Genomic DNA, 55,892 nt, shown 5'->3' with positions numbered 1-55,892 from the left:
CCGGGCATGCCGCACATGATCATCCTGTCCGCCGCCGCGATCGCGGGGGGCATCGCCTGGCAGCTCCGCAAGGCCGGTCAGCGCAAGGCGGCCGAACCTGAAGCGGTTGCCCCGCCGCCGAACCCCGCGCTGATCGAATGGAACGACGTGTCCGACGGCGCGGTGCTGGGGCTGGAGATCGGCTATGGCCTGATCGGCCTGGTCGACGAGCGCAAGGGCGCGCCGCTGATGGCCCGCATCACCGGTATTCGTCGCCAGCTTTCGAAGGAATTGGGCTTCGTCGTGCCGATGGTCCGCGTGAAGGACAATCTGGCGCTGGAGCCGAACCAGTATCGCATCACCATCGCCGGCGTCGTCGTGGGCGAGGACGAGATCTTCCCCGACGATCTGCTGGCGCTTGACAGCGGCGCGCTGGAGAGCACAGTGTCCGGCCGCGAGGCCAAAGACCCGACCTTCGGCCTCGACGCTGTCTGGATTTCGCCTGCCAAGCGCAGCGAAGCCGTGGTCGCGGGCTATACCGTGGTCGATCCGCCGACGGTGGTCGCCACCCATCTCAACCAGCTCATCGCGATGAACGCCAGCGAGATGTTCGGCCTGGACGAAGCGCGCAAGCTGCTCGACAACCTTAAGGAAGCCGCGCCGCAACTGGTCGATGGTCTCACGCCGGGGCTGCTGAACCTGACGCAGATTTCCGCGCTTTGCCGCGCCCTGCTGGCCGAAGGGATCGCGCTCAAGGACTTCCGCCGCATTTGCGAGGCGATGGTCGATGCGGCCCGCCCGGACATGAACCTCGACCAGCTTGTCGAGGCGGTGCGTCAACGCATCGGCTCGCTCATCATCCAGGGGCTGGTGCCGGTGAAGATGCCGCTGCCGGTCATCACGCTGGACGGCGATCTGGAAGCGCTGCTGGCGCAGGCGATGCGCGTCGCGGGCGACGCCCGTCACCCGATCGAGCCCGCGCTCGCCAACCGCATCATCGAGGCGGTGGTGCAGGCCGCCCGCCCGTTGCTGGGCCAGGCGCGCAATTTCGCCATCGTCACCTCGCCGCTCGCGCGCCGCGCGCTGGCCCGCCTGTTCAAGCCGCATCTGCCGGAGACGCCCGTGCTGTCCTTCCTGGAAATTCCCGATGGCAAGGGCGTGGAGGTCGTCGCCGTGGTCGGCGGCGAGCAGCGGCCCGCGCCGCGCCATGATCCTTTGCCCAGAGAGTCCGCCGCCCGAGAGCGCGTCGCCTGAGGAGCCTGACCAATGTATATGAACAGGGTCGTCGCCGGTTCCGATGCCAACACCTATGGCCGCACCGGCAATGCCAATTCTCCCGAACAGCTCGCGCGCCGCTATATGCCGCTGGTGCGCAAGACCGCCTGGCACGTCCATGGCCGTGTATCCAGCGCCATAGAGATTGAGGACTTGCTCCAGATCGGCATGGTCGCGCTGGTCGAGGCGGCCAATGGTTTTGAGGATCGGGGCCTGGGTTTCGCCTCCTACGCGCAGTTGCGCGTGCGCGGGGCGATGATCGACCATCTGCGCCGCCATGCGACGATGACGCGCTCCGCCATGGCCCAGCGGAAGCAGTTGGCGGGCATACGCGGCCGGCTGGAACAGAAGCTGGGCCGTGTGCCGCTCGAAGCGGAAATGTCTGCGGAGATGGGGCTGGATGCCGCCGCCTATCGTGAAGTGGCCGACAGTTGCGAGATGGTGCAGCATAGCAGCATGGATGAGGTCTATTCCGACCAGTCCATGTGGTTCGCGGATGTCGAGGATCGCGCCGACGATGTGATGGAGCGGGAGGCGCTCAAAGGCGCGCTTGCCAAATGCATCGGGGAATTGCCGCAGCGCGAGGCGCTGGTGCTTCAGCTCTATTTCGTCGAGGAATTGAATCTGGAGGAAATCGGCGCGACGCTGGATATCGGCGCGGCGCGGGTGTGCCAGATCAAGAAGGCGGCGCTCGACAAGCTGCGCGAGAAGCTGCGGGATTGGGACTGATCAACTATCATTCGCTGGGTTCGACAATCCATCGAACGGCGGCTTTGCATTATCGAGCTGAAGCTGGCGATAGCGCGACTTCTGGTAATTCTGCGTCCGCCACCAGGGTTCCGCCACCTGGAACAGCCCGCTTTTCGCGACATGCGTGCCCAAATCCTTGCGCGCCGTGAAGGCTGCGAAGAAGGGCGCCAGCGCCAGCCCCGCCACCACCGGGATGACCCAGCCGAGCGAAGTGTCGGACTTGACCGCCAGCAGCGTCAGCCCCGCACCCAGCAATATATGCCATTTGAACAGCCAGATGGCGGGCAGTATCGCCATGCCGTCGCGGTCGCGGGTCTGGCCGTTCCAACTGCTCTTGCGGCCCATCAGGATGCCGAACAGGTTGATGGTCTGGGTCAGCATGCTGACCGGCGCCATCAGGATCGACAGGGCGATGTCCGCGATCACCCCGCGCATCATCCGGACGCCACCGCCAAAACCGATGCGCCGCGCCGGATCGGCCAGCGCCCAGAGCAGCGCCAGCAGCTTCGGCCCGAACAGCAGCACGCCGGTCAGCGCCAGCAACCCGCCCGAGGGCAGGATCGCGCTCGGCGGCCACACGCCCGCTGCCGCACCGCCCAGCACCACCAGCATCAGCGCCAGCCAGAGCGGCGACGTGCAATAGGCCGAAGCGCCGACGAAGAGCTGGAACTTGCTGACCGGATGCATGCCCCTGATCTTCGTGAGCAGGGGAACATGCTGGATATTGCCCTGGCACCAGCGCCGGTCACGCGTGGCGAGATCGGGCAGGGAGGGCGGAAATTCTTCGAAACTGTCGTCGGCCATGACGATATGCACGTCCCAGCCACGGCGGCGCAGCAGCGCAGCCTCGACCATGTCATGGCTCATGATATGCCCGCCAAAGGGCGCGCGGCCCGGCAGTTCGGGCAGGCCGCAGCTTTGGGCGAAGGCCTTGGTCCGCAGGATCGCGTTGTGGCCCCAGAACATGCCTTCCGACCCTGCCCACCAAATCATGCCGGCAGCCGAGATCGGCCCGAAGAGGCGGCTGGCAAATTGTTGCCAGCGGGCGAAGAAGGTCGTGGCGCCGACGATCGAGGGCACGGTCTGGATCAGGCCGACATGCGGATGCCGCTCCATATCGGATGCCAAACGCGCCATGGTCTGGCCGCTCATCACGCTGTCGGCGTCCAGCACGATCATATAGTCGTAAGCGCCGCCAAAGCGTTCCACCCATTCCGCGATATTGCCGGGCTTGCGGCCGATATTAAGAGCGCGGCGGCGGTAGTGGACCGGGCGGGAGAAGCCCTTGCGCATTTTCATATAGGCGGCGCGTTCGATCTCGCCATTTTCGGGGTTGGAATCGCTGAGGATGAAGAATTCGAAGCGCTCGCCGCCCATCACCTGCGCCAGCGAGCGCTCCATGATCGACAGGCGGCCCAGCACGCCCTGAAAATCCTCGTTGCAGACGGGCAGCAGCACGGCTGTCTGCCCGCGCAGAGGCGGGGCGGTGCGCGCGCGATAGGGCCGCACGCCTTGCCCTTTGCCCATGGTCAGCAGCAGAAAGCCGATCAGGCTGGTCGCGAAGCCGAAGGCGATCCAGGCAAAAAGAGGGATGAACAGGGCCAGATAAACCCCCTCCCACGCCGAAATGCCGTCGAGGCCAATCGACCGCCGCATCTCATGCGCCGCCATGGATGCGGGCAGCAGCGCCAGCAGAACGACCAACGTCCGTCGCGCCCAGAGATCGATGTTGAAGGGGCGATGCGGCAGGTCGCGTGGAGTCGCGGAAAAATCCTGCGCGGGCATGGCCAGCGGCCGTTCCACGGGAAGATGCTCGAACGCCCGTACGGGCGCCGATCCCATGGTCTTATCCGTGTGCCTGCCGCCTGTTGCTTTCATGTCCGACCCATTTTCCGGTTCACCGCCTTAAGCAAACCCGGCTCAAACCCGCCGGGTTCCACAACAAGCCCTGCCGTCAAGCGCCGAGCGGGTAATGCACATATTCGCTGAACGGGCGATTGCCAGTGCGAAGTTGGGCGCGAATATCGGTCGACTTGCCCCGGTCCCGACGAATATCCAGGACCATCCGGAACATGTCCTTTTGATGCAGCACGGGATAACCCGCCTTTTTGACCAGCGTTCCTCCTGCCAGGTCGACCCATATGTCCGGGCGAGTCTGGGCCGGAACCCCGGCAAAGTCGACAAGAAAGCGTTCGACCCCGGCCTCGCCCGATTGCCCGGTCCAGATATTCTCGACCGTGGCGAGGCCGCTCGAACCGGGCGTTCGCGCCGCTGACCAGTCGAGCCGGTAGCTCGCCTCGATCCGGCTGCCTGCGCGGATGGAGGCGGCGGGCGTCCAATAGGCCGCGACATTGTCGGTATATTCGCTGTCGGTCGGGAAGGCGTAGAGTCGCACCTGCCCGGCGCCCAACGGCTTGCGGCTGGTCGCCCAGAGCGATGGGCGCCGTTCGTAGAAGACGCCGTCATCCTGATAATGGTCGAAATCGCGGTCGCGCTGGAGCAGGCCGAAGCCCCTGGGATTGCGCTCGGCAAAGACATCGACGCGTGGCGCTGAGGGATTGACCAACGGGCGGCAATGGGCGGTGCCGTCGGCGCTGGCGATGGACAGCATGTCGCTGTCATGGATTTCCGGGCGCCAGTCGGTGCGCTTGGCCCGGTCCGCCTGATCGTACCAGAACATGCTGGTCATCGGCATCAGTCCCAGTTCGGCGATGGGCTTGCGCGCGAACAGCACGGCGTCGATATCCTGCCGCACGCCCTGCGGCGTTAGCTCGTTGGCGAAGCGGAAGGCGCCGGTCAGCGAGGCGCTGTCCATCAGCGCATAGACGGTGACGCTGCTGCGCCCGGTGCGCTCCAGCCAGAAATGGGTGAAGCGGGGAAATTCTTCCTTGCCCGAAATGCTGGTGTTGATCGCGACGGCGCGGGCCGACAGGCCGAATTGCTTTTCCGCGGGCGCCCGGAAATAAGTGGCGCCCAGGAAGGACAGCCAGTCGCCGTCCCGCGCCGCGTTCATGATGCGGAAACCCGAAAAGCCGGCATCGGGGCCAAGATTGCGCACCGCATTGCCGGGCGGGGCGTCGAACATGTCGGGATCATAGCGGAGCGGCGTTGCCCGCCCTCTTTCGACCAGCGCGATCTCGACCGGCTGCTGCACCGTGCTGCTCAGAGGGAAAAGGCGAAGGCCGGTGTCGCCGCCCAGGTCGTTCCAGATCGTCCGTTCATCGCGGAAGCGCGCCTGGTTGAAGGCGTCATAGCCGATCTTGTCCGCGCCGGGGAAAAAGGGCGTCACGGCAAAGGGCGCGCGCGTCAGCCGCTGCGCCCGGCCGATCACCATGTCCCAGGAAAAAGCGCCGCCGCGGGGTTGGGCGAAAAGGGCGCGGGGAAGCAGCAGCGCTGCGCCGGAGGCGGCGATCATGGCGCGCCGCCCCATCCCGGTCGAAGAAATCTTGGTCATGGCGATCATCATGGGTGCGACAACTGCCAATGCAAGTGTTTCGATCCCGCATTGACTGGAAAATGGCCGATCGACAAATGCGATGAAGCCTCCGCCCGGGGGGACGGAGGCTTCGTTAAGCTGGTCGTTTCATCGAAGTCTTTGCCCCCGGCACGGTGGGGACTGATAATGTGCCGGAGGCGGCATGACTGGCTGAGGTGACCAAGACCCCAGCCGGTCAATCTCTTGTCAGGCCTTAGCTGATCAGCTTCAGCACGCCCTGCTGGCTCTGGTTGGCCTGGGCCAGCATCGCGGTCGAAGCCTGGCTCAGGATCTGCTGCTTGGCGAGCGCGGTCGTTTCGGCCGAGAAGTCGGCGTCTTCGATGCGGCTGCGGGCGTCGGTCAGGTTGGTGACGTTCGCCGTCAGGTTGTTGACCGTCGATTCGAGGCGGTTCTGCGCGGCGCCGAGATCGGCGCGCTTGGTCGCCACCGTTGCCAGTGCCGTGTCGTAGGCGGCGAGGTCGGTCGCTGCGAAAGCGGGGGCGGCCACGGTGCCGCTCAACGCGCCGCCGGCCGAGGTGGCGACGGCAGACAGGTCGAGCTGACCCAGGGTGAGGGAAACGGTGTCGGTGCCGCTGGCGCCGGCCTGAATGTCGATCGTGGCCGGGGCGGACGCGGAGAACAGGTCCTTGCCGTTGAACTGGGTCTTGCTCAGCACCGAGTCGATCTGCTTGCCGAGCTGGTCGATTTCATTCTTGATGTTGCCCTGCGACTTCGTGTCGTTGGTGCCGTTCAGACCCTGAACCGTCAGTTCACGCATACGCTGCAGCATGTTGCTGACTTCGCCCAGCGCGCCTTCCGCCGTCTGAGCGAGCGAGATGCCGTCATTGGCGTTGCGGATGCCCTGGGTCATGCCGCGGATCTGCGAGGTCATGGTCGATGCGATGGCCAGACCGGCGGCGTCATCCTTCGCGCTGTTGATGCGCTTGCCGGTCGACAGGCGTTCCATCGCGGTGCTGAGAGCCTTGTTGGCCATGGCCGAAGCATTGGTGGCGCGCAGCGCCGAGGAGTTGGTTCCGATAACAGTCATGATAATCCCTTTCCGTTCACTATCAGGTCGCTGCCATCAGGCTGCTTGCGGCCTCGAAAGGGGATAACGGCAGGGGCGAAAGAGCTTTTAGCCCGTTGCCCGTTTTTTCTGATATTTTTCAGGAAAGCCCGGAAAACCGGGGCTAAATCGACCTTTATGGGCGCCCCTATATGCAGAAGCGGGGGAAAAGTTCCGGCAAGGCGGAAAAAAATTGCCGTTATGCGGCAAGGGGTTTGCCGCATTAACCATATGCTAACCACAGTCCGGCAGTTTCAAACCATCGAAGGGGTCAGGGGCGTGCGGGGGCACAATCCTACCAAATCATGGGGACAAAAGTTCATGTCATCGTTGGACGTGAGCCGAGAAGTCTGCGCGCTCGTTCCGGGCCTGCAGCACTGGCTGGAAAATGCGTTCTATTCCGTGCGGATCGTGGACGCGCAAAGTCCCCGTGAGCGCGAGGGCGCGGAACGGGACAGGCGGCGCGTCCTGCTAGCGACCGAGATCGGCCATGCGACCCATCGCGACATATTGATAAACCTGGTGGACGGGGCGCCTTCGCTGGTGCCCGCCGCCAACGGCCTGCCTGCCCGCGTGGCATTCGGTCTGGAAGATATGGGCTTTGCCTTCGCGTTGATCGCGGAGCTGGCCCGTCCGGCGGCTCTCCCGGCGGTGGGCGACAATGCCAGCGCGCGCCTGATGACGCTGGCCGGCCGCGTGGCGCGCAGCGACGCCACCGTGCTGATCCAGGGCGACACCGGCACCGGCAAGGAAGGCATGGCGCGCTTCCTCCACGCCCAGTCGGGCCGCACCGCCCATGACTTCATCGCCGTCAACTGCGCGGCGCTCCCCGAAACCATGATGGAAGCGATGCTCTTCGGTCATAAGAAGGGCAGCTTCACCGGCGCGGCTAATGCTTCGGAAGGCCTGTTCCTGGCGGCGGACGGCGGCACCTTGTTCCTCGACGAAATCGCGGAACTGCCGCTGGCGCTTCAGGCCAAGCTGCTGCGCGCCCTTCAGGAAGGCGAAGTGCTGCCCGTCGGCGCGACCCATCCGGTGCCGGTCAATGTCCGCATCATCGCTGCCTGCAACCGCAACCTTGCCGCCGAAGTCGCCGCCGGGCGCTTCCGCGAAGATCTTTACTGGCGCCTCAACGTCATGCCGCTGGAGCTGCGCCCGCTGGCCGAGCGTCCGGGCGACGTGACCGCCATCGCCGCCGCCATGCTGCTGCGGCATCAGGATATGGCGAAGGCCGCCTTTGTGTGGCCGACCGCCGCCGCTCTGGAAAAGCTGACCGCCCATGTCTGGCCGGGCAATGCCCGTGAGTTGGGCAATGTGCTGCAGCGCGCCGTTGTCCTGCGGGATGGCGACCGCATTTCCGCCGACGATCTGCACATCACCGGCGCGCCGCAGCTTCGCATCGTGGAGCAGGTTCTGGCGCCCGCCGATCCGATCCGCCTGCGCGACGTGGCTCATCATTCGAAGCTGGAGGCTGTCCGCGCCGCGCTGCGCGAAACCGACGGTCACCGTGCCGCCGCCGCGCGCAAGCTCGGCATTTCCGAACGCACCTTGCGCTATCGGCTTGCCGAGATGCGCGAGCTGGCCGCTTAAGGGGAGATAGGGCATGTCCGGCATTTCTCCGACCGACAGCGTGATGGCGATCCGCAACGCCATCCTCCAGAAGAACGCCGCGCTGCGCGATGTCGCGCAGACCGGCAACACCAACGGCCCTTCCGCCGTCGGCACCAACGGCGCCACCGCGCCGGGCGGGTTCACCGACGCGCTGAAATCAGCGCTAAACCAGGTCAACGGCCTGCAAAATCAGGCGGGTGAAGCAGCCGCCTCGTTCGAACGGGGGGAAACGACGGATATCGCCGGGGTCATGCTGGCCAAGCAGCAGGCGTCGGTCAGCTTCGAAGCCACCCTTCAGGTCCGCAACAAATTGTTGTCCGCTTACAAGGACATCATGAGCATGCCGGTGTAATATGAGCGAGAACGCACTCACCACCAATGTTGGCGGCGCTGCCGCTCTCCCCGCCACCAGCCCCGCCTTTGGCGGCGCCAAAGGCATGGATGCGCTGAAGGCGCGCTTCACCGGCTTCGTCAGGCAACCGGCCGTGGCGAAAAGCCTGCCGCTGCTGGGCCTGCTGGGCGTCGTCGCCATGGCTGGCGCCGCCTGGCTGGCGCTGCGCGAACCGCCGCAGCGCGACCTGTTCCGCGCTTTGCCCGATGCCGACAAGTCGGCGGTCGCGCAGGTGCTGGACCAGAATGGCATCCGCTACGACTTCGACAATTCGGGCAGCATGACCGTTGGCGAGGATGATTATTTCAAGGCGAAGATGATGCTCGCCGCCCAAGGCCTGCCCAAGAGCGCGCCGGACGGCAACAGCATGATCGACAGCCTGCCCATGGGGGCCAGCCGCGCCGTCGAGGGCGAGAAGCTCCGTTCGGCCCGCGAAATGGACCTCGCCCGCACGATCGAAGCGATCGACAGCGTCGAGAGCGCCAAGGTCCACCTCGCCGTCGAGCCGCCGAGCGTGTTTCTGCGCGAACGGGCCAAGCCCTCGGCCTCGGTGATGCTGCGTCTGGCGCAGGGCCGCCAGCTCACCGACGCGCAGGTCAGCGCCATCGTGCATCTGGTCGCTTCCTCGATCCCGGAACTCAATCCGGAGGATATTTCGGTCGTCGACCAGAATGGCCGCCTGATCAGCAACAATGACAGCAACGCCGCCGACGATCGTCAGCTCGCCATCCAGACCCGGATGGAGGATCGCTATCGCCAGTCGGTGATCGCGCTGCTGACCCCGATTTTGGGCGCCGGCAAATTCTCGACCGAGGTGCACACCGAACTGAACTTCGCTGAGCGCCAGGCGACCCGCGAAACCTATCCGCAGGACGAAGCGCGCCTGCGCAACGAGACCGGTACCTGGGCATCCGACCCGCGCGGGCAAGGAAACGGAGCCGGTGGCGAGGCGAGCGGCATTCCGGGCGCGCTCAGCAATCAGGCTCCGGTCAACCCGACCGTGACCCAGACCAATCCCAATGGCCAGGCGGTGGCCCAAGGCTCGACAAATCAAGGCGCCACCAGCGCGCAAACCGCCGCCCAACCCGGCACGCCGCCCAATCCGCTGATGAAGACGGAAGAGACCTTCAACCGCAGCTTCGAACTCGGCCGCGAGGTTTCCGTGACCAAGGACGCCATCGGCACGGTCAAGCGCCTGTCGGTCGCCGTCGCGCTCGACAACGGGCCTGACGGCAAGCCGCGCAGCGCGCAGGAAATCGCCGCCCTCGAAGCGCTGGTGAAGGGCGCGGTCGGCTTCGATCAGGCGCGGGGCGACGTGGTGGCTTTGTCCTCGCGCAGCTTCGCCAAGGAAGAGGTGGTTCAGGCGCCCTGGTATGAGGCCGAATGGGTGTCGCCGCTGGTGCGCAATGTTTCGGCCCTGCTGGTCGCGCTGCTGGTGATCTTCGGCATTGGCCGCCCGCTGCTCAAGCGCCGCGCCGCCGCCCAGGCCGCTGCTGCCGAACAGGTCGCCGCGGAGGGGAAGAAGATCGGCCGAGAAATCTCTACCGAGATCACGCGCCAGGTGACGGTGAACCCCGATGGTTCGACGCCCATCACGCTCGACATGATCTCGTCGACTTACGACTACGCCCAGCGCGCCGACCTGATCCGCAATTTCGTGAAGCAGGACCCTGATCGCGCCGCCCTGGTCGTCCGCGACCTTCTGAAGGAAGGGAAGAAGGAAAATGCCTGACGCCGCCACCGCCACGGCGCTGAAGGGCAGCGCCGCCGCCGCCGTCCTGCTGATGCTGTTCGACGAGGATGAAGCCGCGCAGATCCTCTCGCGCCTGGAGCCTGATGAAGTCCGCCAGCTCGGTTATGCCATGTATGACGTGGCGGATGTGCAGGTCGAGGAAGTCAACGAAGCGCTCGACCATTTCGTCACCAAGGCGAAGAAGCGCACCACTATCGGCTATGGTGCGACCCGCCATATCCGCGGCGCGATGACCAAGGCGCTGGGCGAGGAGCGGGCCGAGAATATGCTGGCCCGGATCACCCCGCCGACCCGGTCGACCCAGCTTGAAATGCTGAAATGGATGGACGCCAAGGAAATCGCCGTGCTGATCGAGGCGGAGCATCCGCAGATCATGGCCATCGTCCTTGCCCATCTGGAGGCGCCGATCGCCGCCGACGTGCTGCAATTGCTGCCGACCGAATATCAGGAAGAGGTCGTCTACCGCATCGCCACGCTCGGCCCCGTATCGAACGAGGCGCTGGACGATCTGGAGCAGCTCCTGCTGCGCGGCAATATGGCCAAGAAGCAGGGCGGCGCCTCGCAGCGCGGCGGCACGATCGAGGCGGCGGCGATCATGAACAATGTCCGCAAGGAGAATGAACAGCGCATCATCAAGGCGCTGGCCAAGCGGGACAAGATGGTCGCCCAGACGATCGAGGAGGAAATGTTCGTCTTCGACAACCTGATCGACATGGACGACAAGAATATGGGCACGCTGATGCGCACCGTCGACAGCGCCGTGCTGGTCGTGGCGCTGAAGGGCGCGAACGAGATGCTGAAGGCGAAGATCTTCGGGTCCATGTCGGCCCGCGCCGCGCAGGCCATTGCCGACGAGATCGAGGAACGCGGCCCGATCCGCCTGGCCGAAGTGATCGACGCGCAGAAGCTGATCATCGCGACCGCCCGCCGCATGGCCGATGCGGGCACCATCATGCTGGGCGGCAAGGGGAATGATTTTGTCTAAGCTTTGGGCCAATGCGGAGGTCGCCAGCATTCCGCTGGGCGGCATGGGACAGGTGACGAGCGGCGGCTTCCGCAGCCTGTTCGCGCCGGTGCATGCCGCGCCCGGCCAGCCGGTGCATGACAGCGTGCCGCAAAGCGAAGAGGAAGTGCTGGAACAGGCCCGGATCGAAGCCTTCGCCATGGGCTTTGACGAAGGCAGCCGCGTGACGGCGGAAGCCAATGCGGCCGACGCCGAGGCGCGCAAGCGCCTTGCCGAAGCGCTGGAATTGTTGGCTCCCGCGCCCAGCGGCATGTTGTCGACCATGCTGTCCGCCACCGTGGTGCGGCTGGTCGAACAGATTGTGGGCGAGGTCGAGATTGACATCGAACGCTTGCTCCAGCGCTGCGACAGCGTCGCCGCCTTCATCGAGGATAATGACGAGAAGGGCGCGCTGCACCTGCATCCGGACGATATCGAACTGCTGGACGGCGAGAATATCGGCGTGAAGCTGGTCGCGGACCACGGCATGCAACGCGGCTGCGTCCGGTTGGAAACCGCCGACGGCTGGGTTGAGGACGGCCCCGACATACGCCTGTCGCGCCTGCGTGCGTTGCTTGACGATATGGAGGGTAAGGCATGATCAACGCCGCGCTCGCCCAGGCGGAGACGCTGTTCGACCATATGCAGGTGCAGAACCGCCAGCCGCGCCATGTCGGGCGGCTGGTGAGCCATGATGCGGGCATGCTGGAAGTCACCGGCTTCCGTCGCCCCATCGGCGCGGGCGCGCGGGTGATCGCGTCGGACGGCACCATTTGCCGAGCCGAAGTCGTGGGCTTTCGCGGCGACAAGACCCTGCTGGTGCCGCTCGACAGCGACGCGCCGCTGGAAAATGGGGCGCGGGTCGAGCCGGATTCTCAGGCAACGATGGTACAGGTGGGCGAAGGCCTGATCGGCCGCGTCATTGACGCCATGGGCCAGCCGCTGGACCGCAAGGGGCCGATCATCGCGGGCGGTTCGTGGCCGCTCAACGGCGTGAAGGGCAATGTCCTTGACCGGGGCCGCGTCACCGAGCCCTTTGATCTCGGCGTCCGCGCCGTCAACGCCCTGCTCACTGCCGGGCGGGGACAGCGCATCGCGATCATCGCGGGCTCGGGCGTCGGCAAGTCGGTCCTGATGGGCCAGATGATCCAGGGCGCCGAAGCCGACATCGTCGTCGCCGGCCTGATCGGGGAACGCGGCCGGGAGGTCAGCGACTTTCTCGAAACCAAGCTCAAGGGCGCGATGCACAAGAGCATCGTCGTTGCCGTCCCCGCCGATCATCCGCCGGTGCTGCGTCTGCGCGCCGCCGCCCGCGCCACCGCCATTGCCGAATATTTCCGCGCCCGCGGCAAGAAGGTGCTGCTGCTGATCGACAGCCTGACCCGCTGCGCCCATGCGCAGCGCGAGATCGGGCTGGCGCTGGGCGAGCCGCCTGCGATGAAGGGCTATCCGCCCTCCGCTCTGGCGCTGATCCCCCGGCTGGTGGAGCGCGCTGGCGTCGATAGCCGGACCGGCGGCTCGATCACCGCGCTTTATACCGTGCTGGCCGATGGTGACGATACGGACGATCCGATCGTCGATGCCGCCCGCGCCATTGTCGACGGCCATTTCGTGCTGTCGCGCCACCTTTCCGAGCAGTCGATCTTCCCCGCCATCGATGTCGGCAAGTCGCTGTCCCGCGTCATGGCCGATGTGGTGCCGGACGAGCATCGGCTGGCCGCCGCTTCCTATCGCCGCCTCTGGGCCGCCTATGAGGAAAATCGCGACCTCATCCTGATGGGCGCCTATCGCCCCGGCAATGACCCGGTGATCGACGAAGCGGTGCAACGCCGCCAGGACATCCTCGACTTCATCCGCCAGGATCAGAAGAGCTTCATCGACCTCGACACCAGCGCCAACGCCCTTATCGCTGAGTTCGGCGCATGAAGGGAGAAGTCGCCCGCCGCCAGCGCGTGCTGCGCGTCCGCCATGTGCAGCATGCCATGGCCGTGGCCGAAACCGCGCGCGCGCGCGACGAGGCGGAAGGCATCGCCCGCAATGTCGATCGCCTGCGGACGGTGCGCGACGATCTTTTTACCGGGCAGGGCATCGCAACTGGCGCGAATTTTGCAGCGATGCAGGAACTGGCGGGTCGTCTGGAACAGGCGGGGCGTCAGTTGGATGGTGCGCTCTACGATGCGCGCCGCAAGGTGGAGGTCAAGGAAGGCCTTAGCCTGGCGGCCAATCGGGATCGCGAAATCGCCGTGAAGCTCAAGGATCGCGCCCGCGCGGACCTGGAGGAATGGCGGGAGAATAAACTCGCGGCCCTGCCGCGCTATCGCCGGATGCAGAGGACAGGAGATGTCTGACGTGAACATGTTGACCAGCCTCAAGGCTCTGCTTTTTTCGTCGGCCTCGACGCAGATGCCCGCCGATGGCGCGGGCGCGCTTGCCATGCCGGTGGAGGGCGCGGTGGATTTCGCCAAGCTGCTGAACGGCACGATGGAAGCCGCGCCCGAGGGGAAGCAGGCGGCGGAGATGCCTAGCCTCCCGCAAGTGGCTGCCCCGACCGTCACGGCTAATGCCGTTGCAGTCGAAGGCGTGGAGATGGAAGGTGCAGGTATCGCACCGGCCAAGGTCGATAGCGCCAAGGCTGAAAAAGGGGGGGTCGAAACCGCCACTCCCTTGCCCTTCGGTTTGGCGAACGCCCTGAAGGCCGTGCAGAGCCATCGCAAGGAGACGCTGCCGCTTCCGCCCGGCCTTGCCAAGAAAATCGAAGCGTCCGCTGAGTCTGCGGATGCGGTTCCGGCGCCTGTTGTTGATGGCGAGCCTGTCGAAGAGGTCGCGGCGGAAACGCCCGCGCCCATGTCAGCGCCCATGGTTGTCGAGGATAGCGAAGTCGACGCGCCGGAACTGCCCGACATCAAGCCTCATGCGCAGCCCAAGTCGGCCCGCCCCGTCAAGGAAGCCAAGCTGGAAAAAGCCGAGGCTTTGCCCGAAGCGCCTGCAACGGAACAGTCGGATGAGCCGGTGAAGGCCGATCAGGGCGACAAGGACAAGCCGAAAGAGCAGGGCGAAGCCGCGCCGCTTCCGCCGCCCGTTGTCGCCGTCGTGCAAACGCCGACGCCGCAAAGCGTTCCGGCGCTTCCGCTGCCGACATCTGCAACTGTGGCCACATCCGCGCCACTGCCGGAGACGGCAGCGGTGAAGCTGGATAGCGGCAAGACTCTGCCGGCGGAGGCGCAGATGCAGCCCCAAGCCGCCGAGCAGCCCGTTCCCGCTCAGGCGACGGCCGAAAAGCCGCGCGTGGTGGAGAGCAATGCGCAGTCGGCCATTCCCGCCCCGGCAATATCGGCGCCTGCCGACCGCCAGAAAACGATTGTCGCAACATCGACCACCGACAGTGCGCCCGTTCCGGTTGAACTACCCGTCCCGGCAACGCCCGCAGTCGAGAGCCGTCCGGTGAAATCCGAAGCTCTTGCCTTGTTGCAACTAGTCCGCGATCAGGTCGCCGCCCGCCAGCCAGGCACGCCGGTCCGGGCAGGGGAACCGCTCGCGGTCCGCGCCAAAACCGGCCGCGCCGCTATTCCGGCTGAACTGGCTCCAGCCAACATCCCCCAGCCGATCCCGACCGACACAATGCCCCAAACGCAACTTGCCCAGTCTGCCGCCGCTCCCTCAGTCCAGCCGACTGTCGCCACGCCGCCGGTAGTGGACCTGTCCGCCAGCCTCGGCGCGCAAGTGGTCGACATGGGCGTTTCCGGCCAGTGGATTGATGGTCTTGCCCGCGATATTGCCGGGTTGTCCGCCAATGGGGCGCAGGGACGCTTCCAGATCAATGCCGACCAGCTTGGCCCGGTGCAGGTCGATATCCGCCAGGGCAGCGATGGCGCGGCGGTCAGCCTGACGGTCGCCAGCGAGGCCGCCGAAATGGCGCTGCGCCAGGACAGCGACCGGCTGCGTCTTGACGCCAGCCTGTCGGCGGTGCGCATCACCGAAGTGAAAATCGAGCGAACCCCGCATGTCGCGGAAACCGCGCGGGCGGACGGCGCGAACCAGCAAGGATCGCAGCAGCAATCGTCCCAGCAGCAATCCTCCCAAACCGCCAATGCCTGGGCCAACAACAGCCAGAACATGGCGCAGTCGCAGGGCCAAGCCCAAGGTCAGGGCCGTTGGCGCGCTCAGGAAAATGGCAATTTTGCCCCTAAAAATACCGGCGATCCTGCCGTTCTTAACCATGACGAGACGCGCCGGGCGGGTAATGACGCCGTGCGTGCGCGTTATGCCTGAGATGCGGGATTTACGGGGAACTTTCCATGAGTGACGATGCGAAGCCGAAGAAGAAAAAGGGCGGGGGCATGAAGATGATCCTGCTCATCGTCATCGCCATGGTCGTGGGCGGCGCGGGGGCCGCTGGCGGCCTGTATGCTGCCGGTTTCTTCAGCCCGAAGGAAGAAGGGCCGAAGGAAGACCCGAACAAGCCCGTGCTCGTCCTGGCGGGCGAAAGCGCGGAGGATGTCGCCAAAGCCCATGGCTATGCCGGTGGCGGCGGTGGCGGCGAAGGCGGCGGTCATGAAGGCGGCGGCGGCGGTCATGTCGCGTCCGGCGTCCATGTTCCGGCCAAGGGCATCGACCTGCCCGTCCCGGCGAACCCGGCGGCTTATCAGGCGACCTATTTTCAGTTGCAGACGCCCTTCACCTCCAACATGTCGGATACCGACGCCTTCGCGCAGATTTCCATCGCCATTTCGACCTATTACGACATCCGCGTGGTGGAGGCGATCAAGGCGCACGAGACGGCGATTCGCAGCCAGGTTCTGATGATGCTGGCCGAACAGCCTGTGGAGGCTCTCTCCACGCCGGCGGGCAAAAGGGCGCTTCAAGGCAAGATCAAGGCCATCATTAACGACATTTTGAAGCAAAAGACCGGCTATGGCGGCGTCGATAACGTTTATTTTACCAATTTCGTTATTCAATAGGGCTGCCTGAACGTGCGGGAAGTCCCCCGCCCTGGACGGCAGGGGACTGAAATGACCGACGTTCAAGCCTACGCCTTCGGGCGGGGGGAATCGCAGGCGCCGCTGATGCTGTCGGGGCTGGACCGGCTGGGCGAAAAGCTCGGCCGGCGTTTGCGTGCCCTGATCGAGCCGATTGCCGGGGTCCGTCCGCATGTCGTCGCGCAGGATGCGCGCGCGCTGGAATTCGGAGCCTGGAGCCTGGACGTGCCCGCCTCCTCCAGCATTGGCGTCTATCGCCTGTCGCCGCTGAAGGGACAGGTGCTGCTGCGGCTGGACGCGGCGATGATCTCGACGCTGGTCGACTGTTTCTATGGCGGCATCGGCAACCGTTCGCTGCCGCCGCGCGGCGAATTCACCCCGACCGAAGACCGGCTGATCGCCCGCATTTCCGACGCCTTCATCGCCCGGCTGGTGGAATGCTGGAGCGATATGCTGGCGCTCGACGCGGGCCTGATCGTCCGGGAAACCGGCATCGGCTTTGCCGCCGCCGCGCAGCCGGGCGAACAGATGGTGCTGCAACGCTTCCTGCTCAGCATCAGCCGGGACGCCGAATGGCCGATCGACCTCATCTTCCCGCTTTCCGCGCTGCGCGGGGTCGAGCCGCTGATGGGCGCCAGAATCCCGATCGATGACGAGCGCGCCGACCCCGTCTGGCAAGCCCGCATCGCTTCGCGCATGCGCGACATCCGCCTGCCTGCCCGCACGGTGCTGGCGCGCCCCAATCTTTCGCTGGCCGAACTGATGCAACTCAAGGCCGGGGACATTATTCCCGTCACCATCAACCGCAGCCTGCCGCTGATCGTGGGAGACCGCATCGTCGCCCATGGCTCGATCGGTGAGCAGGACGGCCGCGCCGCATTCCAGATCGAAAAGCTTGCACAGGAAACCGGACAATGAGCGATATGAGTGAAGCCCCGCGCCTCGACAGCGTGGGCGAGGACAGCATTTCCCGCATGGTGAACAACCGCCAATTCCGCCTGCTGGCGGACATTCCCGTCCGCATGTCGGTGGAGGTCGGATCGACATCGCTGCGTCTGGCCGAGGTCATGGACCTGGCCGAAGGCAGCGTGGTGGAGCTGGACCGTCAGGCCGACGATCTGTTGGACATCATGGTCAACGGCGCGCTGATCGCCAAGGGCGAGGTGGTGACGGTGAACGGCCGTTACGGTATCCGCATCGTGGAGATCGCGGCAACCGAAACGCGCCTTGCCGGCATCGAACGGCGCGGTTGATCGCCCGGAACGGCGGTCTCGTTACATTTTACCGCTTGCCTTGCGCGCCATTATCGGCAGACCGCTTGACGGATTAACCATAGTCGCGAAAGCCCATCCATGATCTGGTACTTCGTCAAGCTGCTGATATTGTTGCCGCTGGTGGGTGGCATGGCCTTTGGCGCATTGTGGTTGTGGCGCAAATATCAGCCCGGCATGATGGTCGGGCAGAATGACCGCTCATTGAAATTGCTGGAAGCGCTGCCGATGGGGACTTTCGGCAAGCTCGCCGTGGTGGAGTTCGAGGGCAAGAAGATCCTGCTCTCCGTCACTCGCGGCCGCATCGAGAAGATCGCGGAAGGCGATACCTATCGTGCCGGGCGCTGACGCTTTTAATATCGTCATTCCCGCGAAGGCGGGAATCCATCTCCGGACCTTGCGTCCGGACGCACCTGTTGGGAGATGGATCCCCGCCTTCGCGGGGATGACGCTGTTTTTGCTCGCGGCGTGCTTTCTGCTTCTGGTACTCGCGCAACCCGCCTTCGCCCAAGCCGCGCCCGTAGCTCCGCCGCCCGTCGACAATGGCGGCGCGCTAACCCGCGCCATGGGGCAGATCGGCGGCGATGGCCGCTCGCTCTCGCTATCCCTGCAAATCCTGATCCTCATGAGCCTGCTGACGGTGTTGCCGTCGCTGATCCTCATGATGACCAGCTTCACCCGCATCATCATCGTGCTGTCGCTGCTGCGTCAGGCGCTGGGATTGCAGCAGACGCCGCCCAATCAGGTGCTGGTCGGCCTGTCGCTGTTCCTTTCCCTCTTCGTGATGCGCCCCGCCATCGACCAGATCAACGCCCAAGCCTTCGACCCCTATGGCAAGGGCCAGATCCCCATTGAGGAAGCGGTAGGCCGATCAGCCAAGGTGCTGCACGGCTTCATGACCAAGCAGACCCGCGAAACCGATCTCAAGCTCTTTGCCAATCTGGCCGAGGCGCCTGCGTTCCGCACGCCCGCCGACATTCCCTTTTCGATCCTGTTGCCCGCCTTCGTGACGTCGGAACTCAAGACCGCGTTTCAGATCGGCTTCATGATCTTCCTGCCCTTCCTCATCATCGATCTTGTCGTCGCCTCCACGCTGATGGCGCTCGGCATGATGATGCTTTCCCCCACCATCATCTCCATGCCGTTCAAGCTGTTGCTGTTCGTGCTGGTCGATGGCTGGGCGCTCACCATGGGGTCGCTGGCGGGGTCGTTCGCGACATGACCATGTCCGCTATCCATCTTCCGTTCGGGCTGAGCCTGTCGAAGCCCCAGGCCGAGCGACGCGAGGCCATGCAGAAGGCTTCGACAGGTTCAGCCTGGCCCTTCGACAGGTTCAGGGCGAACGGGGGGAATGTCGGTCTCGGTGGCCGTTGGGGCGTGGTCTGATGGAAAACGCCGATTTCTTCATGGGGCTGGCGCAACAGGCGCTGTGGATCACGGCGCTGGCGGCAGCGCCGATCCTGATTCCGGCGCTGGTCGCGGGCGTGCTGATCGGCATGATCCAGGCCGCGACCTCCATCAACGAACAGACGCTGGCCTTCATCCCCAAGATCATCGTCGTCGGTGCCATGCTGGTGCTGTTCGGCGGCTCCATCATGGTGCTGATCGCGGATTTTACGCGCGAGATTTTCGAGCGCATTCCGGATCTGCTCCAATGATCGCGCCGGGCTTCGCCAATGTGGAAGTCCAGCTCTGGATCTGGCTGATCGCCATGATCCGTCCCGGCGCGGCCTTTATCGCCGCCCCGGTCTTCGGCGCGCCTGCCGTGCCGCTGCAACTGCGCCTGATCCTCTCGCTCGCGCTGGGCATGGCGGCGCTCAACAGCGTGCATATCGTGCTGCCCGCCGACGGCGTCGCCAGCTTCCAGGGCGTGATGCTGGTTGCGGGCGAGGTGCTGGCGGGGCTCGCCATCGGCTTTGCGGTGCAGATCGGCTATGCCGCCGCGCTCGTCGCCGGGGAGGCGATCGGCAACACTATGGGTCTCAATTTCGCCGCCATGGTCGATCCGTCCTCGGGACAGGCGACGCAGGCGGTGGGGCAGTTCCTCTCGATCCTCTCCACCTTCCTGCTGCTCGCCATGGACGGTCATCTGATGCTGGTGAGCTTCGTGGTGCAAAGCTATCAGGCGATGCCGCCCGGCGGCCCGATGCTGAGCAATGACGCGATCTGGCATCTGATCGAATTTGGCGGCGCGCTGCTGGGCGCGGGCGTCACCATTGCGCTCCCGGTCGGTTTCGCGCTGGTGCTGGTGCAGATCGTCATGGGCATGCTGGCGCGCACTGCGCCCGCGCTCAACCTGTTCGCGGTCGGCATGCCGGTGGCGCTGATGGCGGGCCTCATCCTGCTGGCCGTCACCGCGCCGATCATGGGCGAGGGGATCACCGTCGCGCTCAAGGCTGGCCTAGAACAGGCCCAGTATATTTCGGAAGGGCGCTGAACCATGGCACAGAGCAATGGCGGCGGCGAAAAGACCGAAAAGCCGACAGCCAAGAAGCTGAAGGACGCCGCGAAAAATGGCGACATCCTCCAGTCCCGCGATCTGGCGACGGCGCTGGTGGTGATGGCGGGCATTGGCTGGATCGCGGTTACCGGCCCCTCCGTCGTCGAATCCCTGTCCGACATGTTGATAGAGGCGCTGCGCTTCCGGCGGGAGGATGTGGTCAATTTCGCGCCCGCCGACCGGGGCTTCGCGCTGCTGTCCGGCATCGCCCTGCCGGTGGCGGGGATCATGCTGGCGACGCTGCTCGCTGCCATTGCCGGACCGGCGCTGCTCGGTTCGCTGGGCTTCCGGCCGGGCGCTTTCGCGCCCAAGGCGTCGAAGCTCAATCCCGCCGCCGGGCTGAAGCGCATGTTCGGGCTTCAGGGTCTGATCGAACTGGTGAAGTCGATCGCCAAAGTGTCCCTGCTCGGCGCGATCGGTGTCTGGATAATCTGGGACCGGCTGACGCAGATCGTCGGGCTGGGCAAGGCGGGGCTTGCGCCCGCCATGGCGGACCTGGGCAATATGTTCATCATGACCTGCCTGGTGATGGCGGGCGGCCTGTTCCTGATCGCGGGCATCGATGTGCCGGCGCAGCTCATCCAGCGCTCGAAACGCCTGTCGATGAGCAAGCAGGAGATCAAGGACGAGCATAAGGAGAGCGAAGGCTCGCCCGAGCTCAAGGGCCATATCCGCCGCCGCCAGTTCGAGGTGCTGAGCGGTTCCACCCGCAAGGCGGTGGCGGAGGCGAGCGTGATCATCACCAACCCGACCCATTTCGCCGTCGCTCTGCGCTACAAGCCGGGACAGGACGCCGCCCCGGTCGTGGTGGCGCGGGGTTGCGACGCGGTGGCTGCCGCGATCCGCGAGCTGGCCGACCAAAATGGCGTGACGGTGCTGCAATATCCCGACCTTGCCCGCGCCATCTACTTCACCTCGCGCGCCGGGCAGATCGTCAATGAGGGGCTGTACATGGCCGTCGCCACGGTTCTCGCCTTCGTCTTCCGGGTCGAGAACCGCATGGCGAGCGAGATGGACCGCCCGTTCATCACCGTGCCGGACGATCTGCGCTTCGATGCGGAAGGCAAGAAAACGACCTGATTTCAGATGGTTGATTTGAAATCAGAAAAATGGCGCATGCTTAACTAAAGCTTAGTCCTTCTTGTCCGTATAATATTCACGGGGACGCATTACGATGGTGCGTCATGAACGACTATTTTTCGCGGGGCGAGATATCGCCGGTTGAACGCAGCGCCACCCGCGCGCCTTCCGCCGTGTCCGCCGTTCAGCCTATTTCCTCCTCTGCGACGGTTCGTCAGGGCGGAGGATCGTCGGCGCAAACCGCCTCGGACGATCAGGCACCATCGGAAGGCCGCATCGCCAGCAGCGCTGAATATGCCAAGGTGCATGCGCGCATAGCCGACATATTGGCCGAACTGAGCACCCAAGGCACGACCAAGACGGTCGATGGAGCGGCGGAGGAAATCCAGTCCATGCTGCCCGCCCCGCAGGTTCTTGTACCGCTGCCCCCCGCTTCGAAGGAAGCCGTGGAAAGCTCCATCCGCATCGCCAAGCGCATTGCCGAACAGGCGGCTATCGCCCATGTCGCACAGGCCAATATGCGGCACGGAGCGGTCGATCAGATCATAACCGTCGGCGGCTGAAGCGTTCTGATGATGTCTCAGCGCGTTCCTGCGCTGAGGCATCCCGCCTTTTCCGGCTTTTTCCATTCCCGCGAAAATCATTCCTAAAGGTCTTGGGCTTAGGGCCGTTCTCATATTTGAAAGGACGGCCCATGACTTCGGTGAGCAGCAGCATCTTGACGGCGCTTGGCGCGGGATCGGGCATCGATACCGCCTCGCTCGTCTCCAGCCTGGTCAGCGCAAGCAAGGAGCCCAAGCAGACGGCCATCACCAGCCGCCAGACGCTGAACAGCGCGCGCATTTCCGCGCTGGCCTCCGCTTCCAGTTCGCTCGATACCTTTGCCGATGCGTTGAACAGCCTGCTCGCGGGCACCGGCTATTCGGGCACGCCTGCCTCCAACGACGCCAGCATCGCTTCCGTCAGCGCGCTGCCCGGCGGCACGCCGAGCGGCCTTCCCGCGCAGATCGTCGTCAATCAGCTCGCTTCGGCGCGGACCCTGGTCTCTACGGTCAACGCCAATCAGGACGCCGCGCAGGGTGCTGCGGCGACCGTCGGCATCGGGGAATTGTCCCTGCAGGTCGGCAACGGCAGCCCCGTTTCCATCACGATCAGCGCGACCAACAACAGCTATACGGGCCTGGCTGCCGCGATCAACAGTTCGGGGGCGGGCGTGACCGCGACCGTCGTCACGGACTCCCAGGGCACGCGGCTGATGCTCAAGGGACCAACCGGCGCGGCGAATGATGTTTCGCTGACCACGGTTTCTTCCACCACCGATGCGACGACGGGCGCCGACCTGTCCCAATTCGCCTGGTCCGCGACCACCCCGCCTGCCGGCAGCAGGATGAGCTCCGCCGCACAGCCCAAGGATTCGATCATCCTGCTCGACGGGGTGGAACAGCATTATGCCGGGAACACGATCGACAGCGCGATCCCCTATCTGCGCATCGACCTGAACAAGGCCGCGCCCGGCACCAGCGTCACGCTCTCCACGGCCGAGCCGACGACCTCCATGCGCGACCTGATGGTCGAGTTCGTCGACGCCTATAACACGCTGATGAAGGCGCTGAACACGGCGACCTCGACCGGCACGGACTCTTCCAATGCGGGCGTGCTGAACGGCGAATCCTCGATCCGCGACATGAAGCGGCAATTGTCGCAGATGGTCTCGACGCAGCTCACCTCGACCGGCACTTACAAGACGCTGAACGATCTGGGCATCAGCACCAATCGCGACGGCACGATCTCGCTGGACACCAAGGCGCTGGACAAGGCGATCGCGGCCGATCCGACGGCGATCACGCAGATGCTGAACCCTTCGGTCAAGACGGTGACCAATATCGGCCTTGCCGGGCTGATGGACAGCGTGCGCGACAATATCCAGAAGACCGACGGCCCGCTCGCTACCTCGCAAAGCAAGTACAAGGCGCTGGCCGACGATCTGGCCAAGCAGCTTGAGAAGCTCGACACCCAGATGACGGATTATCAGGCGCAGCTCACCAAGGTCTATTCGGCCATGGAAACCCGGCTGTCCGCCCTCAAGGCAACGCAGAGCTACCTGACGCAACAGGTGGCGCTGTGGACCAAAAGCGACAATTGATAAAAAAGAGTCAGGAAGATCATGTTCTATAATCATGGTGGTTTCGGCGGCGCGGCGGCGCGGCGTTATGCGGCGGTCCACACTGGCAGCCGGATCGAGGGCGCGACGCCTCATGCGCTGGTCAAGGTGCTGTTCGACGAACTGGTGCTGGCGCTGGACGCGACGGCTCTGGCCGAACGCAATGGCGACCGCCTGAAGGTATCGGACAAGCAGGCGCGTGCCATGTCGATCCTGTTCGCGCTCGAATCGAGCCTGGACTTCGACAAGGGCGGCGACATCGCGACCGGCCTGGCGCAAATCTATCGCGAAGCCCGCCGTCTGCTGCTGGCCGGCGCCAAGGAGCATGATGCCGCCCCGGTCGATCAGGCCCGCGTCATGATCGGTGAGATCGCGGAAGCGTGGAACCAGATCGCGTAAGACATCCGTCATCCCAGCCTGCGCTGGGATGACGGACATGTTGCATGGGGTTGCGCCATCAAAGGCGCGCCTGTATAGGCAGCGCTCGCAAAGGGCGGCCCGGCGGGGGCCGCCTTTTTGCGTTTCGGAAGTGTTTGCATCAGCCCAGAAAGGGAAGGATCATGTCGATTACGCCGCTCATGCCCGTTTACCCCCGGTGCGATGTACGCCCGGTCCGAGGCGAGGGCTGCTATCTGATCGGGGAGCGCGGTGAGCGTTATCTGGATTTCGCCAGCGGCATCGCGGTCAACCTGCTGGGCCATGGCCATCCCAAGCTGGTCAAGGCGATCGCGGATCAGGCCGCGACGCTGATGCACACGTCGAACCTCTACGGCATGCCGCTGGGCGAGAAATTCGCGCAGCGTCTGGTCGACACGACCTTTGCCGATACGGTGTTCTTCACCAATTCGGGCGCCGAGGCCGTGGAATGCGCGATCAAGACCGCGCGCCGCTATCACTACGCCAATGGCGAGGCGCACCGGCACAAGATCGTGACCTTCGACAACGCTTTCCACGGGCGGACGCTGGGCACCATCTCCGCGACCAGCCAGCCCAAGATGCGCGACGGGTTCGAGCCGCTGCTGCCCGGTTTCGACGTGGTGCCGTTCAACGATCTGGCGGCGGCGACCGCCGCGGTCGACGAGGATACCGCCGCGATCATGCTGGAGCCCGTGCAGGGTGAGGGCGGCGTCACGCCCGCGACCCAGGAGTTCCTGTCGGGCCTGCGCAAGCTGTGCGATGAGAAGGGGCTGCTGCTGATCCTGGACGAAGTGCAGTGCGGCTATGCCCGCACCGGCACCTTCTTCGCGCATGAGCAATATGGGTTGACGCCCGACATCATGGCGGTGGCCAAGGGCATCGGCGCGGGCTTCCCGCTGGGCGCCTGCCTTGCCACCGAGGAAGCGGCCAAGGGCATGGTGTTCGGCACCCATGGGTCGACCTATGGCGGCAATCCGCTGGCCATGGCGGTCGGCATGACCGTGCTGGACGAGGTGCTGGGCGAAGGTTTCCTCGACCATGTGAAGGCGATGGGCGCGCGTCTGCGTTCGGCGCTGGAGCAGCTCATCCCCAATCATGACGGCATGTTCGAGGATGTGCGCGGCATGGGGTTGATGCTGGGCGTCAAGATGAAGGACAGTCATGACGCCCGCGCTTTCGTGGCGCATCTGCGCGACCATCATGGCCTGCTGACCGTGTCGGCGGGGCAGAATGTCGTGCGCATCCTGCCGCCGCTCGTCATCGAGGAAAGCCATATTTCCGAATGCATCGAAAGGATTTCGGCCGGTGCGCGGAGCTTTGGGGACGCGAACGCGGCCTGACGCCAATCATCCCCCTCCGTTCGCGTGAAGCGGGCGGAGGATGGGATTGGGGGTTATCATGACCAGACATTTTCTGAATCTGAGTGACGCCGGTGGCGATGCGATTGCCGCCATGATATCCGACGCCATCGACCGGAAGGCGGCGCGTAAAAGCTGGCCCAAGGGGCAGGCCGATGCCGACGCGCCGCTGGCCGGGCATACGCTGGCGATGATCTTCGAGAAGAATTCGACCCGGACCCGCGTATCGTTCGACATGGCGATCCGCCAATTGGGCGGCACGTCGCTGATCCTGGACGGCGCGACCAGCCAGCTCGGACGCGGCGAAACCGTTGCCGACACGGCGCGGGTGCTCAGCCGCATGTGCGACGCGATCATGATCCGCACCGACGATCATGCGAAGATCGAGGAAATGGCGCATCATGCCAGCGTTCCGGTGATCAACGGCCTGACCGATCTGTCGCATCCCTGCCAGATCGTCGCGGACCTGCTGACCGTGGTGGAACATGGCGTGGCGCTGCCGGGCAGCCAGTGGGCCTGGCTCGGCGATGGCAACAACGTCCTCCATTCGATCGTCGAGGCGGCGGGCCTGATGAAGTTCGATGTGCGGATTGCGGTGCCCGAAGGCTATGATCCCGACCCGTCTTTCGAAGCCGAAGCCCGCGCGCGGGGCGCGCAGATTATCCACAGCCGCGATCCGCAGGCGGCGGTGGCGGGCGCCGATATCGTCGTCACCGACACCTGGATCTCCATGGGCCAATCCCATGCCGAGGAAAAGCTGGCGGCGATGATGCCTTATCAGGTGACGCCCGAATTGATGGCGCTGGCCAAGCCGACGGCGAAGTTCCTGCACTGCCTGCCCGCCCATCGCGGCGAGGAAGTGGTGGAGGCGGTGATCGACGGCCCGCAGTCCGTGATTTGGGACGAGGCGGAAAACCGCATCCATGCCCAGAAGTCGGTGCTGCTCTGGGCGCTGGGCCGACTTGGTTGAGTTTGGGTGAGCTGTTGTTTGAGTTGTTAGGCGCCGTAAGCGCGTCGTGTTCCTGCGCAGGCAGGAACCCAGTTCAGACGATGTGATGATATACGGAGGGCGGAACTGGGCTCCTGCCTGCGCAGGAGCACGGTTTACCCAGACCGAACATCCAGTCGGCTTCCCACCCAACCCAGCCAAAGCCCATTTGCAAGCCCGACGATCGCCCCCTATCTAAGCGCCTTTGCATGACCGGCCCGCTCTGGCGCGCCACACGGAGCCTGATTTGACCTCTTCCGCCTCACTCGACCAAGCCTTGGGCTTCACCATCCCTTCGCGCCATGCGCGTGGGCGGATCGTGCGGCTGGGGCCGGTCCTCGACGATGTTCTGGCCGCTCATGCCTATCCGCCGCAGATCGAGCGTCTGCTCGCCTCCGCGCTGGTGCTGGCGGCGCTGCTCGGCACGATGCTCAAGGATGTCGGCGGGCAACTCACCATGCAGGCGCAGACCGAAAATGGCGTCGTCAGCCTGCTCGTGGCCGATTACAAGGGTGGCGAAGTGCGGGGCTATGCCAAGTTCGACGCCGACCGGCTGGCCGAACTCGGTCCCGATCCGACGCTCTTCGGCCTGTTCGGCAAGGGCTACCTCGCCATCACCTTCGATCAGGCGGTAAGCGGCGAGCGCTATCAGGGCATCGTGCCGCTGGATGGCGAATCGCTGGCGGACGCGGCGGAGCATTATTTCTTCCAGTCCGAACAGATTCCCAGCATCATCCAGATCGCGACCCGCCACGATCCGGGCGAGGGATGTCTGGCGGCCGGGCTGCTGCTCCAGCATCTGCCCGAAGGCGAGGTTGGGCGCGAGCGGCTGCACGTCCGCCACGACCATCCGGAATGGGAGCATGTCCAGGCGCTGGCCCATACGCTCAAGGATGCGGAGCTGACCGATGGCGAGCTGCCGCTGACCGATATCGTCTGGCGGCTGTTCCATGAAGAGGATGAGGTGCGCGTCACCGATTCGACGGCGCTCAGCAAGGGCTGCCGCTGCGATCTCGACCATATCCGCAGCGTCATTGGCCGCTTTCCGGCGGCCGAGCGGGCGGAAATGGCCGACGATCGGGGGGTCATCGGCGTCGATTGCGCCTTCTGCTCGCGCCTCTTCCCGGTGCCGCTCGACAGTTTCGTGGGAGATTGAGCGCTGGCGTCCGCGCCAATTCTGCTATCAAATTGCCGCAATTGGCAGGCAAGGCTGATCCAGATCAGTCGGTGATCGACAGGGGGATCGGAATGACGGCAGGCTTGCGCACCCTTGCGGCGGCATTGGCGATGATGTTGGCGGGCGGCGCCGTTCAGGCGTCGGCTCCCCAGTCGCGCCTGCCCAAGGGGCTGGAAGCGGGCCAATGGGAATTGCGCGAGCGGGGTGCGGACGGCGCGGTCCGCAAGCTCTGCATTTCCAATCTCAACCAGCTTTTGCAAAGCCGCCATGCCGGCAATAGCTGCAAGAGCTTCACCGTCGGCGACACGGTCAACCGGCTGGTCGTCACCTATGAATGCGGAGCGGCGGGCAATGGGCGGACCGATCTTCGCATCGAAACCTCGCGGCTGGTGCAGATCCAGTCGCAGGGCATCGCCAATGGCGCGCCCTTCGCCTTCGCGCTGGAAGGGCGGTGGGCGGGCGCCTGTCATTAGGCTGGACGCGCTTGCGCTGACGCGTCGGGAGGGGTAGCGCGAGGCTTATGGTTGCCAATAGCGGAAAATTCGCCGTCGTCCTGCTGTCGGGCGGGCTCGACTCCATGGTTGCGGGCGGGCTGGCGCGCGAGGCCGGCTATCGCGTGCTTGCGCTCTCGATCGATTATAATCAGCGCCACCGCCTGGAATTGCGGGCGGCGGGCCGGGTGGCGACGGCGCTCAACGCGATCTCGCATATCGTGTTGCCGCTCGACCTCACGGCCTTTGGCGGGTCGGCGCTGACCGCCGACATCGCCGTGCCCAAGGGCGGGGTCGGCCCCGGCATTCCCGTGACCTATGTGCCCGCGCGCAACACCATCTTCCTGTCGCTGACCCTGGGCCTGGCGGAAGTGGCGGGCGCGAACGACGTGTTCATCGGCGTCAACGCGCTGGATTATTCGGGCTATCCCGACTGCCGCCCGGAGTTCATCGACGCCTTCCAGAAGATGGCGGCGCTGGCCACCAAGGCCGGGGTCGAGGGCCATCCCATCCACATCAACGCGCCGCTCCAGCATATGAGCAAGGCCGATATCGTGCGCGAGGCCCACCGGCTGGGGCTGGACGCGGGGCTGAGCTGGTCCTGCTACGATCCGACGCCCGATGGCAAGCATTGCGGCCTGTGCGACAGTTGCCGCCTGCGTTCCAAGGGGTTCGTGGAAGCCGGGCTGCCCGATCCCACCATCTATGCGGTAAAGCCCTGACATCATGAGCTATGCCGTCAAGGAAATGTTCCTGACTTTGCAGGGAGAGGGCGTCCATGCCGGACGCCGGGCGGTGTTCCTGCGCTTTGCCGGCTGCAACCTCTGGAGCGGGCGGGAACAGGATCGGGCAAGCGCGATCTGCCAATTCTGCGACACGGATTTCGTCGGCACGGATGGCGATGGCGGCGGCAAATTTGCCGATGCGGACAGCCTGGCCGATGCGGCTCTGGCCTTTTGGGGTGAGGGGCGGGAGGGGCGCTATATCGTTCTCACCGGCGGGGAGCCGATGCTCCAGATCGATGATGCGCTGGTCGATGCGCTGCATGCGCGCGGCTTTGCCATCGCGATCGAGAGCAACGGCACTTTGCCTGCGCATCCTGGGCTGGACTGGGTGTGTATCAGCCCCAAGGCGGGCAGCGAGGTGGTCCAGCGCAGCGGCAATGAGCTGAAGCTGGTCTGGCCGCAGCCGGGGCTAGGGCATAGCCTGGCCGATGTCGAGGATATGGAAGGCTGGGCCTTCGATCATTTGTTGGTGCAGCCGCTGGATGACCCCGATGCGGCGAAAAACGCCCAGGCTGCGGTGGATCTGGTGATGGACAGGCCGCGCTGGCGCCTAAGCCTCCAGTCGCACAAATATCTGGGGTTGCGTTAGAGCGCGCTGGCTGAATTGGGTGGCTGCCGGACATCATTTCCGTCATCCCAGCTTTCGCTGGGATGACGATATTATCAACGTCCACTTTTGGCCAATCACAGCCATCAATCTCTCAGGGCTGAACGCCGGTCTTCTGGTTCCACGCGATCTGGCAGGCGGGCAGCATCTTGCCCTTCTTCCAGCATTTGGGGTCGAAGGACGGCAGTGTCAGCGAATAGCTGCGCCCCGGATCGCCATAAAATTGCTCGCCGGCCAGGATCAGCGACTTCTTGATCGAGCCAAGACCATTGCGCGCCACGTCGTTGAGCGTCCCGCGCTGGGCGAATATCGCCTGCCGCCCCACCAGCGCCGCCGCCTGACAGAAGCCGCGCTGCGCCTGCACCGTCGAATAGCCCGAATAGATGCGAGTGCCATATTGGTCCGACGCCATCTGGCCGGGCTTGCCCTTGCCGACGGTGCGCTGGAAATAGCCGAGCAGCGTGGCCTGCGCCGCGTCCAGTTCGGCGTCATGATGGGCGATCATGGCGTTGTAATTGCTGATCGACAGCAGGGTCGGTTCGAACTGGCATTGCAGCGCCGCGACGTTGAGCGCGGCGCGCAGGTTCCACACCAGCCCCGCCTTGATCTCCGCCGGGTTTGCGCCCGGCAGGGCGAGCGCGGTGGCTGCCTCCGCATCCGTCAGGGGCGGGGTGGAGAAATCGGGTGGCGACCAGAAAAATTGCGCGGCGGCCGGCTGCGTCAACAACGGCGCCGCCAGCGCGGCCAATCCCAGGACGGCCCTGCGCCAAAAGGACCCGTGCACTATGGAACGGAATGTCATCGAAATCCCTCTTTGAAGCGACCGCTGCGAACTATCTCCGGTTCGTCTGTATCACGCCTGAACGCGGACGCCAGCCTATTGATCCGACAGCACTTCCGTATCCGCGGCGGGCTTTTCCGCGCTCTCATTCTTGGGAGCGGGAGCCGGAGCGGCTGCATTGTCGCTGCGGTTCGCGGGCACGGCCATGGCGGTGCCCTCGCTCTGCACGCCGTCCAGATCGGTCATGGCGTCGGTTGCGGTGCCATCCACCACTTCCAGATTGTTCATCGGAACGGCGGTGCTGCTTTCCTTCTTGCTGCCGCATCCGGCAAGCGCGATGCAGCCCGTCAAAATCAGCGTCTTCACCATCGTCTTCGCGTCAGGACGCATCCGGGTCTCCTCAAGCGTTCAAGCATGCCCGGCAGCCCCCCACCTGGCGAAAGCGGCGACCCTAGCGGCCCGTCTCGCATTGCTCAACCCCCGTGGGACAGCGGCGCAGCCGGCCGATAAAGGCCGGGAAATGCCGGGCTAGCGCCGCGTCCAGTTCCGTCATCGACGCTTTTTTGCCGAGCGCGGCGATGCTGGTTACCGGATATTCGGCCAGGCCGCACGGCACAATGCCTCCGAAATGGGACAGATCGGGATCGACATTGATCGAAAAGCCGTGGAGCGTGACCCAGCGCCGCACCCTTATGCCGAGCGCGCCGATCTTCGCCTCGCGTCCTTGGCGGTCGTCGGTCCAGATGCCGATCCGTCCCTCCGCGCGGCGGGCGGCGATGTCCATGTCGCCCAGCGCATCGATCATCCAGCCTTCCAGATGATGGACGAAGTTGCGCACATCCTTGCCGCGCTTGCCAAGGTCGATGTTGAGATAGCCGATGCGCTGGCCAGGCCCATGATAGGTATAGCGTCCCCCGCGCCCGGCATCATGGACGGGAAAGCGCGGATCGAGCAGTTCGGCCGGATCGGCGCTGGTGCCTGCCGTGTAAAGTGGCGGATGTTCGAGCAGCCAGACCCGTTCGCTGGCCCGCCCTTCGAAGATCGCCGCCGCCCGCGCCTCCATCTCCGCCAGCGCCGTGGGATAGTCGACGGGCGCGCTTTCCACGCGCCATTCAATGGTTTCGGCTAAGGGCTGGGGCAGGGACGACATGGCGCTTCCTTGACTTGGCGTGAGCGAGCGATCAAGTCTCCTCCGCGTTTTTCCAAAAGCATCGCGGGCAAAAGCGGGAACCGATTTTGCGCAAGAAGCGATGCGGCAGCAAACAACAGGGTTAAAGATATGGCGACAATGTCCATCGGCAAGGCTTGGGAGGAGGCGGTCGCCTTCGTCTCGCGCGAAAGCAGCCTGCTGTTTCCGGTCGCCCTGCTGTTCGTGGCGCTGCCAGGCTTGATTCTGCAGGAAATGACGCCGCCCGAACTCGCCAAATGGAACCTGTCGGAAGCGACCATGCCGCAGGTGCCGGGCAGCTTCTGGCTGGCTATGATGCTGGCGGTCGTCATCATCTGGTTCGGATCGCTGACGCTGTTTGCGCTGGCCCTGCGTCCCGGCATCAGCGTGGGGGAGGCGCTGCGGCTGAGTTGCGCGCGCTTGCCGGTGCTGCTGGGCACCGCGCTGGTGGTCGCAGGCTTTCTGGCCGGGGCGGTGATCGCCGCGACGCTGGTCGTGACCGCGCTGTCGCTGGTCGCCAAGCCGCTGGGTGCAACCCTGGCCCTGCTGCTGGGCGCGGGGGTGGTCGCCGTCACCATCTTCGCCAGCGTGCGGCTGTTGCTGCTCAACCCCGTGGTGATCGACGGGACGGAGGGGGTGATGGCTTCGCTGCGCCACGGCTGGGCGCTGACGCGGGGGCATTTCTGGCGGCTGCTGGGTTTCGTGCTGGTGTTGACGTTGTTGTCGGCCATTGCCGGGGGCGCGGCGCAGTCCGTTTTCGGCGTCATCGGCACGCTGATCGGCGGGCAGGCCGGTGGACGGCTGATCGGCGGTGTGGCTACCGCCGCCGTCTCGACGGTGGTGCAGGTCTATATGCTGGTGATGCTGGCGCGGCTCTATCGTCAGGCCGTAGCCGACTGACCCAGCATCGGCACATGGGGCGCGGCGTCGGGCGACAATAAACCGGCCAATCGCGGATCGGCAAAGATCTCGACCTCGCGCTTAGTCGGCACGAAGCCTGCCTTCTGGTAAAAACCCAGCGCTGCCGGGCTGTCCAGCGTGCAGCTATGCACCCAGAAGCGTGTGACATCCTTGCGCCAGGCCAGCGTCTTGGCCTGCGCCATCAGCCATTTGCCCAATCCCTTGCCGTTCAGCGTCGGGATCAGCCCGAAAAAGGCCAGCTCGCAATCGGGCAATGAGCGGAAATCCAGCTCCAGCAGTCCGACCTCCACGCCGCGCGGGTCGGTCACGGCGTAGATCTCGACAGCGGGATGGTGGATGATCGCCGTCAACGCCGCATCGTCCATCGCCAGGCGGGAGAACCATAGCCACGGCTCGCCAACGCGCCGGAACAGCGCGCGATAGGCGTCGGGCGTCGGGGTCTTCCACGGCACCAGCCGCAGCGGGGCGGGCGGCATCGGTGCGGGCCGGGGCCGCTCCCGCATTTCCAGATGGGTGACGATCGTCGCGATCTGGCCGTCGGGGACGGTTGTCAGGCTCATGGCGTCAGGCTCACGGGCGGGGTCAGCTCCAGCTCGCCATCGGCGGCAGGCTCATCAGGATCGCATCGACATTGCCCCCGGTCTTGAGCCCGAACAGCGTGCCGCGATCATGCACCAGGTTGAATTCGGCATAGCGGCCGCGCCATTCCAGCATGCGGGCATACTCTTCCTCCGACCAGCTTTCGTTCATCCGGCGGCGGACGATAGGAGGGAAGGCCTTGAGGAAGGCTTCGCCCACATCGCGGGTAAAGGCGAAATTGGCGTCGAAGTCGCCCTCCAGATGATCGTAGAAAATCCCGCCGACGCCACGATGCACGCCGCGATGGGGGATGAAAAAATAGTCGTCCGCCCATGCCTTGAAGCGGGGATAATAGTCGGCGTCATGGGCATCACAGGCGGCCTTGAGCACATCATGGAAATGGGCCGTGTCCTCATCGCGCGGCAAGGGCGGGTTGAGGTCGGCGCCGCCGCCGAACCAGCTTTTCGACGTCACCAGATAGCGCGTGTTCATGTGCACGGCGGGCACATGGGGACTGGCCATATGCGCGACCAGGCTGATGCCGGTGGCGAAGAAGCTCGGGTCGTCGTTCGCGCCATGGATGGTCTTGGCGAATTCGGGCGAAAAGGCGCCACCGACGGTCGAGACGTTGACGCCGACCTTCTCGAACACCTTGCCCTTCATGACGCCGCGCACGCCGCCGCCGCCTTCTCCGGCAGCCAGGCCGGGAGCCTCGCGATCCCAGGCTATATAGTCGAAGCGGGCATCGGAACCTGCCTCGCGCTCGATCGCCTCAAATTCGGCGCAGATGCGATCCCGAAGCGATTCGAACCAGTTGCGGGCGGCTTGCTGATGCGGATTGAGAGACAATGTCATGTTGGAAACTCGGTCATTGCGGGAAACGTCCAGTCTGGCGAAGAGCCTCGGCAACCGCGATGCCCGTAGAAACGGCGATGTTCAAGGATCGAAAGCCCGGCGCCATCGGAATGCGCACGCGCACATCCGCCAGATCGCGGACGGCATCGGGCACGCCGGCGCTTTCCGACCCCATCAGCAATATGTCGTCGGCACGGAATTCGACATCGGGCAGGCGCTGCGAGGCATGGCTGCTCATCAGCATCAGCCGCCGTCCCCGCGCCCGGCGAAGGGCATCGAACGCCTCGAAATTGGCGTGGCGCGTCACATCGGCCGACGCGCCATAATCCATCGCCGCCCGCTTCAGCTTTGCGTCGGAAAAGGCGAATCCCATCGGCATGATGATGTCAACGGGCACGGAAAAGCAGGCGGCAAGGCGCAGAATTGCGCCGACATTGCCGGCGATTTCGGGTTGGTAAAGGGCGATACGCATAGCCCGCGCCATAGAACAGCCCGGTTAATTGTCATAGCCTGTCTAAATTGCTTGGCAAATGGCGCATCCTACGGTTATCAGGCCTGCAAACCGCGCCAGGGGGAAAAGCGCGCCCATATATATATGGGCGCCGCGGCTCTCCTGATAACATAGCCATAAGGGGCAATGCGGCGGGGCCAGGGACGTTCTTGCAAGGGTTGAGGTGCATGGCGATCGTTGAACATGTGGAGAGTGAGGCGGCATCCGTCTCCGGTGGGGGCGGCGATGGTGTTCGCCGGCGTGATTTCATCAATATCGCCGCGGTGAGTTTCGCCGGCGTCGGTGCGGTCGCGGTCGTCGTGCCGCTGATCGACCAGATGAACCCCAGCGCGGATGTGCTGGCGCTCGCGTCGACCGAAGTCGATATCTCGTCGATCCAGCCGGGTCAGGCGATCAAGACCACCTTCCGGTCGCAGCCGCTGTTCGTGCGGCACCTGACCGACAAGGAAATAGCCGAGGCCGACAAGGTCGATCCGTCCACGCTGCGCGATCCGCAGACGCTGGAGGAACGCACGGTCGACGGCAAGAAGCAGTGGCTGATCACCATGGGCGTCTGCACCCATCTGGGCTGCGTGCCGCTGGGCGCGGGCGAGGGTGAGAATCGCGGCGAGTTCGGCGGCTATTTCTGCCCCTGCCACGGTTCGTCCTACGACACCGCCGCCCGTATCCGCAAAGGCCCCGCGCCGAAGAACCTGGAAGTGCCGAAGTACAGCTTCACTTCCGACACCGCCATTCTCGTGGGTTGAGGGGGACTGTCATGAGCTTTCCATGGGCTGAACATTATACTCCCAAGCATCCCGCGATGCAGTGGATCGACGAGAAGCTGCCGCTGCCGCGCCTCGTCTACAACGCCGTGGGCGCCGGCTATCCGGTGCCGCGCAACCTCAATTATTTCTGGAACTTCGGCGTGCTCGCCGGTCTGGCGCTGATGATCCAGATCGTCACCGGCGTGATCATGGCGATGCACTATGGCGCGAACGCCGCGGTTGCATTCAGCACCGTCGAACACACGATGCGCGACGTGAATGCGGGCTGGCTGATGCGCTATGCGCATGCCAATGGCGCCAGCTTCTTCTTCATCGTCGTCTATCTGCACATCTTCCGCGGCCTCTATTTCGGCTCCTACAAGGCGCCTCGCGAAATGGTGTGGCTGCTGGGCCTCGTCATCTTCCTGCTGATGATGGCGACCGCCTTCATGGGCTATGTGCTGCCCTGGGGTCAGATGTCCTATTGGGGCGCGAAGGTGATCACCGGCCTGTTCGGCGCGATCCCCGTGGTGGGCGAGCCGATCCAGACCTGGCTGCTTGGCGGTTTCGCGCCCGGCAACGCCTCGCTCAACCGCTTCTTCTCGCTGCACTTCCTGCTGCCCTTCGTGATCGCGGCGGTGGTGATCCTGCACATCTGGGCGCTGCACATTCCGGGCTCGTCCAACCCGACCGGCGTGGAAGTGAAGGGGCCGCAGGACACTGTGCCCTTCCACCCCTATTACACCGCGAAGGACGGCTTCGGGGCGGGCGTGTTCCTGATCATCTTCGCGATCCTGCTATTCTATGCGCCGAACTATCTGGGTCACCCGGATAACTATATCGAGGCGAACCCGCTCTCGACGCCCGCGCATATCGTGCCGGAATGGTATTTCTGGCCCTTCTACGCGATCCTGCGCGCCTTCACCGTCGACTTCTTCTTCGTTCCGGCGAAGCTGCTGGGCGTGCTGGCGATGTTCGCGTCGATCCTGCTGCTCTTCTTCCTGCCCTGGCTCGACACCTCGGGCGTGCGTTCGGGCAGCTATCGCCCGACCTTCAAGAAGTTCTTCTGGATCCTGATCCTCGACGTATTTGTCCTGGGTTATTGCGGCGGCGCGCCGGCGGCGGAACCCTATGTGATGATCTCTCAGGTCGCTGCGGCTTATTATTTCGCGCACTTCCTGATCATCCTTCCGCTGATCTCGCGCTTTGAAAAGCCGCTGCCGTTGCCGAACTCGATCACCGAGGCGGTGCTGGCGAAATATGGCAAGACCGACGGCGAACTCGCCGCGGTTCCGGCCGAATAAGGGGGTAGGCAGAAGATGGTTCGCATTGGCGCATTTCTCGTCGGCCTCTTTTTCGCTGGCTGGCTGTTGGTTTCCTTCCTGGTGGGCGCGGTGGCCTATGTCACCGAGCCGCCGGCGGTCACGGTGGAACATGAATTCCACCGCGATCCCAAGCATGTCGCTTTCTCGTTCGACGGCCCCTTCGGCAAGTTCGACCAGGCGCAGCTCCAGCGCGGGTTCCAGGTCTTCAAGGAGGTCTGCTCGGCCTGTCACAGCCTGAAGTTCGTCGCTTTCCGCGACCTCAAGGGCATTGGTTATAACGAGGCGGAGATCAAGGCGATCGCCAAGCAGTGGGCGATCAAGACCCCCGACATCGACCCCAAGACGGGCGAGATGTCGACCCGCGACCCGATCCCGGCGGATTATTTCCCCAAGCCTTTCGCCAACAATGTCGCGGCGATGGCGGCGAACAACAATGCGATCCCGCCGGATCTCTCGCTGATGACCAAGGCCCGCCACCATGGCAGCGCCTATGTCTATTCGCTGCTGACGGGCTTCCAGCCGCAGCCGGCTGAGCTGCTGAAGGAATTCCCCGACGCCAAGACGCCGAACGGGCTGCACTACAACCCCTATTTCGCCAACCTGAACCTTGCCATGGCGCCGCCGCTGACGGCCGACGGTCAGGTGACCTATGGCGATGGCACCAAGGCGTCGGTCGACCAGATGGCGCAGGACGTCGCGGCCTTCCTGACCTGGACGGCCGAACCCAAGCTGGAAAACCGCCGCCGCGCGGGTCTGGCGACGATCTTCTTCCTGCTGATCGCGACGGGCTTGGCTTATATGGCCTATCAGAATATCTGGGCGGACAAGAAAAAGGCCGCCTGATCGCGACCTGAAACGGACATGGGAGGGGGCACGGGAAACCGGGCCCCCTTTTTCTTATGAGGCAAAGATGAGCGCTGACAGTCTGGCGGCCCTGGTCCGCACCATCCTCGACTTCCCCAAGCCCGGCATCCAGTTCCGGGACATCACGACTCTGCTGGCGGACGGGGCTGGCCTCGCAGAACTGGTGGAGCGCATGGCGGCGGTCGCCCGGCCGCTCGATCCGGCGTTCATCGTGGGGATCGAGGCGCGTGGTTTCATTCTGGGCGCGGCGTTGGCCCATGCGCTGGGGGTGGGATTCGTGCCCGTCCGCAAGAAAGGCAAGCTGCCCGGCAAAACCGTCGGCATCGATTATGTGCTGGAATATGGCACCGACAGGCTGGAACTGCATGAAGGGCAGATTCCGGATGGCGCGCGGGTGGTGCTGGTGGACGATCTGATCGCGACCGGCGGCACCGCGCTCGCGGCGGCTCAACTGGTCCGTGAGCAGGGTGCGACCGTGTTGATGGCGCTTTTTGCCATCGATCTGCCCGATCTGGGTGGCATGGCGGCGCTGGAAGCGGACGGCGTGGCGTCTGCGGCGATCATTGCCTTTGAAGGGCATTGATCAGTTAAGGCCGCAATTGGCCAATTGCTGACGAGAGAAATCCGTTCGGGCTGAGCCCTTCGTCTGCCTGCCAAGGCAGGCGCTCAGGATAAACTTGCCTTGGGCAAGTCGAAGCCCTCAGCCGAGCGGAGCGAGGCTCCCATGCTTCCCCTTCGCTCAGCAAGACCCTTCGACAAGCTCAGGGCGAACGGAAACTGAAAATCCGCTCCCCACCCATTGCTCCGCTATGAGGTTAAACGTCTACCCTCCAAGCGCGCCCTCCAGCATGTCCACCGCTTTCGCCAGGCGCTCGTCCAGCAGCGCCAGCAATTGGGTCCATCCCAGCATGTCGCCCAGTTCGCCGGGGCCATCGGAAATGCCCCGCAGCCCCATCACCGGCACTCCGAAGCGCTGGCAGGCGCGGACCACCGCAAAGGTTTCCATGTCGACCATGTCGGCGTCGATCGCGGCATAATCCTCCCCACCAACGATATTCGCCCCTGTGGAGAGCCGGGCAGCGCGCAGTTCCAGCGGCGTATGCAGCGGCATTTCGACCGGATGATCCGAAAAAGGCGTGACGCCCTTGGGAAAACCAAGTCGGGAGGCATCCATGTCCCGCCAGGACACGCTGGCGACCTGATAGACCTCACCCAGGGTGCAGATGCGCGATCCCGCCGAACCCAGCGAAACGACGAGATCCGGCAAGGACCGATCCTGGTTCAGCCGCTGGAGCGCCAGTCCGGTGCTGAGCGCCGCTTCCACGGGGCCGACCCCGATCATCAACGGATCGAATCGTGCCTTGAGATGAGGCCCATATTCATCCTCGACCGCCATCACGAACAGAATCCGCTTGTTCGCGATCATTTCTCCGCTTGGCATGGCCGTCCCCCTCTCTTTCATTGATGTCCGCTCAGGGCAGGCGGGCAAGCAGCGCGCTCATGCCGGTGTCGATGGCAAGGTTGGCGGTCCCTTCGATCAGCCAGCATTCGCCCTGCCGCCAAGCCTGCCCATCGATCGTGCCGGAGCCCGTCAGCGGAATGAACCACAGCATCTTGCCCTCGATCTGCCGGACGGTTCCTGCCTTGCCCTGCACCATGTCCAGGATGAAGGGCGCATCGGAGCCTGCGACCAGCGTCTCTTCCGCAGTGATCGGAACGATGCGGTCGGGCATCGCATGGGGCGTGGCGACGCTGACGGCCATCGCTTCGTCCAGATGCAGTTCGCGCGGACGGCCATAGTCGTAAAGGCGGTAGGTCACGTCGTTATTCTGCTGTATTTCCACCATTGTCACACCGCCGCCGATCGTATGCACCGTACCGGCGGGGATATAATAAAAGCTGCCTGCGCTCACCGCCTTCCAGTCCATCAGCGCTTCGATTTTGCCGTTCAGGGCGGCGGTGCGCAGTTCCTGCACCGGCAGGTCGCGTGTCAGGCCGATGCCTAGCCGCGCTTCGGGCTCCGCGTCCAAAATATACCAGCATTCGGACTTGCCGCCCGCCAGCCCCCGTTTCTGCGCCTGCGCATCATTGGGGTGAACCTGCACCGACAGCTTCTCGCTGGTGAAGATATATTTGACCAGCAGCGGCAGTGGCCTGGCCTGACCGGCCTCCTTTGGCGGCGAGAACCAGACTTCGCCGATGCGCTTGCCTTCGGTCGAGGCGATGGCGGAGGGGATGTCGGTGCGGCCCCAGGGTTTTTCGACCAAGTGAGTGAGAAGGCGGGTCGTGGTCATGTGGCTCTTTATGAGCGGTCGTTCCCGGCAGGCAAGCGCTCTTGTCGGGAAGCGGCGGAATGCTTGACCAGAAAACCGTGCGACGACGGCAATGATCATATTTTGCAATGACGGGAGAACGGCCGCAGACCATCTTTCCGTCCGGACTGGAAACGATGCGTAGCGATCTTCGCGTCTAGAAATTGGATTTCTAGTTTCTATATGAAACTGGTAGTTTCAGCGAGGATCAAGAAACATGAACCGGCCCGGTAAGGACAGGAAGTTCGACGTGGGCCTGCCTGACCGGCGCGGCCTAGGCCAAGGGGAGGGGCTCATCATGGCCCTGACCCGGCAGGTTCTTCCTAGGGTGGAGGAAGGCTTGGTTCGTGCCCTCCTCCCTCTTCTGGCAGGGGCGGCGATCCTGATGTTCTTCACGATTGTCTATCGACTGGTCGACGATCCCTTGGTCGCGGGCGTGATCGCCCTGATCGTGCCGATGATCTTCCTGCCGCTCTTCCGCGGGCACAAAGTCAATTGATTTCCGTCCCTTTCAACGCATCCATGGCCAAGGCCGCCGTGCCCAGAGGGCCGGCTTGATCGCCCAGCAGCGGCACGGTAACGATTCGGCTGACGCTATCGTTGTCGACATGCGGCAAATAGCCTCCAAGCTGGGCGACGACCTTCTCGCGGACCTGGTTCAGCAGATCGGACCGCCCCATGCCGACACCCCCCCCGATCAGCACCTGGCGCGCCGCGGTGCTGAGCAGGATGGTCGAAACCAGATGCCCGATATCGTTCGCCACATCGTTCCAGCGCGGGTCGGCGGCATCGATTTCGTGGCCCGGCATGCCGAAGCGCCTGGCGAGCGCGGGGCCGGACACCAGCCCTTCGATGCAGTCGCCATGGAAGGGGCAACTGCCTGCGAAGTTGTCGCCTGGAGCGCGGGGCACGCGGATATGACCGATCTCCGGATGCATGGCGCCATGGACGGTGCGGCCGTTGAAGGCGAAGCCGCCGCCGACGCCGGTGCCGATGGTGATGTAGCACAGGCTGTCGGATGGCACGTCGGCTTGCGCGCCTGCTCCCCAACGCAATTCCGCCAGCGCGGCGCCGTTGACGTCGGTATCGATCGCGGCGGGGCAATCGAAAGGTGCGGTCAGCGTGCCGAAAATATCCGCGCCTGCCCAACCGGGCTTGGGCGTTGGCAGCATGAAGCCGAAATCGGGTGCGCGGCGGTCCAGACGAAGCGGACCGAAGCTGCCGATCCCGATCGCTGCGAAGGGCGTCTCGGCATGCCAGCGTTCCAGGATCGCGACGGCCTTGGATAGCGTGTCGGCGGGTGTCGTGGTGGGAATTATCTCCCGGCCAACTATCGTCCTGCCGCGTGCGCGCAGCACGAAGACCTTGGTTCCCCCGAGTTCGACCCCGGCCAGCATCGGTTCAGCGTTCATCATCGCGTTCCAATCATATTGGCCCAATCCTCTTAAGTCCGGAAGCACCCGGCTTTACCGTCTGTTCCGAAGGTGGCGGTCCAGTCCCGGCTTCATGCGAGACGCAGCCCAAGCTCTTGATTGGTGGTCGGCCCAAATCAAAAACCCCGCTGGCCTATCGAGGTCAGCGGGGTTTTCAATGGTGGGCGTGGCAAGGATTGAACTTGCGACCCCTGCGATGTCAACACAGGACGTGAAGGCTAGATTGCTGATAAATCAGCCTTTTTGAACTCCATAACTGAAGAACATAAAACGAACATACCGTGATTTTTAGCGATTCACACGCAAGTTTCGCGCAAGCTTTGGCCCTCGATCAAGCTGCGTGCCGACGGGTTTCCCGCCGGATGGATGGCGCGCGGACTACCGTCAACTGAGCCGCTTGCACAGGGATGCCCGCAGCGGCCATCCGCTTGGTCAAGATGGGCACATCCTTCACGTCGAATTTCCGAGCGTCCGCTCATAGGAAAACATGACCGGAACGCTGCGCATTCATCAAGTTGGTACCATTGAACTCATTACGCGGTGGCGCGTGCCGCTTTTCCTTTGTCGATTGCCTCCAATCCGCTAAGCGCGATGGGGCATGAGATCGGCTAAGACAGACCCCCATTCCTCGAGACGTGCAGGATTGTGGTTGACTCTTTCTGTCCACTCCGACGCCTTTTTCTCGTCCCCTCGCGTCTATCTCGGAGCCCTATGGTGGCGCCTTCGCCGTAAGAGACTGCGCTCCCGCAGCCAGTTTGCCCGTTTGCTAGGGCATTCGAGAAGGGCATATGATTTGTGGCTGTTGCAGGAACATGCCACGCCGCTCACCAGGGAGGCCATTGAAGCCGCACCGCCCATTATAGCCTTAATCGATGGCAGCGCAGGGCAGGGGGAACTGCATGAAACGTTGGGTTGCTTGGAGGCAGAAGGCATAGCAGCGTTGCTGGTCGATGGAGATCATTTGTCCGCAGCGGAAGAAATAGCCCGGCAGATCGATTGGAGTCGGGATCCATGGTTGATGCCGATTGCGGCAGGAGACAGGGTCGCGCCGGGAACGGCAGCAGCCTACCGCAAGGCGATGTCCGGGACAGAAGCACAACTCATTTATGCCGATGACGATCTGCTGGACAAGGCGCGTCGGCGTGTTACGCCGCACTTCAAGCCGGATTGGAACAGCGAGTTATTTCGCCATTTCGACTATCTGTCAGGCGCCTGCATCCTGCGGATCGCGAGGCAGGACATAGCAGCTCTGGCATGGACAAAGGACTGGGGTCGTGAGCTTGTCCTGCGTGCGGTAGGAAAGGGCGCGCCGCTGCATATCCGCAAAGTGCTGCATCATCGCCGGAAGCGTCCTAGGCCGGAGGCGGCTACCCTTGCTTCCGTTCAGGCGCGGGATTTACCACCTGTCACTGTTATCGTGCCGACGCGCAATCGCTTGGACTTGCTGGAAACATGCCTCCGGGGCCTTGCAGCGACTGATTATCCTGATATCGAGGTGATCGTTGTCGATAATGACAGCGACGATCCTGCCACGCTGGAATTTCTGTCTCAGCTCGATCCCGGACGCCATCGCGTTTTGCGGCATGCAGGCGTGTTCAACTATTCTGCGATCAATAATCGCGCCGTTGCAGGGGCGCGAGGGCAGCTATTATGTCTGCTGAACAACGACATCGAGGTAATAGAGCCGGGCTGGCTTGCCACGATGGCGGCTCAGGCCGTGCGCGACGATGTCGGCGCAGTGGGCGCGCAGCTTCTCTATCCGGATGGCCGTATTCAGCATGCGGGGGTGGTGATTGGCATGGGCGGAGCGGCGGGACATGCCCATCGCTTCCTCCACCCGAAGGACGAGGGTTATTTCCAACGGCATGCGCTGCCGCAATTTACTTCGGCCGTCACCGCAGCATGCCTGGTGGTAAAGCGTGATCGCTTCCTCGCCGTGGGGGGCTTGGACGAGCGGCATTTCGCGGTCGCTTTCAACGATGTGGACCTTTGCATGCGACTGAACCGGCAGGGTTGGCAATCGCTTTACGAGCCGCGCGCCGCGCTGATCCACCATGAATCGGTCTCGCGCGGCTTAGATCGCGATCCAGTGGGGGCTGCGCGCTTTGCCGGGGAACTGGCAGCGCTCCAGAAGCGGTGGGACACGCAGGAGGCGATTGATCCATTCCATCATCCTGAGCTGAGCCGTGCCAGCGAACGCTTCGTGATAAGGCTTTAGGCGCGCATGGTGGCTCATTGCAAAATCTCTCGCTTTGCCCGCCTTGCCCTGCCGCAGGTGACCCTATGCGCGGCGACATCCGTGAATGTGAAGGCGACTGTGCGGGCGCTTGAGGCGAGTTTGGCCCAAATCGATTTTGCTGCCTGCAAGCTATTCACCGATGCGCCCATCAAGCCTGAGAATTCGGCCATTTCGGTCGTACCGATCCCCCGGCTCGGCTCCTCTGCCGCCTATTCGGAATTTCTCTTGTCGCGGATGGTGGATCATGTCGATACAACTCATTGCCTGGTGACCCAATGGGACGGCCACGTGCTCGATGGGGGGCGATGGCGACCTGAATTTCTCGATCATGACTATATCGGGGCGAGCTGGCCGCAGTTCGATGATGGCCATGATGTTGGCAATGGTGGCTTTTCCTTGCGAAGCCGGCGGCTGATGGAGGCATGTCGCCATCAGCAATTCGAGGCGGCGCATCCCGAAGACATCGCCATAGGTCGGACCAACCGCACATGGCTGGAGGGGAGGGGGATGCGCTTTGCGCCGCCCACGCTTGCGGACCTATTTGCGACCGAGCGGACCGGCGATCTGCACACCAGCTTTGGCTATCATGGTGTCTGGAACATGCCTCGAGCTATCGGAAGCGAAGCTTTCTGGCATGTGTATCGCGAGCTCGATGAACGCGGCACGGTGAGCCATGATCTTTCAAGCCTCCTAAAAGATGTCAGACATGGCCCCCGTGGGCGGATGCGCATGATCCGGATGATCGTCGATGATATTAGATATCGCTTTAGTCGTGCCAAAGGCGATACATGCCTCAATTCCTCCCAATCGTCCGACCGAAAGGCTTGATGGGCTGTGTCCAATCTTTTTCCCGGTATGCCGCTGATTGAATCTCCTTTGTTTCCTGCGATCAAGGCATCTCAGTGCCTGGCTGCCGAAGAAGATCGGATCGCTACCAGCCTCTATGAGAATGGCTATGCTGTATTCGACTTTCTTGATGCCGAGCTGGATGCCCGGATCGAACGGATCAAGAGTAACCTATCGCCTCGATACGGGATCGATTTCGCCGATCCGCACGGCGACAAGACGATGGGGGAACGCCGGATCCAGGATGCGTGGATGTACGATGAGGATGTTCGCGCGATTGCGGCGAACGAGAGCGTCCTGGATTTGCTCAGCAAGCTTTACGGCCGTCGAGCCTTTCCCTTCCAAACGCTGAATTTCGCGGTTGGGACGCAACAAGAGGCCCATTCGGACTCCGTGCATTTCTCCAGCGTGCCCGAGCGCTTCATGTGCGGGGTTTGGCTGGCGATGGAGGATATCGGGCCCGATTCAGGGCCGCTCTTTTATTATCCCGGGTCGCATCGCTGGCCGATCGTGACGAATGGCCTGATTGGACGCCGTGGCTATGGCAGCGAATTGCGCTCGGCGCAGGATCCCTATGGCCCGGCGTGGCGCGCGCTGTGCGATGCGCATGGCGCCCAGCAGGAGATTTTCCTCGCACGCAAGGGCCAAGCACTGATTTGGTGCGCGAACCTGCTGCACGGCGGCAGCCGACAAAATAACCCGAACCTCACCCGTTGGTCTCAGGTCACGCATTATTATTTCGACGACTGCATTTATTATACGCCAGCATTTTCCGATGAAGCGATGGGGCGGCTTGACCTGCGGAATTTAGTGTCGATCAGCGATGGCGAACGCCGTCCGAACCGATATTTGGGGGAGGAGGTTCAGGAGAAGCCTTCTGCTGACATTGATAAAAAACAGTCGTTTAGGAAACGGCTGAAAAAATTGTTTAGATAAATATTTCAAATATAAATATGAAATTAAATGCAGGAATTGGGTTAATGAGTCTGGGCGGCGATATCAAAAGGGCGATATTTTGTACGAAACAACGAAAAGCTGAAAAGAGACGTCGGCAGTTTGAGAGACTTAAATCTATCATTGCCACTGATGACAATCGCCAGGATGGTTTGTTTGATGCCGAATGGTATAAAAAAAATAATCCAGATATCAGTGCCGATAGCCAGAACGCCTTACAGCATTATTTAAATCATGGTCATAAAGAAGGCCGCGACCCAGGGCCGAATTTCGACACACGGTTTTATGTCACAAAATATCCAGATGTAGGAGTGTCGGGATTAAACCCGCTCCTCCATTATATTCTGCATGGAAGAGCCGAAGGGCGACAGTGCAAGGGCAGCGCCTCTCATGATGCAGTGCATGACTTCGGCGGCGCGCGCCATATCATCGTCAAGGAACTGATCCTGGCACCGGGCGATGATGCCGCGCTGCTTGTCACCCATGCGCCAGCAGGACGCCTAAAGCCTCATATACTGCCTTATATTGAACAGCTTTCTCGAACGGGCCTGTCCGTTCTTCTCGTCGTCATTGTCGACCGTCCGCTGGAATTGCTGGACAAGGAAATAGCCGCCGCAGCAGGCGTCATCGTGCGGGATAACGCAGGATATGACTTTGGCGCATGGGCGCATGCCTTGCAGCTCTGTCCCTCGCTGTTCGGCGCGGGTTTGCTCGTGATGACGAATGACAGCGTCATTCCCACGGCTGATGTTGAGGTCTTCGGGACAATGATGGCCCGAGTCCGCGAATGTCCCGCCGACATAGCGGCCCTGACCGCCAGCCACGAATATGGATGGCACGTCCAGAGTTATTTTCTGGGGTTGAAGCCAAAGGCGCTCAGTTGTTGGGGTTTCCAGCATTTCATTCGGGATCTTCGCAGGATCGATGACAAGGATGAGGTCATCCGCACGTATGAAGTGCCTTTCGCTACGACCATGCAAGCTGCCGGCCTTACCGTTCAAGCGCTTTATGCCGGCTCCTTTTCCGCTAATCCGACCTTTTTTAGTTGGCGCGAGCTGATCGAGCAAGGCTTCCCGTTCCTCAAAATTCTTATGCTGCGGGATGAGTTTGCAAAAATCACCGACCAGCATGCAATGCTCAAGGAGGTACGCGAACAATGGCCGCTCGTGCTCGAACGCGCAGGGTTCGATGTAGAGCTTGTTCGCGCCGTGCTCAGAGCCGCCGAGATTTCCTCGTTACCGCCCGGCCCTCGCAGCGATCTTCTGGTCGATGGTCTTCAGTTCGATTCAATCAGTGACGATCATCCGTTACGCATCGCTTACTTCGGCCCTTGGAACTATGATAACGGCCTTGGCGCTGCCGCGCGTGAAATGCTGTGTGCGATACGCCATACGAATGTGCGGGTGAACGCCTATCCCGTCGTCAAGCCCTTTCACATCCATCGGCTTATCTGTCCATCTATCGAGACGCTAGATTTCAACGGCCGCCCCGACATCGCCATTGTTCATCTGAATCCCGATTCCTGGAATGTTCTTACGGACGAACAGCGTGCGATCATACGATCGGCAAAGCAGCGCATCGGATATTGGGTCTGGGAAACCGACAGACTGCCGGCAGGGTGGCAGCAGGAGTTGAATTCCGTTGACCGGATTTGGGCACCCAGTACCTATTGCGCGGAAGTTTTTGCCGCCGAAGCGGCTGTGCCGGTCGATGTGGTTCCGCATCCCGTGCGCGTGCCAGGGCGCATCGCTTCTGACCGGGAGGCGACGCTGCGCCGGTTCGGGATTGATCCGGCCCTCAAGGTGATCCTCTACATCTTCGATGGAGCCAGCTATCTCATCCGCAAGAACCCCGATGGCCTGATCCGCGCCTTTGCGGCGTCGGGCCTGGCGGCGCAGGGATGGACGCTGGTCCTTAAGACAAAGCATCTTCATGATCGCCCTGAAGCTGGCGAGGCCCTGACCAGGCTCGCAGAGGCGACGCCGGGCGTTCGCATCCTTGAAGTCTCGCTCCATTCCGATGAAGTCACCAGCCTCATGGCGGCGGCAGACATCTATGCATCGCCCCACAGTTCCGAAGGGTTCGGGCTGACGGTGGCTGAGGCCATGGCAGTCGGCAAGCCGGTGGTGGCGACCGACTATGCAGGCACAAAGGATTTTATCGACGCTTCATGCGGCTATCCGGTCCCAGCGACATTGTGGACGCTGGATCGGAATTATGGTCATTATCTTGCGGGCCACCGCTGGGCAAACGTCGATGAAGACGCTTTCGCCGAGAAGTTAGTGCAGGCAGCGAAGGCTATCAAAGCCGGCGACAACGCTATTGGTGAGGCGGCGAAGGCCAAAATAGCGAGATTTCTGTCTTATGAAGCCGTGGCGCAGGCGATCCAAGTGAGCTTCGCAAGCGCGATCGAGAATTCGCGCCTTTCGGCCGCCGCGCCACAGCGGAAAAAGATGATGCACCTTCCGCTCCCACCTCAGATCTACCCTAATTTTGCCGGCACAAAGCGATTCAGCGATTTTCCTCGAGCCCAAGGTCTGTTCCCGGTTCCCTTGGAAGACGATCTATCATGGGACGGCGCGCCTATTCCTGATGGCGATTTGAACGATTGGCTTCTGTTTGCGCCGCGTAACGCTCATGTTTCTCCGGAGATGAGGCATGTTCTCCGCAGTTCCTCCATGAACCGGCCAGATGTGTCGCTCTTTTACGCTGATGACGTTGCGGCAGGGGAAGACATGCTCACTCGGCTCAACCTCAAGCCCGATTTCAACCATACGCTCCTCGTCGCACAGGATTATATCGGTGCACCGGTCGCTGTTCGCCGGAAGATGCTGAAAGATGTTGGGGGGCTAGATCGAGCACGCGGCACGGCTGTGCTCTACGATTTGATATTGCGTGTGGCTGATGCAGGGGGCGTCATCTCACGGATCACGGAGGTTCTAATTGGTTATAAAGGGGAGCGGCCGGTTGCTGAAACCACGGACCGCCGTGCCGCCATTACGGCTCGTAGAGGCTTTAGCGGAATTGCTCTGGTTGAAGGAGATGCGCCCGGATTACTACTGCAACGGCGGAGCTTCGCAAGCCAAGATCATCCTTCCGTTACGATCGTTATACCCACACGGCGAACTCATCGGCCAAAATCGACGGAAACCTACATCGAAACTCTTTTGACGAACATCGCGCAGGCGACATGGCCAATGGATCGCGTCACCGTGATTGTGGGCGATGACATTGTGGGGGAACCTGATTGGATCAGGCAACCATGGCCATTCAAGCTGAGACGGATTGAGACGCCGCGCACATCCAGTGAAGCGTTCAATTACTCAAGCAAGATGAATCGATTATGGCGTGAAGCGAAAGATGAGCAGATCGTATTCCTGAACGATGATGCCGTCCCAACGACACCTGACTGGCTATCTGCTCTTTTGAGTTTCGCGGTTGATGAGAACGTCGGGGGAGTCGGTGCTCGTCTCTATTACGACGACGGAAGCATACAGCATGTCGGGATGTTTCCATCATTTCGCACGGTCGTCCATGCTTGGCTTGGCTGGCCGACCGAGGCGAAGACATATAATGATTGGGCCGTGGCGCAGCGGGAATGGTCGATGGTCACCGGCGCCGTCTTTGCAACCCGACTGTCGATTTTAAACCAAGTGAATGGTTTCGACGAGCGCTTCAGCCTGGAGTTCAACGACGTTGATCTTTGCTTGCGTATCAGTAACATGGGTTACCGCATCGTATACAATCCGGATGCGCAGTTCACTCATGCCGAGAAGGCCTCACGCGGCGAAGCTATTCCGCCAGGGGAAGAAGTCGCGCTCTTTTTATCGCGCTGGGGGCGCTGGCTCGATTATGACCCCGCTTCACATCCCCGTTTTTCGCAGGCTAGGCTCGACCTGGCTGCTCAACCTGAGGAAAATGCATGGTATCTCTAAAGGAGCTGCGCCGCGCTAAGTCAATTCTTTGGCCTCAGCGGGCCTGCCGCGCCTTCTTGAAGTGCCAGTCATCTAAGACGGTCAGCTGCCCAAAAACGTAAGGCTTTGTCGCTTTCGTTTCAGCTGCGGGCATCTTCAATTTTTTTTCACAGCCAAAAGCAGTTGCATCGTGTGTGGCTGCGATTAAGAAGTACCGTGTTCCAAGCGGTTGAGACTGACGGGCCAATGAAAGCTGGGGTTTTCTTAATATGAAAGTAGTTTTGCTGGCTGGCGGACTAGGTACTAGGCTATCAGAAGAGACTTCTTTGCGGCCTAAGCCGATGGTGGAGATTGGTGGGCTGCCGATACTCTGGCATATTATGAAAATTTATTCTTCAGCTGGGTTAAATGATTTTGTAATATGTCTCGGATATAAAGGTTATTTTGTAAAGGAGTATTTTGCTAATTACTTTCTCCACATGGCGGATGTGACGATTGATCTCAGCCAGAATGGCTTGGATATCCATCATTCGCGCGCTGAGAAATGGCGGATCACGCTAGTTGATACTGGTGCTGACACAATGACGGGCGGCAGAATCAAACGAGTTGCGGATCATATCGGTAATGACACGTTTTGCCTGACCTATGGCGATGGCGTGGCGAATATCGATATCCGTAAGCTGATCGCCTGTCATGTTGCGGGTGGCCGCGATGCGACTGTGACCGCCGTCCGTCCTCCGGGACGATTTGGTGCTTTGGACATTAACGATGGTCAGGTGAGCGGCTTTATCGAAAAGCCGCAGGGTGACGGCAGTTGGATTAATGGCGGCTTCTTCGTTCTTTCCCCCCGCGTCATCGAGCGCATTGAGGGTGATGCGACGACTTGGGAACGCGCACCTTTGGAAGGTTTGGCGCGCGATGGGCAATTGTCGGCATATCACCACGAGGGTTTCTGGCAGCCGATGGATACGTTGCGCGACAAGAACTATCTTGAGGATCTGTGGCAGAGCGGCAACGCCCCGTGGAAGATGTGGTGATGCAGGCACTGTTTCCATCGTCCACCTTCTGGCGCGGCAAGCGGGTGCTCTTGACTGGACACACGGGCTTTAAGGGGGGATGGGCCGCAATGTGGCTCGAATTGCTCGGGGCTGAGGTTTACGGTCTTGCGTTGTCGCCTGCGGCGGCCTCTGGCGGTGAGGCCTTGTGGCACGCGATCGGGCGCCCAGGCAACCGATGTGGCTTTGCCGATATCCGCGATGCGGCCGCCGTCGAGGCCGCTTTCGCTACGGCGCGTCCCGACGTGGTTTTGCACATGGCTGCCCAAGCATTGGTCCACGCGTCCTACGACGATCCGGTCACGACGTTCGATACGAACGTCATGGGTCTGATCAACGTGCTCGAGGCGGCACGTCGCAGTCCCGGGCTGCAGGCGATCGTTAATGTGACTAGCGATAAATGCTACGAGAATACCGAGCAGGTTTGGGCTTATCGCGAAACAGAACCAATGGGTGGCTCCGATCCGTATAGTGCGAGCAAGGGGTGTGCGGAGCTAGTCACTGCATCTTATCGTCGCTCCTTCTTTAACCGGCCGGAGGGCCCGCTGCTGGCTTCGGCTCGCGCGGGCAACGTCATTGGGGGCGGCGACTGGTCGCCTGACCGGCTTGTTCCTGATTGCGTACGCTCTTTCAGCAGACAGGCTGATGTATTAATCCGTAACCCTCTCTCCACTCGGCCATGGCAGCATGTGTTGGAGCCGATCACCGGCTACCTGATGTTGGCTCAAGCGTTAATCGAGCGTGGTGCCGATGCTGCGCAGGGCTGGAATTTTGGTCCCCCTGACGATGATGCTTGGCCGGTCGGCCGGATTGTCGATGCGTTGGCCCAAGCGTGGGGTTCAGGGGTGGGTTGGGTTCGCGATGAAACCGTCCGTCCTCATGAAGCGATGCTATTGCGCGTCGATGCCAGCAAAGCGCGTCTGGGCCTTGGTTGGCGGCCACGGTTGCCGATCGGAGAAGGGCTTGCCTGGACAGTGGATTGGTACAAGTCGGTTGCCGCTGGGCAATCAGCACGCACTATTACAATGAATCATATCAGGGCTTACGAAGCCCTTTCCGGAGCTGCCAAATGAACCCTACTTGCCGTTTCTGTAGTGCACCGCTGGAAGTGTCCTTCGCCGACCTCGGGATGTCTCCAATTTCTAACGATTATATCGCGCCGGAGCATTTCGCCGCGATGGAGCCGTTCTATCCATTGCACGCCTATGTATGTGGCAATTGCTGGCTTGTGCAGTTGATTGATTTTGAAAAAGCCGAGAATATGTTTTCGGATGAGTATGCCTATTTTTCGTCCTACTCCCAATCTTGGTTGGCCCATGCCGAACGGTATGCGGTGAAGACAATTGCGGATGAGAAACTGGGAGGGGAAAGCCTAGTCGTCGAGATCGCCTCTAATGATGGTTACCTGTTGCAATATTTTAAACAGTCCGGCGTGCCGGTGCTGGGGATCGAGCCGACAGCTAATACAGCCCGCGTGGCGTTGGAGGAGCGCGGTGTTGAGAGCGAAGTTGCCTTCTTCGGTCGGACAACGGCTGAGCGCCTGCGAGACCGCGGCATCCAAGCCGACGTGATGGCTGCCAATAATGTGTTGGCGCACGTTCCCGACATCAATGATTTTATTTCAGGCTATCCCGTCCTGCTGAAAAAGGGCGGCGTCGCTAATATCGAATTTCCGCATCTGTTACGGCTCATCGAGCAGCGCCAGTTCGACACGATCTACCACGAACATTTCAGCTATTTATCGTTCACCGTCGTACGCCGGATGTTCGCTGAGCATGGCATGCGGGTGTACGATGTTGAAGAGCTTCAGACGCATGGAGGCTCGTTGCGCGTGTATATCGCCCACGAAGACGATATGAGGCGGGGCGACACGCTCGCTGTAAAGGCCATGCTCGAAGCGGAGCATGCTGCTGGCCTATCGGATCTCGCTACATACCGCCGTTTTTCAGACGCGGTGATCGATACCAAGCTTGCTCTCCTCGAATTTCTCCTCGCAGCTAAACGGGAAGGAAAGATCGTGGCGGGTTACGGCGCGCCTGCTAAGGGCAATACGCTGCTCAATTATTGTGGTGTAAAGACCGATCTTGTCGCCTTCACTGTGGATCGCAGCCCTCATAAGGCTGGGAAGTTTCTTCCTGGGACGCGAATCCCCATCTACACACCGGACCGGATAGACAAAGAGAAGCCTGATTATCTCCTCATCCTGCCGTGGAACTTGCGAGATGAAATAATGGAGCAGATGGCCCATGTGCGTGATTGGGGCTGTGCATTCGTTACTCCCATTCCCACGGTCCATGTCCACCCATGATCTTTACGCCCCTTTCGATAGAAGGCGTTTGGCGTGTCGATTTATCCCTCATGCCGGACGACCGCGGCTTTTTTGCGCGCACGTTTTGTACAGCAGAATTCGCCGCGCACGGGTTGCCTGCGGTATTCGAGCAATCAAGCCTCTCTCGAAACACACGCGCGGGTACCCTGCGAGGAATGCATTATCAGGAAGCACCGCACGCCGAGGCGAAATTTGTGCGCTGCGTCCGTGGTGCGCTGGTCGATGTGATAGTCGATCTTCGCCTCGACTCGCCAACGCGAGGACAATGGCTAGCTGAAAGGTTGACCGCTGATAGCGGCACGGGCCTGTATATTGCCCCTGGTCTTGCACACGGTTTTCAAACTCTCGTTGACGATACCGACATGCTTTATCAGATCACCCCGTCATTCCGCTCTGGCTTCGGTCGAGGTGTGCGTTGGGACGATCCGGCCTTCGCGATTGATTGGCCTTTGCCAAATCCCATTCTGTCTGACCGCGATGCCTCATATCCTGACTGGTCGGCATGAAGATTCTCGTTACCGGTTGCAGTGGTTTCGTTGGACGCCACGTGATTGCGCAACTTACAAGCGAAGGTGCTACGGTCGTCGGGAGCAGTCGTACCGCGATGAAGCTCATCGGAGCGGAACATGTGGCAGCGAACCTCATCATACCGGGAGCCGCGGCCGCGCTGATCGACCAGGTGCAGCCAACACATCTGCTGCATTTGGCTTGGAACGCGGTTCCGGGTAAATTCTGGGATGCCCCGGACAATTTGGATTGGTGCGCCGCGAGCCTAGCACTAATTCGCGCCTTTCACGATTCAGGCGGTAGACGGGCCGTGCTCGCTGGGAGCTGTGCTGAATACGATTGGACGGGCGATGGCCGACTTGATGAACGTACTTCGCCGACCGATCCCGCTACCTTGTACGGAGTTACCAAGGATGCGCTGCGTCGCATGGTGCTGCGCGATGCCGATCACCATGGGCATTCTGTAGCCTGGGGGCGAATTTTTTGGCTGTACGGTCCGGGCGAGGCGGCGGGACGACTGGTATCCGACGTTGCAGTCGCACTGCGGGACGGAGGCAAACCGGAGGTCAGCAGCGGAACACAGCGGCGCGATTTCTTGCACGTTGCAGATGCCGCGGGTGCTTTCATCTCAGCGCTACGCAGCGATTATCAGGGAATATTTAACGTCTGTTCGGGGACCGGCGTCCCTGTAGGCGATGTGGTTCGCACTCTATCTGAGGCGATGGGACGGCCAGAAAGTGTCCGGTTTGGCGCTCGGCCGACCAATCCGCATGAGCCGCCACTGCTTTACGGGACAGTCGATAGACTGCACAGCGATTTAGGGTTTCGGCCTGTCTTTGGCCTACGCGAAGGCTTGGCTGATACTGCTCGATGGTGGTTTCGAACCGCCGCGCAGGATGAAAAGCCGAGCGGTCGCGCATAGTCTTCTGCCAGATATTTTTGTCGGGGAAATGGTGAATGCCACTTCGTATCACGCGTAAACGGACTGCTAGCCTAGTAAAGCGTTTGATAAAGCCGGCTAACCCCCCGGTTGGCTCTTCATTGTTCGATGCCGGTTGGTACGTTGCCATGTACAAAGGCATGATTCCCCGCGGAATGAGAGCATACGATCATTATATAAGCTACGGGGCGGCGCTGGCGCTCGATCCCAACCGATTTTTCAGTACCAGATGGTATTTACAGCATAACCCGGATGTCGCTGCTGCAGGGATCAATCCGCTAATCCACTATGTTGCACATGGTATCGCCGAGGGACGTGAGCCTGGGCCATTGTTCAATGTTGCCTGGTATCTGGAACAATATCCCGATGTGGCTGAGGCTGGCATGGGGGCCTTACAACATTATCTTAAACATGGGGCGGACGAAGGGCGGGATCCCAACGGCTGGTTTGATACGCAATGGTATTTAGATCATAATCCTGACGTCGCCGCTGCGAACATAAATGGTTATAATCATTATCTGGACCATGGGGTAGCAGAAGGGCGAAACCCCAGCCCGCTGTTCTGGACGGACTGGTACGTTGGTGAAAATCCGGACGTAAAGGCGATGCAGATCAACCCGTTCGTTCATTTTCTAACCTACGGTATCGAAAGCGGCCGTGCGCCAAGCCCATATTTCTCAGCCAACAAGCTGGCTGACTACCATATAATTAAACGAGCGGACGCTTTCGATCGCGAATTCTATTGCGCGCGCTTTCCGGATGTCCTGCTGCACGGCTACGACCCACTGGTCCATTTTGTCCAATGTGGTGCGGCGGAAGGACGTGATCCACATCCTGACTTCGGTATCAGGCGCTACATCGCCAAACACGCGGCAGCGGCATTGCCAGGCGTTAATCCGCTTGTTCACTATATATGCAATGGGAAAAGTAAAGGACTGTCGGTTGATGCAGCACCTGAGTTCTCGCGGAATCAAGAATTGTGGGCTCCGCCACAGAACCAGGCATGGCGCGATAGTTTTGAGCGACGTTTGGCTGAACGTTTGTCAGCACGTCGGAAGAATATAGAGAGTCCGGTCTTCCACGATACTTCCCCGACCTTCTCCATCATTACCACGGTGTACAACACCGCACCGGACTTCCTTTTCGACCTCGCGGATTCGGTGGAATCGCAATTGTTCGGCGATTTTGAATGGTTGATCCTCGATAATGGCTCAACTGATCCAACATCACGATCAGCGGTTCAAACGATCGCCGATCGTGACCCGCGATTCCGCTTGTTTCGTGCTGATCACAACCTACACATAATTGGCGGGAATCGCTTCGTATTCGAACGTGCCGTTGGTCACTATATCGTTCCGATCGATTCCGACGATCTGCTTTATCCAGATTCGCTCGCATTGATCGCCGACGTGCTGCGGCGCGATCCTGCAAAGCCCCCCGTAGTGATCTACAGCGACGAACAGAAGATTGATCAACAGGGCGAGCCGCTGGAACTCATCTGGCGGTGCGAATATTCCATGTCACAAGCGATGCAGACCGCTCCGGCCGCCCATTTACTTGTTTTTGCACGCACTGCCGGCGAACGGGCCGGTGTGTATAGCGATGACTATGCGCGTGGGTCTCATGACTGGGATACTTTGCTCCGCCTCACTGAAAATCGCGCCGATGTCGCTCACGTGCCTGAAGTCCTCTATGGTTGGCGCGTCCATGCCCAATCGACTGCCAGTAATGCTTCAGCGAAGGATTACATTGTCGATTCTCAACGGGAGGTCATTCTTGCCAGCTTGGAGCGTCGCGGGCTGACCGACCGCTTCGAAATCGAACCCTTGTTTGCAGATGTGCCAGGCTGGTACCACGCCAGGCGCGTTCACAACATGTTGCCGGCCATCGATATCGATTTCGTGGTGCCGTTCGATACCAGCGAACTCGGCGCCACGGTAGATAATGTAAATAAGCTTATCAAAAACACGGCATGGCGTCGCGTCGTATATCCCGCCGCCCTGGAAGCTAAGGTCGCGCGATTGCGCGCTACCGCCGCAATCTCTCAGATTGTCAATGAATGGATCTCGGTTGACACGCATGGAGAGTTGGTCGACGCAATAAACCAGGTTCGGCTCGGTAGCTTTGCCAAGGCAATCATCACGTCCAGCGTTGCGATCGAGAAAGCGGATGCCGTGATCGAAGCGATTGGTGTACTCGAACTCGATCCTCATGCAGGCATAGTGGGCGGGCCGTTGGTTCATGACGACGGCGCTATACAAAATCTCGGGCTGATGGCTGGCCTGGATGGTTTTGTCGGGACGCCGTTTTTTGGTTGGCCGATCGAATCCTGCCCGCCGCATTTGGTGAAAGTTCGTCGGCCTGTTGCAGCATTCCCGGCGATGGCGCTCTGCATTCGTGCAGATGTGCTACGTAGCGGCGTGAAGTTCACTGGCATTGATCATGAGGATGCCCGCGCAGGAATTGAATTATGCCTAGCTGCAAGCCGGTTGGGGTATA

Annotated in this window: 56 protein-coding genes (2 of these 56 running past the window's edge); 44 read left to right on the top strand and 12 right to left on the bottom strand. The window is 62.2% G+C overall.

Annotated features, from left to right (window positions below; all coding sequences use genetic code 11):
- On the top strand, positions 1 to 1,233 hold the 3' portion of the coding sequence (gene flhA / locus VVT58_RS10680; RefSeq protein ID WP_327754992.1) for a flagellar biosynthesis protein FlhA. It extends 900 nt beyond the left edge of the window; the window shows 1,233 of its 2,133 coding nt (coding positions 901-2,133); its start codon lies off the left edge, out of view; its stop codon occupies positions 1,231 to 1,233.
- Between the two features lie 18 nt (positions 1,234 to 1,251).
- Positions 1,252 to 1,983, top strand: coding sequence for a sigma-70 family RNA polymerase sigma factor (locus VVT58_RS10675; protein WP_405053699.1), 732 nt, complete (start codon positions 1,252 to 1,254; stop codon positions 1,981 to 1,983).
- Here VVT58_RS10675 and mdoH read toward each other — a convergent pair whose 3' ends face one another.
- The 3 genes from mdoH to VVT58_RS10660 form a co-directional block, all read right to left on the bottom strand.
- Positions 1,984 to 3,882 (bottom strand): glucans biosynthesis glucosyltransferase MdoH, encoded by a 1,899-nt coding sequence (mdoH, locus tag VVT58_RS10670; RefSeq protein ID WP_327754990.1) that lies wholly within the window; start codon positions 3,880 to 3,882, stop codon positions 1,984 to 1,986.
- 76 nt (positions 3,883 to 3,958) lie between these two features.
- Entirely contained in the window at positions 3,959 to 5,470 is a 1,512-nt protein-coding gene (locus VVT58_RS10665) for a glucan biosynthesis protein (RefSeq protein ID WP_405053698.1), read from the bottom strand.
- Between the two features lie 223 nt (positions 5,471 to 5,693).
- On the bottom strand, positions 5,694 to 6,527 hold the full coding sequence (locus VVT58_RS10660) for a flagellin (RefSeq protein WP_327754988.1): 834 nt from the start codon (positions 6,525 to 6,527) through the stop codon (positions 5,694 to 5,696).
- Positions 6,528 to 6,866: 339 nt separating this feature from the next.
- On the opposite strand from VVT58_RS10660, the gene VVT58_RS10655 reads away from it, so the two are divergent.
- From VVT58_RS10655 to queE, 26 genes are all read left to right on the top strand, one after another.
- Positions 6,867 to 8,135: a sigma-54 dependent transcriptional regulator gene (locus VVT58_RS10655; RefSeq protein ID WP_327754987.1), complete on the top strand. Its 1,269-nt coding sequence runs from the start codon at positions 6,867 to 6,869 to the stop codon at positions 8,133 to 8,135.
- A 13-nt stretch (positions 8,136 to 8,148) separates the two neighbouring features.
- Positions 8,149 to 8,508: a flagellar hook-basal body complex protein FliE gene (gene fliE, locus VVT58_RS10650; RefSeq protein WP_327754986.1), complete on the top strand. Its 360-nt coding sequence runs from the start codon at positions 8,149 to 8,151 to the stop codon at positions 8,506 to 8,508.
- Position 8,509: 1 nt separating this feature from the next.
- Positions 8,510 to 10,279 (top strand): flagellar basal-body MS-ring/collar protein FliF, encoded by a 1,770-nt coding sequence (fliF, locus tag VVT58_RS10645; protein ID WP_327754985.1) that lies wholly within the window; start codon positions 8,510 to 8,512, stop codon positions 10,277 to 10,279.
- Positions 10,272 to 11,285 carry a flagellar motor switch protein FliG gene (gene fliG / locus VVT58_RS10640; protein ID WP_327754984.1) on the top strand — a complete coding sequence of 338 codons (1,014 nt, stop codon included), beginning with the start codon at positions 10,272 to 10,274 and terminating at the stop codon, positions 11,283 to 11,285. The genes fliF and fliG overlap by 8 nt, the downstream gene beginning before the upstream one ends.
- Positions 11,272 to 11,904, top strand: coding sequence for a FliH/SctL family protein (locus VVT58_RS10635; RefSeq protein WP_066554700.1), 633 nt, complete (start codon positions 11,272 to 11,274; stop codon positions 11,902 to 11,904). Before fliG ends, VVT58_RS10635 begins: the two co-directional genes overlap by 14 nt.
- Positions 11,901 to 13,229 (top strand): FliI/YscN family ATPase, encoded by a 1,329-nt coding sequence (locus VVT58_RS10630; protein WP_327754983.1) that lies wholly within the window; start codon positions 11,901 to 11,903, stop codon positions 13,227 to 13,229. Before VVT58_RS10635 ends, VVT58_RS10630 begins: the two co-directional genes overlap by 4 nt.
- The gene (locus VVT58_RS10625) at positions 13,226 to 13,651 is read left to right on the top strand and encodes a hypothetical protein (RefSeq protein WP_066554703.1); all 426 of its coding nucleotides are present in this window, start codon (positions 13,226 to 13,228) and stop codon (positions 13,649 to 13,651) included. The genes VVT58_RS10630 and VVT58_RS10625 overlap by 4 nt, the downstream gene beginning before the upstream one ends.
- 7 nt (positions 13,652 to 13,658) lie before the next feature.
- Entirely contained in the window at positions 13,659 to 15,572 is a 1,914-nt protein-coding gene (locus tag VVT58_RS10620; RefSeq protein ID WP_327755066.1) for a flagellar hook-length control protein FliK, read from the top strand.
- A 26-nt stretch (positions 15,573 to 15,598) separates the two neighbouring features.
- Entirely contained in the window at positions 15,599 to 16,261 is a 663-nt protein-coding gene (fliL, locus tag VVT58_RS10615) for a flagellar basal body-associated FliL family protein (protein ID WP_327754982.1), read from the top strand.
- A gap of 51 nt (positions 16,262 to 16,312) precedes the next feature.
- Positions 16,313 to 17,197: a FliM/FliN family flagellar motor switch protein gene (locus VVT58_RS10610; RefSeq protein WP_327754981.1), complete on the top strand. Its 885-nt coding sequence runs from the start codon at positions 16,313 to 16,315 to the stop codon at positions 17,195 to 17,197.
- Positions 17,194 to 17,532, top strand: coding sequence for a flagellar motor switch protein FliN (fliN, locus tag VVT58_RS10605; protein ID WP_066554719.1), 339 nt, complete (start codon positions 17,194 to 17,196; stop codon positions 17,530 to 17,532). Before VVT58_RS10610 ends, fliN begins: the two co-directional genes overlap by 4 nt.
- Positions 17,533 to 17,631: 99 nt before the next feature.
- The gene (locus VVT58_RS10600; RefSeq protein WP_066554722.1) at positions 17,632 to 17,898 is read left to right on the top strand and encodes a flagellar biosynthetic protein FliO; all 267 of its coding nucleotides are present in this window, start codon (positions 17,632 to 17,634) and stop codon (positions 17,896 to 17,898) included.
- Between the two features lie 97 nt (positions 17,899 to 17,995).
- Positions 17,996 to 18,772, top strand: a complete 777-nt coding sequence (fliP, locus tag VVT58_RS10595) for a flagellar type III secretion system pore protein FliP (RefSeq protein WP_327754979.1) — start codon at positions 17,996 to 17,998, stop codon at positions 18,770 to 18,772.
- Positions 18,769 to 18,936 (top strand): hypothetical protein, encoded by a 168-nt coding sequence (locus VVT58_RS10590; RefSeq protein ID WP_327754978.1) that lies wholly within the window; start codon positions 18,769 to 18,771, stop codon positions 18,934 to 18,936. The genes fliP and VVT58_RS10590 overlap by 4 nt, the downstream gene beginning before the upstream one ends.
- Entirely contained in the window at positions 18,936 to 19,208 is a 273-nt protein-coding gene (gene fliQ / locus VVT58_RS10585; RefSeq protein ID WP_046761916.1) for a flagellar biosynthesis protein FliQ, read from the top strand. The genes VVT58_RS10590 and fliQ overlap by 1 nt, the downstream gene beginning before the upstream one ends.
- Positions 19,205 to 19,987 carry a flagellar biosynthetic protein FliR gene (gene fliR, locus VVT58_RS10580; RefSeq protein ID WP_327754977.1) on the top strand — a complete coding sequence of 261 codons (783 nt, stop codon included), beginning with the start codon at positions 19,205 to 19,207 and terminating at the stop codon, positions 19,985 to 19,987. The genes fliQ and fliR overlap by 4 nt, the downstream gene beginning before the upstream one ends.
- A gap of 3 nt (positions 19,988 to 19,990) precedes the next feature.
- Positions 19,991 to 21,130 (top strand): flagellar type III secretion system protein FlhB, encoded by a 1,140-nt coding sequence (locus tag VVT58_RS10575; protein ID WP_327754976.1) that lies wholly within the window; start codon positions 19,991 to 19,993, stop codon positions 21,128 to 21,130.
- A 104-nt stretch (positions 21,131 to 21,234) separates the two neighbouring features.
- Positions 21,235 to 21,693: a hypothetical protein gene (locus tag VVT58_RS10570; RefSeq protein WP_066554744.1), complete on the top strand. Its 459-nt coding sequence runs from the start codon at positions 21,235 to 21,237 to the stop codon at positions 21,691 to 21,693.
- Between the two features lie 131 nt (positions 21,694 to 21,824).
- Entirely contained in the window at positions 21,825 to 23,273 is a 1,449-nt protein-coding gene (gene fliD / locus VVT58_RS10565; RefSeq protein WP_327754975.1) for a flagellar filament capping protein FliD, read from the top strand.
- A gap of 21 nt (positions 23,274 to 23,294) precedes the next feature.
- On the top strand, positions 23,295 to 23,690 hold the full coding sequence (gene fliS, locus VVT58_RS10560) for a flagellar protein FliS (RefSeq protein WP_327754974.1): 396 nt from the start codon (positions 23,295 to 23,297) through the stop codon (positions 23,688 to 23,690).
- Positions 23,691 to 23,851: 161 nt separating this feature from the next.
- Positions 23,852 to 25,048, top strand: a complete 1,197-nt coding sequence (locus tag VVT58_RS10555) for an aspartate aminotransferase family protein (RefSeq protein WP_327754973.1) — start codon at positions 23,852 to 23,854, stop codon at positions 25,046 to 25,048.
- 58 nt (positions 25,049 to 25,106) lie between these two features.
- Complete coding sequence (gene argF / locus VVT58_RS10550) at positions 25,107 to 26,036, top strand: ornithine carbamoyltransferase (RefSeq protein WP_327754972.1); 930 nt, start codon at positions 25,107 to 25,109, stop codon at positions 26,034 to 26,036.
- 265 nt (positions 26,037 to 26,301) lie between these two features.
- Positions 26,302 to 27,210 (top strand): Hsp33 family molecular chaperone HslO, encoded by a 909-nt coding sequence (locus VVT58_RS10545; RefSeq protein WP_327754971.1) that lies wholly within the window; start codon positions 26,302 to 26,304, stop codon positions 27,208 to 27,210.
- 92 nt (positions 27,211 to 27,302) lie between these two features.
- The gene (locus tag VVT58_RS10540) at positions 27,303 to 27,704 is read left to right on the top strand and encodes a hypothetical protein (RefSeq protein WP_327754970.1); all 402 of its coding nucleotides are present in this window, start codon (positions 27,303 to 27,305) and stop codon (positions 27,702 to 27,704) included.
- Between the two features lie 47 nt (positions 27,705 to 27,751).
- Entirely contained in the window at positions 27,752 to 28,444 is a 693-nt protein-coding gene (gene queC / locus VVT58_RS10535; protein ID WP_327754969.1) for a 7-cyano-7-deazaguanine synthase QueC, read from the top strand.
- A gap of 4 nt (positions 28,445 to 28,448) precedes the next feature.
- Positions 28,449 to 29,096, top strand: coding sequence for a 7-carboxy-7-deazaguanine synthase (queE, locus tag VVT58_RS10530; protein ID WP_327754968.1), 648 nt, complete (start codon positions 28,449 to 28,451; stop codon positions 29,094 to 29,096).
- 112 nt (positions 29,097 to 29,208) lie between these two features.
- On the opposite strand, the gene VVT58_RS10525 is transcribed toward queE, so the two are convergent.
- The 3 genes from VVT58_RS10525 to lipB form a co-directional block, all read right to left on the bottom strand.
- Positions 29,209 to 29,916, bottom strand: a complete 708-nt coding sequence (locus VVT58_RS10525) for a hypothetical protein (RefSeq protein WP_327754967.1) — start codon at positions 29,914 to 29,916, stop codon at positions 29,209 to 29,211.
- A gap of 75 nt (positions 29,917 to 29,991) precedes the next feature.
- Entirely contained in the window at positions 29,992 to 30,285 is a 294-nt protein-coding gene (locus VVT58_RS10520; protein ID WP_066554771.1) for a hypothetical protein, read from the bottom strand.
- A 61-nt stretch (positions 30,286 to 30,346) separates the two neighbouring features.
- Positions 30,347 to 31,045, bottom strand: coding sequence for a lipoyl(octanoyl) transferase LipB (lipB, locus tag VVT58_RS10515; RefSeq protein WP_327754966.1), 699 nt, complete (start codon positions 31,043 to 31,045; stop codon positions 30,347 to 30,349).
- Positions 31,046 to 31,174: 129 nt separating this feature from the next.
- On the opposite strand from lipB, the gene VVT58_RS10510 reads away from it, so the two are divergent.
- Entirely contained in the window at positions 31,175 to 31,963 is a 789-nt protein-coding gene (locus tag VVT58_RS10510; RefSeq protein ID WP_327754965.1) for a hypothetical protein, read from the top strand.
- Here VVT58_RS10510 and VVT58_RS10505 read toward each other — a convergent pair.
- Genes VVT58_RS10505 through VVT58_RS10495 form a run of 3 tightly spaced genes read right to left on the bottom strand, consistent with a single transcriptional unit; the run spans position 31,945 to position 33,902 of the window.
- Positions 31,945 to 32,544, bottom strand: coding sequence for a GNAT family N-acetyltransferase (locus VVT58_RS10505; protein WP_327754964.1), 600 nt, complete (start codon positions 32,542 to 32,544; stop codon positions 31,945 to 31,947). The genes VVT58_RS10510 and VVT58_RS10505 overlap by 19 nt on opposite strands.
- A 22-nt stretch (positions 32,545 to 32,566) precedes the next feature.
- Positions 32,567 to 33,418, bottom strand: coding sequence for an oxygen-dependent coproporphyrinogen oxidase (hemF, locus tag VVT58_RS10500; RefSeq protein WP_327754963.1), 852 nt, complete (start codon positions 33,416 to 33,418; stop codon positions 32,567 to 32,569).
- A gap of 13 nt (positions 33,419 to 33,431) precedes the next feature.
- Positions 33,432 to 33,902, bottom strand: coding sequence for a TrmH family RNA methyltransferase (locus VVT58_RS10495; RefSeq protein WP_327754962.1), 471 nt, complete (start codon positions 33,900 to 33,902; stop codon positions 33,432 to 33,434).
- A 194-nt stretch (positions 33,903 to 34,096) separates the two neighbouring features.
- Between VVT58_RS10495 and petA the strand changes: the two genes are divergently transcribed.
- From petA to VVT58_RS10475, 4 genes are all read left to right on the top strand, one after another.
- Positions 34,097 to 34,675 (top strand): ubiquinol-cytochrome c reductase iron-sulfur subunit, encoded by a 579-nt coding sequence (petA, locus tag VVT58_RS10490; protein WP_327754961.1) that lies wholly within the window; start codon positions 34,097 to 34,099, stop codon positions 34,673 to 34,675.
- Between the two features lie 11 nt (positions 34,676 to 34,686).
- A complete protein-coding gene (locus VVT58_RS10485) occupies positions 34,687 to 35,979 on the top strand; it encodes a cytochrome b/b6 (protein WP_327754960.1) in 1,293 nt (430 codons plus the stop codon).
- A 15-nt stretch (positions 35,980 to 35,994) separates the two neighbouring features.
- Complete coding sequence (locus VVT58_RS10480; RefSeq protein ID WP_327754959.1) at positions 35,995 to 36,843, top strand: cytochrome c1; 849 nt, start codon at positions 35,995 to 35,997, stop codon at positions 36,841 to 36,843.
- 67 nt (positions 36,844 to 36,910) lie between these two features.
- Complete coding sequence (locus VVT58_RS10475) at positions 36,911 to 37,447, top strand: adenine phosphoribosyltransferase (protein ID WP_327754958.1); 537 nt, start codon at positions 36,911 to 36,913, stop codon at positions 37,445 to 37,447.
- Between the two features lie 240 nt (positions 37,448 to 37,687).
- On the opposite strand, the gene VVT58_RS10470 is transcribed toward VVT58_RS10475, so the two are convergent.
- The gene (locus VVT58_RS10470; protein WP_405053697.1) at positions 37,688 to 38,305 is read right to left on the bottom strand and encodes a 5'-methylthioadenosine/S-adenosylhomocysteine nucleosidase; all 618 of its coding nucleotides are present in this window, start codon (positions 38,303 to 38,305) and stop codon (positions 37,688 to 37,690) included.
- Positions 38,306 to 38,336: 31 nt separating this feature from the next.
- Positions 38,337 to 39,158 (bottom strand): class I mannose-6-phosphate isomerase, encoded by an 822-nt coding sequence (locus VVT58_RS10465; RefSeq protein ID WP_327754957.1) that lies wholly within the window; start codon positions 39,156 to 39,158, stop codon positions 38,337 to 38,339.
- 235 nt (positions 39,159 to 39,393) lie between these two features.
- Between VVT58_RS10465 and VVT58_RS10460 the strand changes: the two genes are divergently transcribed.
- Positions 39,394 to 39,675, top strand: coding sequence for a hypothetical protein (locus tag VVT58_RS10460; protein WP_327754956.1), 282 nt, complete (start codon positions 39,394 to 39,396; stop codon positions 39,673 to 39,675).
- On the opposite strand, the gene VVT58_RS10455 is transcribed toward VVT58_RS10460, so the two are convergent.
- A complete protein-coding gene (locus VVT58_RS10455) occupies positions 39,668 to 40,573 on the bottom strand; it encodes an ROK family protein (protein ID WP_327755064.1) in 906 nt (301 codons plus the stop codon). The two genes, VVT58_RS10460 and VVT58_RS10455, sit on opposite strands and share 8 nt — an antisense overlap.
- An 829-nt stretch (positions 40,574 to 41,402) precedes the next feature.
- Here VVT58_RS10455 and VVT58_RS10450 point away from each other — a divergent pair.
- The 10 genes from VVT58_RS10450 to VVT58_RS10405 all read left to right on the top strand — a co-directional run.
- Positions 41,403 to 42,827 (top strand): glycosyltransferase family 2 protein, encoded by a 1,425-nt coding sequence (locus tag VVT58_RS10450; protein ID WP_351999972.1) that lies wholly within the window; start codon positions 41,403 to 41,405, stop codon positions 42,825 to 42,827.
- Positions 42,828 to 42,947: 120 nt separating this feature from the next.
- Positions 42,948 to 43,676: a DUF5672 family protein gene (locus VVT58_RS10445; RefSeq protein ID WP_351999970.1), complete on the top strand. Its 729-nt coding sequence runs from the start codon at positions 42,948 to 42,950 to the stop codon at positions 43,674 to 43,676.
- A gap of 6 nt (positions 43,677 to 43,682) precedes the next feature.
- Positions 43,683 to 44,630 carry a phytanoyl-CoA dioxygenase family protein gene (locus tag VVT58_RS10440; RefSeq protein WP_327754953.1) on the top strand — a complete coding sequence of 316 codons (948 nt, stop codon included), beginning with the start codon at positions 43,683 to 43,685 and terminating at the stop codon, positions 44,628 to 44,630.
- A 17-nt stretch (positions 44,631 to 44,647) separates the two neighbouring features.
- The gene (locus VVT58_RS10435; RefSeq protein WP_327754952.1) at positions 44,648 to 48,583 is read left to right on the top strand and encodes a glycosyltransferase; all 3,936 of its coding nucleotides are present in this window, start codon (positions 44,648 to 44,650) and stop codon (positions 48,581 to 48,583) included.
- Positions 48,584 to 48,831: 248 nt separating this feature from the next.
- Positions 48,832 to 49,599, top strand: coding sequence for a glucose-1-phosphate cytidylyltransferase (rfbF, locus tag VVT58_RS10430; protein WP_327754950.1), 768 nt, complete (start codon positions 48,832 to 48,834; stop codon positions 49,597 to 49,599).
- Positions 49,584 to 50,690 carry a CDP-glucose 4,6-dehydratase gene (gene rfbG, locus VVT58_RS10425; RefSeq protein ID WP_327754949.1) on the top strand — a complete coding sequence of 369 codons (1,107 nt, stop codon included), beginning with the start codon at positions 49,584 to 49,586 and terminating at the stop codon, positions 50,688 to 50,690. Before rfbF ends, rfbG begins: the two co-directional genes overlap by 16 nt.
- Entirely contained in the window at positions 50,687 to 51,925 is a 1,239-nt protein-coding gene (locus VVT58_RS10420; RefSeq protein WP_327754948.1) for a class I SAM-dependent methyltransferase, read from the top strand. Before rfbG ends, VVT58_RS10420 begins: the two co-directional genes overlap by 4 nt.
- Positions 51,922 to 52,452: a dTDP-4-dehydrorhamnose 3,5-epimerase family protein gene (locus tag VVT58_RS10415; RefSeq protein ID WP_327754947.1), complete on the top strand. Its 531-nt coding sequence runs from the start codon at positions 51,922 to 51,924 to the stop codon at positions 52,450 to 52,452. The genes VVT58_RS10420 and VVT58_RS10415 overlap by 4 nt, the downstream gene beginning before the upstream one ends.
- Complete coding sequence (locus tag VVT58_RS10410) at positions 52,449 to 53,375, top strand: NAD(P)-dependent oxidoreductase (protein WP_327754946.1); 927 nt, start codon at positions 52,449 to 52,451, stop codon at positions 53,373 to 53,375. Before VVT58_RS10415 ends, VVT58_RS10410 begins: the two co-directional genes overlap by 4 nt.
- A gap of 146 nt (positions 53,376 to 53,521) precedes the next feature.
- Positions 53,522 to 55,892, top strand: the 5' portion of a protein-coding gene (locus VVT58_RS10405; RefSeq protein ID WP_351999968.1) for a glycosyltransferase. The gene runs 4,634 nt beyond the window's last position; the window shows 2,371 of its 7,005 coding nt (coding positions 1-2,371); its start codon is at positions 53,522 to 53,524; the stop codon falls past the right edge of the window.

The organism is Sphingobium sp. SJ10-10 (assembly GCF_036038995.2).
In the GTDB taxonomy this organism is placed as follows: Bacteria; Pseudomonadota; Alphaproteobacteria; order Sphingomonadales; family Sphingomonadaceae; genus Sphingobium.
This window is presented reverse-complemented; position numbering and strand designations above follow the sequence as displayed.

Excerpts from the sequence above, each read along its gene's own strand:
- VVT58_RS10655 (WP_327754987.1), top strand. The coding sequence starts at position 6,867 with ATGTCATCGTTGGACGTGAGCCGAGAAGTCTGCGCGCTCGTTCCGGGC.
- VVT58_RS10660 (WP_327754988.1), bottom strand. The coding sequence starts at position 6,527 with ATGACTGTTATCGGAACCAACTCCTCGGCGCTGCGCGCCACCAATGCT.
- lipB (WP_327754966.1), bottom strand. The coding sequence starts at position 31,045 with ATGTCGTCCCTGCCCCAGCCCTTAGCCGAAACCATTGAATGGCGCGTG.
- VVT58_RS10540 (WP_327754970.1), top strand. The coding sequence starts at position 27,303 with ATGACGGCAGGCTTGCGCACCCTTGCGGCGGCATTGGCGATGATGTTG.
- VVT58_RS10475 (WP_327754958.1), top strand. The coding sequence starts at position 36,911 with ATGAGCGCTGACAGTCTGGCGGCCCTGGTCCGCACCATCCTCGACTTC.
- VVT58_RS10600 (WP_066554722.1), top strand. The coding sequence starts at position 17,632 with ATGATCTGGTACTTCGTCAAGCTGCTGATATTGTTGCCGCTGGTGGGT.
- hemF (WP_327754963.1), bottom strand. The coding sequence starts at position 33,418 with ATGACATTGTCTCTCAATCCGCATCAGCAAGCCGCCCGCAACTGGTTC.
- fliN (WP_066554719.1), top strand. The coding sequence starts at position 17,194 with ATGAGCGATATGAGTGAAGCCCCGCGCCTCGACAGCGTGGGCGAGGAC.
- VVT58_RS10480 (WP_327754959.1), top strand. The coding sequence starts at position 35,995 with ATGGTTCGCATTGGCGCATTTCTCGTCGGCCTCTTTTTCGCTGGCTGG.
- queC (WP_327754969.1), top strand. The coding sequence starts at position 27,752 with ATGGTTGCCAATAGCGGAAAATTCGCCGTCGTCCTGCTGTCGGGCGGG.
- VVT58_RS10435 (WP_327754952.1), top strand. The coding sequence starts at position 44,648 with ATGAAATTAAATGCAGGAATTGGGTTAATGAGTCTGGGCGGCGATATC.
- VVT58_RS10420 (WP_327754948.1), top strand. The coding sequence starts at position 50,687 with ATGAACCCTACTTGCCGTTTCTGTAGTGCACCGCTGGAAGTGTCCTTC.
- rfbF (WP_327754950.1), top strand. The coding sequence starts at position 48,832 with ATGAAAGTAGTTTTGCTGGCTGGCGGACTAGGTACTAGGCTATCAGAA.
- VVT58_RS10415 (WP_327754947.1), top strand. The coding sequence starts at position 51,922 with ATGATCTTTACGCCCCTTTCGATAGAAGGCGTTTGGCGTGTCGATTTA.
- mdoH (WP_327754990.1), bottom strand. The coding sequence starts at position 3,882 with ATGAAAGCAACAGGCGGCAGGCACACGGATAAGACCATGGGATCGGCG.
- VVT58_RS10510 (WP_327754965.1), top strand. The coding sequence starts at position 31,175 with ATGGCGACAATGTCCATCGGCAAGGCTTGGGAGGAGGCGGTCGCCTTC.
- VVT58_RS10575 (WP_327754976.1), top strand. The coding sequence starts at position 19,991 with ATGGCACAGAGCAATGGCGGCGGCGAAAAGACCGAAAAGCCGACAGCC.
- VVT58_RS10555 (WP_327754973.1), top strand. The coding sequence starts at position 23,852 with ATGTCGATTACGCCGCTCATGCCCGTTTACCCCCGGTGCGATGTACGC.
- VVT58_RS10525 (WP_327754967.1), bottom strand. The coding sequence starts at position 29,916 with ATGACATTCCGTTCCATAGTGCACGGGTCCTTTTGGCGCAGGGCCGTC.
- VVT58_RS10635 (WP_066554700.1), top strand. The coding sequence starts at position 11,272 with ATGATTTTGTCTAAGCTTTGGGCCAATGCGGAGGTCGCCAGCATTCCG.
- fliE (WP_327754986.1), top strand. The coding sequence starts at position 8,149 with ATGTCCGGCATTTCTCCGACCGACAGCGTGATGGCGATCCGCAACGCC.
- fliR (WP_327754977.1), top strand. The coding sequence starts at position 19,205 with ATGATCGCGCCGGGCTTCGCCAATGTGGAAGTCCAGCTCTGGATCTGG.
- fliD (WP_327754975.1), top strand. The coding sequence starts at position 21,825 with ATGACTTCGGTGAGCAGCAGCATCTTGACGGCGCTTGGCGCGGGATCG.
- VVT58_RS10590 (WP_327754978.1), top strand. The coding sequence starts at position 18,769 with ATGACCATGTCCGCTATCCATCTTCCGTTCGGGCTGAGCCTGTCGAAG.
- VVT58_RS10470 (WP_405053697.1), bottom strand. The coding sequence starts at position 38,305 with ATGCCAAGCGGAGAAATGATCGCGAACAAGCGGATTCTGTTCGTGATG.
- VVT58_RS10495 (WP_327754962.1), bottom strand. The coding sequence starts at position 33,902 with ATGGCGCGGGCTATGCGTATCGCCCTTTACCAACCCGAAATCGCCGGC.
- fliQ (WP_046761916.1), top strand. The coding sequence starts at position 18,936 with ATGGAAAACGCCGATTTCTTCATGGGGCTGGCGCAACAGGCGCTGTGG.
- VVT58_RS10620 (WP_327755066.1), top strand. The coding sequence starts at position 13,659 with ATGTTGACCAGCCTCAAGGCTCTGCTTTTTTCGTCGGCCTCGACGCAG.
- fliS (WP_327754974.1), top strand. The coding sequence starts at position 23,295 with ATGTTCTATAATCATGGTGGTTTCGGCGGCGCGGCGGCGCGGCGTTAT.
- VVT58_RS10485 (WP_327754960.1), top strand. The coding sequence starts at position 34,687 with ATGAGCTTTCCATGGGCTGAACATTATACTCCCAAGCATCCCGCGATG.
- VVT58_RS10520 (WP_066554771.1), bottom strand. The coding sequence starts at position 30,285 with ATGCGTCCTGACGCGAAGACGATGGTGAAGACGCTGATTTTGACGGGC.
- fliG (WP_327754984.1), top strand. The coding sequence starts at position 10,272 with ATGCCTGACGCCGCCACCGCCACGGCGCTGAAGGGCAGCGCCGCCGCC.
- VVT58_RS10460 (WP_327754956.1), top strand. The coding sequence starts at position 39,394 with ATGAACCGGCCCGGTAAGGACAGGAAGTTCGACGTGGGCCTGCCTGAC.
- VVT58_RS10465 (WP_327754957.1), bottom strand. The coding sequence starts at position 39,158 with ATGACCACGACCCGCCTTCTCACTCACTTGGTCGAAAAACCCTGGGGC.
- VVT58_RS10570 (WP_066554744.1), top strand. The coding sequence starts at position 21,235 with ATGAACGACTATTTTTCGCGGGGCGAGATATCGCCGGTTGAACGCAGC.
- VVT58_RS10630 (WP_327754983.1), top strand. The coding sequence starts at position 11,901 with ATGATCAACGCCGCGCTCGCCCAGGCGGAGACGCTGTTCGACCATATG.
- VVT58_RS10625 (WP_066554703.1), top strand. The coding sequence starts at position 13,226 with ATGAAGGGAGAAGTCGCCCGCCGCCAGCGCGTGCTGCGCGTCCGCCAT.
- VVT58_RS10505 (WP_327754964.1), bottom strand. The coding sequence starts at position 32,544 with ATGAGCCTGACAACCGTCCCCGACGGCCAGATCGCGACGATCGTCACC.
- VVT58_RS10610 (WP_327754981.1), top strand. The coding sequence starts at position 16,313 with ATGACCGACGTTCAAGCCTACGCCTTCGGGCGGGGGGAATCGCAGGCG.
- VVT58_RS10675 (WP_405053699.1), top strand. The coding sequence starts at position 1,252 with ATGAACAGGGTCGTCGCCGGTTCCGATGCCAACACCTATGGCCGCACC.
- VVT58_RS10455 (WP_327755064.1), bottom strand. The coding sequence starts at position 40,573 with ATGCTGGCCGGGGTCGAACTCGGGGGAACCAAGGTCTTCGTGCTGCGC.
- petA (WP_327754961.1), top strand. The coding sequence starts at position 34,097 with ATGGCGATCGTTGAACATGTGGAGAGTGAGGCGGCATCCGTCTCCGGT.
- fliL (WP_327754982.1), top strand. The coding sequence starts at position 15,599 with ATGAGTGACGATGCGAAGCCGAAGAAGAAAAAGGGCGGGGGCATGAAG.
- argF (WP_327754972.1), top strand. The coding sequence starts at position 25,107 with ATGACCAGACATTTTCTGAATCTGAGTGACGCCGGTGGCGATGCGATT.
- fliF (WP_327754985.1), top strand. The coding sequence starts at position 8,510 with ATGAGCGAGAACGCACTCACCACCAATGTTGGCGGCGCTGCCGCTCTC.
- VVT58_RS10410 (WP_327754946.1), top strand. The coding sequence starts at position 52,449 with ATGAAGATTCTCGTTACCGGTTGCAGTGGTTTCGTTGGACGCCACGTG.
- queE (WP_327754968.1), top strand. The coding sequence starts at position 28,449 with ATGAGCTATGCCGTCAAGGAAATGTTCCTGACTTTGCAGGGAGAGGGC.
- fliP (WP_327754979.1), top strand. The coding sequence starts at position 17,996 with ATGACGCTGTTTTTGCTCGCGGCGTGCTTTCTGCTTCTGGTACTCGCG.
- VVT58_RS10665 (WP_405053698.1), bottom strand. The coding sequence starts at position 5,470 with ATGATGATCGCCATGACCAAGATTTCTTCGACCGGGATGGGGCGGCGC.